Genomic DNA, 55,052 nt, shown 5'->3' with positions numbered 1-55,052 from the left:
CGTGCAGCACGTCTTCATACGCGGCGCGCACCGCGTGCGTGAGCAGCTTGTCACGCACGAAGCGGCCGTTGACGAAGAAATACTGTTGATCGGCGCGACCGCGGCTCGCGGTCGGCAGACCGGCGCAGCCGTAGATCGCAAGCGGACCGGCGGATTCGCCGAGCGGCAGATGGGCGGTCGCGAACGTCTCGCCGAGAATCTTCGCAACCCGCGCGGGCGGCTCGCTCGCGTTCCAATGCTCGACGGCCTTGCCGTTGTGCAGCACCGAGATCGCGACGTCCGGCCGCGCGAGCGCGGCGCGGCGGATCTGTTCAAGACAGTGGCCGAGTTCGGTCTGTTCGCTTTTCAGGAATTTGCGGCGTGCCGGGGTGTTGAAGTACAGCTCGCGGACTTCGATCGTCGTGCCCTGGGTGCCGGCGGCGGGACTCAGCACGCCGGTTTCCGCGTCGATGCGCACCGCGTGCGGCACATCTGCGGTGCGGCTCGTGATGCTCATCTGCGCGACCGACGCGATCGACGCCAGCGCTTCGCCGCGGAACCCGAGCGTCGCGACCGCTTCGAGCTCGGCAAGCGAGCGGATCTTGCTGGTCGCATGGCGCGTCAGGGCGAGCACGAGTTCGTTCTCGGGGATGCCGCAGCCGTCGTCGGTGATCGAGATGCGTTTGACGCCGCCTTCGTCGAGCAGGATGCGCAGCGTCCGCGCGCCCGCGTCGAGCGCATTCTCGAGCAGCTCCTTGACTACCGACGCCGGCCGCTCGACCACTTCGCCGGCGGCGATCTGGCTGATCAATTGATCGGGGAGCGGCTGGATGGCGCGCAACGGACGCGGCACGGGCGCCGCGCGGGAGGCGTCGGAAGGTGCGGCCGTGGCCGCGGTGCCCGCAGGCGTTTCGGAGAATTCGGACATGGCGAAATTATAGCGACTTGGCGCACGCCGCCCGCGCAGACGCCCAACCAGCAGATTTTCATTCGACCCGAGGCACTTTCGGTATCATGTCGCGGTCAATTCGCAGCGGTCGGCCCGCCGCTCGCTGCGCCTGTTGCAGGGTCGCGCGGTGGCCGTTTTCCCTCTACGCATACACTGGTTTAAAAGGACGTTCCTTGGATACGCTGCTACATTTCGCCAATCTTGTCCTGCACATCGACAAGTTTCTCGGAGACTTCATTCAGGTGTACGGTGCCTGGGTCTACGCGGTGCTGTTCGCGATCGTGTTCGCTGAAACGGGGCTCGTGGTGCTGCCGTTTCTGCCGGGCGATTCGCTGCTGTTCATCGGCGGCGCGTTCTGCGCGACCGGGCAGATGCATCTCGGACTGCTGATCCTGTTGCTGCTGGTGGCGGCGGTCTCGGGCAATACGACCAACTATCTGATCGGCCGCGCGATCGGACCGCGCGTGTTCAATACGCACATTCCGGTGCTCGAGCGCTTTCTCGATCGCGCCGCGCTGCAGAAGACTCACAACTTCTATGAGAAACACGGCGGCAAGACGATCGTGCTCGCGCGTTTCATCCCTGTCGTGCGGACGTTTGCGCCGTTCGTCGCGGGCGCGTCGTCGATGACGTGGAGCCGCTTCCAGATGTTCAACGTCGTCGGCGCGCTGTTGTGGGTGCTGCTGCTGACACTGCTCGGCTATTTCTTCGGCAACATCCCGTTCATCCGTCAGTATCTGAACGTGATCGTGCTGGTCGGTATCGGCGCGGCGATCGTACCGATCGTGCTCGGCGCGCTGTGGAAGATGCTGCGCAAGAATGGCGCGAACGCGAGTACGCGTTGATGACGAGTCGTTTGCTGTATTTCGGGCCTTGAAAAACACGAAAGGCGTCGCGAATCTCGCGACGCCTTTTTTCATGCCGCCATGCCAACGACCCGTGTCGGGTGCCCGCGGAGGTTCGATCAGATCAATCGCGCGTGATCGCGCGCGGTGCGAGTGGCGTTTCCGGCGTCGGATAGCCGGCTTCCTTGAAGGTCTGAACGATCGCGCGATTGGTGTCGAAGTAGACCTGCCAGTAGTTCTGGTTGGACGAGTAAGGGCGCACACACAGCAGCGGTCCTTCTGGCGTGAAGCTCAAGACCTCGATATCCGGCGCGGGGTTTTCGGCCACGTTCGGAATCTTCGCGACGGCGGCTTTCAAACGCGCGATCGCATCGGTCGGATCGACGCCATTGGCGATCTTCGCGGTCAGCTCGACGCGCCGGAACGGCAGCACGCTGTAGTTCGAGATCGTGTCGGAGAAGATCTTGTTGTTGCCGATGATGGTCGTCACGTTGTCCGGCGTCACGATCGTGGTGCCGAACAGGCCCACCTCCGTGACGGTGCCGGTGACGCCCGCGGCCATGACGAAATCGCCGACCTTGAACGGCCGCAGCACCTGCATGAACACGCCGGCCGCGAAGTGCGCGAGCAGGCCACCCCACGCAGTACCGATCGCGAGGCCGAGGCCGGCGAGCAACGCGGCGAACGACGTCGTCTGCACACCGAAGATTTCCAGGATCGCGAGGACGAGCAGCAGGTTCAGCAACCCGGCGAGAATCGACGCGAGGTAGTGGGCGAGTGTCGGGTCGACCCGGCCGTTGCGTGCGAGCAGCTTGCGCGACAGGTTGGAGATCAGCCCGATGATCCAGCGGCCGACGAGCCACAGCACGATTGCGCCGATGACCTTGGTGCCGATGTCGATGCCACGGGTCATGACGAATGCACGTACGGTTTCGATATCCAAGATGTTTCCTCGTTATAGGTTGCCATCAACGGATTGAACGACGGTGGTGCCATGACCCACAACGCGCGGTCTTCGGGAGTTATAGCCGACGGCGCCCGCATGCGCAAGGACCGTTCCTGCCCTGCTCGCGGCGGCAATACAGAGATGAAACATGGCGGGGCGTACGTGAAAGGCCGGTCGGGGCGTGCCGGGCTCACATGCGCAGCCGCGATTCGGAGTACGGTGACGTCTGGATGACAACCGCGTCGTCCGGGGCGCTTTTCACGGGGCGCCGGCGCCTCGACATCCGGTGCCACGAGAACGCGATCACGATCGCGAGCGCATACGCGCCAGCACGCTGAAGAAACGACGTCGGCAGGGCGAATTGTCCATAGCGGTTCTGCGCGTCGGCGAACACGACAAACGTCAACAAGCCGTCGAGCACGCATGCGGTCAGCGCGATCACGATGAAAATCGCAGGGCCGCTCAGCGCGGCACCCGACCCGAACCGGTTATACAGTCGACAGGCCATCGATACGATGGCGAACAAGGCGAGGTTCGACAGCAGATCGAACAGAAAGGTGGTCATTATCGGTTCAATGAAAAAGCAATGGGCCGTGGGGTTGCCGGAACGTATGCTCGCGCAAGGTTCAGACATGCTCCGCTGATTCGGCGGCGATCATTGCATATCTTTTCATCTCGATAAATAACCAGAAAAAGCGAAAGTCGTATCGCTGTCTCTTTCGTTTGTTTTTTATGCAATCGGAATGTGAAAAGTCCTTCGCAAATTTATAGTACTGCGACGGTTTCCGTGCGCTGCGCCTCAGAAGCGATAAGAAATGCCGACCTGCAACGTCGGATACCATCGATAAGGCGAGACCTTATCGCGCAGTTGCTGCAATCCGGTGTTGATGATCTGCTGACTCATCTCCGGTCCCGCGGCCTGCGACAGTGCCGGCGACAGTGTGTACGAGGTCTTTGGAATGCCGTAGGCGACACCGAGATCGACCACGAGCCCCCAGCCTTTGGCTCTCGGGTGCAAGCCATAGCCGATGCCAAGGTAGGGCATCGCGGTCGGGTATCGGGCGGTCGCCGTCGCGTATTCGCCAGGAAAGGCCGGCGAGGCTTTGCCCTCGAATACGTACATGCCGTTGGTCGGAACCGAGTTGCCGCTGACCTCGTTGTCGGTCAGACGCAGGCCCGCTGTCGCGCGAAAGCCGGTGCCGGCCCACGGAAAGAAATCGCCGTAGAGACCGCCCTGACGCAGCCGTATGCCGTCTTCGTAGCGATTGCCCCCAACCTCGAAGTTGTGCGACAAATTGATCGCGTTGAAGTCCGCGTGCACGCCGAACCACGACGTGACGCTCCACGCCGCGCCAACCCCGATGCCCAGCGTGCCGCCTTGCAGATAGACCTCCTGCGCATGCGACGTTTCGATCAGACACGGCAAAGCCACTACCCAGATTACCTTTCCAGCTTTCATGGGTACCCCCGGAGCGGCGGGGCAGCCCGATCGTTACGGGACGCGCTCGCCGTTTTGTCGTCTCTTCTTTGTTGCTCTGTTTGTCGCGAACGCTCGAAGGCGTCGTGAAGCGATCATGCGAGCAGAGGGTGTAGACGGTCTGTGAGGTGGCGAACCATACGGTCAATGAATGGGGTTGGAGTGCGCGACGATGTCGCCGCGTCGCCATTCAGTTCGAGCGACGGCAGATGTCAATCGCGGAGCCTTGGCGAGGAGCGCCGCCTCGCTTTGGGAGTGGCCGGTCGGTAAGGAAGCTTAGGGAACTGCGCATCGCCGATGACGCTTGCCCACGCCTTCATCCAGCAGGTGGCGAGTGTCTTTTCGGCTTCCGACTCAGCGCGCATAAGGCGGCTCGTGGCAAGACGCAAACGAGCCAACGCATATTCCTTGCGTGTGGATTCCCGACGCAAAAGCGAATGATTCTTCTGCATGCCGGCTACCGAAAAATTAGCGAGAAGCGTGGCAAATTAAATCGGGCCGCATTGCATCGTACCCGACGAACGACCGCGCGGCGCAAGCGACGGACTGCTGTCGAGTTAGGATTCGCTGGGGCGTTGCGTCGCAACACCTGCCACTGTGGTGAAAACGCCAAATCAACCTTGTTTAATTTTGACAAGTCGCGCCGTGCGTTTATCCGTGCGACGATGAAATCGTCAATGGTCCTGACATGAAGATCCAGTTACGGGGGCTCCATGAGTAGCATTCCGCTTATCTGGGCAGCGGTGCCGCACAACAGCGACGGTGTTGTCTTTCAGATCCGGCTGGGCCGCGGACTTCAGCGTTTTCATGTGTCGCGGCGCGTGCTCGAGGATGTGTTCGAGCTCCAACGAAAAGCGTCCGACGCGCGCCAACTCGAATTCTTCTATGTGCACGAGCAACGCATCCTCGCGCGCGCCAGCGCAAAGCGTGCGACGGCCTGCTCGGCCACCGTTTCACTACGGGCCGCCGATTTCGGCGTGTCGAACGACAGCGAGCGCTGGGCGACGCCGAGCGGCGTCGCGCACGGCCTCATCTAGGCGAACCGATGTTTGACGCGCCGCCGCGATCAACGGGCGGCCGTGCGTCGATGCCGCGCGTCAGCGTGCCTTGAGCTGCGCCTCGAGCACTTCGAACGTACCGGGGATGACCGTCGCGCGCGGATGAGAATTGGCAGCCGTGGCCGGGTCGGCCGCGCCGGACTTCGACGACACCAGATAGATCCGGTGCTGCTGTTCATCGAGCGCCATCGTTTTCGCGCCTTCCAGCGTTGGCATGTTCTGCGCGACCGTGTAATGGTCCGCATCGTCTTCATGCACGATCGTCAGCGTGCCGTCCGCGCCGTTCGAACTGAACGCGAGCTTCAAGGCCGGATCGAAAGCCGCCGCGTCGGGGTGACCCCCTATCAGCACCTCGGCCACGCGACGGCCCGACGTCGTATCGACGATCATCATGCGGTGATTGGCGCAAACCGAAAACAGGCGCTCGCTCGCCGGATCGATCGCGAGTCCGGTCGGCGACTCGCACCGTGCGAGTGGCCAATGCGCCAGCACCGTCGCGGACCGACCGTCCATCTCGACGATCTCGGCGCGATCTTCCACATTGACGAACACGTGCCCGTGGCTGTCCGCCGCGAGCGCCTCCGGCTTGCCGCCCACGCTCATCGTGGCGACCACCTTGCGCGTCGCGACGTCGATTGCGCTGACGCTGCCGTCGTGGCCATTGCTCACGAAGATGCGCCGCAAGGCCGGCACGTAGAGGATGCCGTCCGGGTCGGAGCCCGCGGCCTTGATGCTGTCGACGACCTTGAGGGTGTCGAGATCGACGACGCTCACCGTATTGGCGCGGCCGTTGGTGACGAAGCCGAGCTTGAGGTCCTCCACGAACGCGAAGCCGTGCACGCCGTCGGTGTTGGCGATCTCGCCGACCGGTTTGCCGGTGCGCGTATCGATCACCTGCACGTGCGTGTCGCGGCTGATGAAGAGGTGCTGGCGAACAGCGTCGTACGCCACGTAATCCCAACGCTCGCCGCCTTCGAGGCCGTAGCGTTTCGCGATTTCGAATTGATCGGCGTTGGCGCCCGTCGCCGCATGGACGTTCGACAGCGCGAGCAGGGAAGCGACGCCGCCGGCGATCAGGGCGGACAGGATATTTTTCAGTTTCACGTTGAGTAGATTCTTACTGGTACTGCGGATGGATTGGGAACAGGGACGCCACTCCGGTGGGCGGATGACGTCCCTCGTGCGGTTGGGCGTTAGCGGATCATCATTCGTGGTCGTCGAGTTTGAAGTCGACCCACAACTGCTCCGAGAGCGTTTTGCCCACGAATGCGGACTCGGGTTTCGGATAAGCGGCGTCGCGCACGGCTGCGAGCGCTGCGCGGTCCAGCAGTCCGATACCGCTCGACACCACGACGCTGAGGTCGGACACGACGCCGTCGCGATACCGGAACGCGACGCGTGTGCGGCCCGTCATGCCAGCCATGCGGGCCGACTCGGGATAGCGCAGCGCGGCCTGAATCGCCGCGCGCAGCGCACCCTCGAAGCTTGGCGTAGGCGCGGCTGCAACCGGCGCCGCAGCGGGTGCGGGCGGTTGCCGCGCGGGCTCGGCTGGCGGTTGCGGCGCGGGCGCGGATGGCGGCTCGGTCGGTGTCGCCGCGGGCTGCACCGGCACCGGAGTCGGCACGCGCTTCGGCACCGCGGCCGTCACGGGCTTCGCGGACGTGTGCGCAGCATGGCGCGCGGGTACGACCGGCCGCGCGGGAGGCGGCACGGGCTTCGCAGGCGGCTGCGGCGGTTGCGGCGCGGGAGCCGGTGCCGCCAGCGTCAGCAGCGTTGGCGGCGCTTCATGCGACACGGAAGACACCCGGGTCGTATGCGTGAGCAGCGCAATCGTCGCGCCGAGCACCAGCGCTTCTGCGACGAGCGCGATGGCGGCGGCCGGCAATAGGCGCGTTCGTTGCTGCACGGTCCCGCAGGCGGGTACGGTTGCCATATCAGTTCGCCACGGGCTGCGCGGCGAGCGCGATTTGCGATACACCCGCGGCGCGGCACGCGTCCATCACCGAGACGAGGTGCTGGATCTGCGCCTGCTTCGAGCCGGCAATCGTCACGACCGTATGCGCGACGTCCGTGCGGGCGGCGAGCAGGGTGGTCAATTGCGCAAGGCTCAGCGTGCGGCCGTCGACCGACAGACTGCCGTCGGTCGCGAGCGTTACCGTGACCTGCGGCGGCGGCAGCGCTTGCGCCGTGGCGCTCGACGGCAGCTGCGAGCGCAGCCCCGCGTTCGGGATCATGTGCAGCGTGATCATGATGAAGAACACCAGTAGAAAGAACATGATGTCGATCATCGGGATGATCTCGATGCGCGCCTTTCGCGCCTCGAAATACTTCATCGTCAGACTCCCTGCGAGGCGAATTTGCCGACCACCGGGCGCGGCACTTCATGCACCGGCTTGAGCGACTCATGCGTTCTGGCCGCAAGCCGGTTCACGAGCGCCGCCTTCAGGGTTTCGAGCTGATGGACGACGCCTCTTACGCGGTTGTGCAGACCGTTGAAGAACACGAGGCCGATCATCGCGACGAACAGACCCGACGCCGTCGCGATCAGTGCCTCGGCCACGCCGCCCGTGACCTGGGTCGGTGCGTTGCCCGGATTCGACAGCACCTGGAACGCGTTGAACATACCGACGATCGTGCCGAACAGACCGAGCAACGGCGCGAGCGTGACGATCGTGTCGAGCACCCACAGGAAGCGGTCGATGTTCGGTGCTTCGCGCATGATCGCTTCGTCGAGACACGCATCGAGCTCATCGCGCGACGTCTGACCGGCAAGCCGGCCGGCGACCTTCAGCAGGCTCGCCATCGGCAGCGCCTGAAACGGTTCGGCGCATGCCGTCAGCGAGGCGGCGTTCAGTTGTTCGAGGCGGTCGACCTGGTCGAGCACCGCGCGGCTGCCGCTCGATGCGCGCTGCAGGAACCACGAGCGCTCGATGATGATCGTCAGGGCAACGAACAGCATGGCGGCAATCACATACAACACGCCACCGGAATTGTTCGCGAGGTGCAGCAGGTTATCGACAGTCATGAAAGAAGCTCCGTTCAGAAATCGGTGGACAGCGTCGCGACGAACGCGCGGCCCGGGATGGTCCAGTAAAGCGGTGTGTTGTCCGCGGCGGTGTAGCCGGCCAGCGCATTGATGCTGGTGCGGTTGAAAAGGTTGTCGATCTGCAAGCCGAGGCGCGTGTCATGCGTCCACGGTGCGAGTCGGGCAAACGTGTATGAGCTGGCGAAGTTGGTGATCGCATAGCCGCCGATCGGCTGGGTGTTGCCGGTATCGCCATACTGATGGCCGACGAACTTCATCAGCAACGAACCGTTGAGCGGCCCGCGTTCGTAGAGCACGCCGGCGGCGGCCGTCGATTGCGGCGCGTTGGGCATCCACGTATTGGTGCTCTTCTGTTTGGCCGAATTGAAGGTCAGATTGCCGTACAGGCTGAAGCCGTCGCCGACCGACAAGGTCGCTTCGGTTTCGACCCCCTTGTAGGTCGCGCCACCCGCATTCGAGAAGATCACGTTGTTGCCGACCGTGCGGCTCGTCACCGCGTTGCGGAAGTTGATGTAGTACAGATCGGCGGCGACGGTCAGACGCCCCGTTTTGTACGTCGTGCCGATCTGGTAGTTGTCGGTCTGTTCCGGATCGGGTTGTCCCGAGACGGTCGGATCGTTGACATAGAACACATTCAGGTTCGGCGCGAGAAAGCCCTGCGCGTACTGCGCATACGCGCTCCATTGCGGGGTGATCTGCTGGTGCAGCGTCAACGACGGCAGCACCTTGTCCCACGTGTGGCTGAAATCGAGCGGCTCACCGGTCTTCTGGTTCATCGGCGTATCGATGCTGCGGTTGAACGACACGTACTTGAGTCCCGGCGTAATCGTCAAACCGTTCTGCAGTTGCCAGGCGTATTGCAGATACGGCTGAAACGTCAGCATCGTGTCGTTCATCGTGAAGTTCTGCGAGATGAACGCGAAGTTCAGCGACGAATCGACATTGAAGTTGTCGCGGAAGTTCGACTGGTGCGCGATCCACATGCCGGTCTGCAGCTTGCCGGGACCGAGCTGCCGCTCGAGCGCGAGGACGTCGCCAAACGCGCGGTAGTTGTTGTTCATTTCCTGGCCCGGCACGTTGTTCGGGCCGAAGATCGTGCCGTTTGGCGTTTCACCGTTCGGGTCGAGTCCGTTGAAGCCGTTGTGGTAGTAACCGTACGTATAGAGCTTGTTGTCGATCACCCACTCGGCGACCTTCGTTTTCACGCCGATGTATTCGAAGTCCGTGTTGATCTTGTCGAAGTTGTAGCCGGCATAGGCCTGACTCGTCGGGTCGGCGCTAAGACCGAAGTTGGGACCGAACTGCTGGATCTGCGCGGCCGTCGCGCCGAGCGGCACGTTCTGGTGGATGTTGTTGTAAGTCGCGAACAGCGTGAGCAGCGTGTTGTCGCCGATCGGCTTGTCGAGCTTGAAGTAGACGTTCTGACGGCGCTGGTCCGCGTTGGTCAGATAACCGTCGCTGCTGCTCTGCGCATAGCCGACCATTGCGCGCGCATCGCCCCATTGCTGCAGATAGCCGGTATTGAACTCGGCGCCGGCCTGCCATGTGTCGAAGCTGCCGTACGAGCCGAGCACCGAGAATGCCGGCGATGCCGACGGATCCCTCGACTGCAGGCTGATCGTTCCGCCGAAGGTGGCGAAGCCGATCTGCGAAGCGTCGCCGGGACCGCGGTCGACGACGATATTGCCGAGCACCCGGTTCGAGAAAAACGACGTCGAATGATGGGTGAAGTCGTTGGTATCGCCAAACGGGATGCCGTCGAATGTCACGTTGTACTGACCGTCCTGAAAGCCGCGAATGGACAGACTCTGCGATTCCATCAGGCCGGAGCCGTTCGGAGAAACATTCGACACGCTCGGCGCGATCTGCACGATCTCGCTGTAGTTCGCGGTCGGAGCGGTACTGTTTTCGATGTAGTGCCGGCTGATCACCGACTGCGGTTGGGTTGCAGTGAGCGAGCCTTGCGACGGCGCCTGTGCCGGTGCCGACTGCACGTTGGTGCTGGTGGCCGTGCCGCTATTCGATGACGAGACGGCCGTGCTTTGCACGGAGCCGAGATCGCCCGAGGTCTGGGCATGCGAGATCTGCGCGCCGGCCGCGCACAGTGTGGCAAGAACGAATTGCGTCAGCGGCTTCTTTCTAAGGGGAAAACTAACCCGTTGCATGGTGCAGCATCCTTTCGCGAGTGGGGCGATGAACTGGTAGTCGAACGAGGCGGGATGCTATCAACCGTCCGTTAATGCGAAGTGATCGGTATCTTACGAATCTAAAGTTGCTATTACGGATGCCCCACAACAGCGCGATCCGCACTGACGCGATGCGACGCGCTCACGTTTGTAAGTTTGTGGACACCGCGCATTCATACGTGCGCACTAGCATCGGCAGCACCGTTCAGGCGGTGAATCACGCCTTTTCTCCTGGCGGCGATAGCGCCGTGCCGCTTCGCTGCAATCTCTCTTCATTTCTCGCACACGATGAAACGCTTGACCTACTTGCCGCTCGCGGCTTCCCTCTTCGTCGCTGCAAGTGCGGCGAGTTACGCCGCACCGTCCGCGGATGCGAGCTATCTCGACGCCCGTAAAATTCCGCTTGGCGTCCGAAAACCGCTGCGCTGTTCGAAGCCGTCGATCACGATGCCGAGCGGGTCGCAAAAGGTGGCAAGCATTTCTTTAGCCGCGCGCGGCCCTTCATCGCGAGCCGCGACGTGCAACCGATCGTGCCGAAGCGGCCCGGCGACGACTACCACTCGTACCCGAGCGGTCACGCGACCTTCGGCTATCTGTGCGCGATCCTGCTCGCACAGATGGTCCCCGAGAAGCGCGATGCGCTATTCGCGCGTGGGCGCGAATTCGGCATGAACCGCGTCGTCGACGGCGTCCACTATCCGAGCGATGTCGAAGCGGGTCGCATCGACGGAACGCTCGTCGCGGCGGCGCTGATGGCCAATCCGGATTTTCAGCGCGACTTTGCCGATGCGAAGGCGGAAGTGCGCGCGGCACTGAAGCTCGACTAGTTGCACGTGTGAACGGTTTTCGGCTCCGCCCGGGACGCGTCATGAAGCAGCAACATGACCATGTCATACTCCGCGCCCGCATAGGCGGCCCCCGCTATTGACGTCGCCGTTCATGCGGCGACGCACGACCACAGGAAACGACGTCCTCTTGGAAAGCAGAGCAGCGATCAACTACCCTGCGGGGCGCAGACCCCGCATTCTCGTCGTCGAAGATGACGAGCGTGTGAGGCTCGAAGTGTCCACCGCGCTCGAGGACTACAACTTCGCGGTGGAAAGCGTGCCGAGCGGCCATGCCGGCCTGCTGCGCGCGCTCAACGGCGATTTCGACGCAGTCGTGCTCGACCGGATGCTGCCCGACGTGGATGGTCTGTCGATCCTCTCCACGTTGCGCAACGTCGGCAAAGAGACCCCGGTGCTGATACTGAGCGCGCTTTCGGCGGTCGACGAACGCGTACGCGGCCTGCGCGCCGGCGGCGATGATTACCTGACCAAACCATTCGACAGTCTCGAGCTGACCGCGCGCCTCAATGCGCTGCTGCGCCGCCGCTCTTCTTCGGAGCAACCGCTGGTGCTGAGCGTCGGCGATCTCGTGCTCGATATGGGCACGCATCAGGTCCGGCGCGCGGGCGAGTCGATCGAGTTGAAGCCCCGCGAGTACCAGTTGCTCAGATACCTGATGCTGCATACGGAGCAGCCTGTGACGCGCGCGATGCTGTTCGAGTCGGTCTGGAATTACCGCTTCAATGCGCAGACCAACGTGATCGACATGCATATCGGTCATCTGCGCCGCAAGATCAGTCTGAACGGACGGTTTTCGCTGATGATCCACACGGTTCGAAATGTCGGCTATGTCCTCCGTGCCGGCGAATAGGCGCTGGCCGCGCCTGCCGGCGAACAACGTCACATGGCTGCTGATGGTGTTCATCAGTTGCGCGGTCGTGCTGTTCGCGATGCTCTACTGGATGATGCACACGTATCTGCTGCACGAGGTCGATGAACGGCTGCGCGGAGAAGTGGCCGAGTTCAGCTCGATCGGCCGCGCCGAGGCGATCGCCAATATCGCGGCGCTGAGCCGGCGCGACATCGCGAGCAGCCGGCCCTATGGCGTGTTCGACGAAGAAGGCCGCTGGCTCGCCGGCAATATCCATGCGTTGCCGGCCGAGCGCGAGCGCCGGCCGTTCTACTACACGCAAGCAATGGACGACGGGCCGCCGTCGCTGGCCAGTCATTTTCGCGGCATCATCGTGCCGACGCGTAGCGGTCTGCGGGTGGTCGTCGGTCACTCGATCGACGAGATCATTCATTTCGACCATACGCTCGTGAAGATCCTGTGCCTCGGGCTCATGCTGACGATTCTGCTTGCCGTCGGCTGCGGCGCCGCGCTTCACGCGATGTCGAACCGGCGTATCCGCTCGATGAGTCTGACGGCGCGCGAGATCATGGCGGGTCAACTGAACCGGCGTCTGTCGAATCGCGGCACGCATCACGATCTCGACCGTCTGGCGGAAATCGTCAACCTGATGCTCGATGAAATCGAGCGGCTGGTGGCCGAAGTGCGCGGCGTGTGCGCGGGCATCGCACACGATCTGCGCACGCCGATGACGCATCTGCGCGCGGGCCTCGAACGCGCGCGGCGGCGCTCGCATACCGTCGACGACTACACGAGCGCCGTCGACACCGCGATCGCGCAATCGGACGTCGTGCTGAACCGTTTCACCGCGCTATTGAGGATCGCGGAGGTCGAAGCGGATGTCAGACGCGCGAGCTTCTGCGACGTGTCGCTGGACACCATCCTGCGCGACGTCGCGGAGTTGTACGAGCCGGTCGCGGAGAACCGTCGATTGTCGGTCGCGGTGCTTGCGTCCGAACCAGTTTTCGCGCGCGGCGACGTGGATCTGCTGTTCGGCGCGATCGAGAATCTGCTCGATAACGCGCTGAAGTTTACGCCCGGTGGCGGCGCGGTGACGCTGCAAGCAACGCTTGAAGCGGGAAGGCCCGTCGTGCAGGTCGCGGATACTGGACCCGGTATCGAGGCAGGTGAGCGCGATGCTGTCCTGCGTCCGTTCTATCGCAGCAGAAACGGGCAGGAGGCGGCGACTTCGGGGCATGGCGTCGGCTTGAGTCTCGTGGCCGCGATCGCGCGGGTGCACGAGGCCGTCGTGGAGATTCACGACAACACGCCAGGCTGCAGGATCGTGTTGCGGTTCAATGCGGGACTGCCGGCGCGTTGAGGCGAGACGGCGATTGCTCGCGACGGATTTTACGTTGGAGCGTGCCAGAAAAAACGACCTGCCGGATGGCAGGTCGTTTCATTTGAATCTACTAACCCGCTCAGGACTTCGGCACGAGTGCGACGCCGCGCAGCGCCTGGCCATACGGCGCGGTCTGCATCACGGTGAAGCCCTTCGCCGAGCTCACCGTCGAACCGTTGATGCTCACGGTGATCTTGACGAGCTGGTTCGAGTCGGCGCCCGCATCGAACGCGGTGCCGAGGCTGTTGCCGATCGTCGAGGTCACCGCGTAGATCGTGAACGAACCGTCGCTGTTGACCTGGCCCGTGATGTTGCGCAAGCCGTCAGGCGTCGTCGTATAGCTCGCGCCCTTCGTACCGTACGCGCCGGTCGTGTCCGTCACCGTGTAGGCCGTGCCGAGGTTCAGGCCGGTCGTCAGGTTGGCGAGCGGCTTCCACGTGCCGTTCTGGTTCTGATAGACCCACAGGCCGCCGCTGCCGCTCACCTGGTCGCCCGGCGTGCTGTCGCCTTCGTCAGCGACGAACATGATCGACGGATTCGACGCGGGGATCCACATCCCGAACGGATAGACCGTGCCGGTCACCTGGCTAGGCGACGTGAGCGCCGTCAGGTTGGTCGCGAGGGCCGTCGGGAAACCAGGCACGATCGTCGTCGCGGCGTTTTGCGGCAACTTGCCGCCATTGGCGAGCGCACCGGTCGCGCCGACCTGGTACACCGTGTTCACGCCGTTGCCGCCGCTGCCCTTCGAGACGTACATCGTGCCGTCCGGGCCGACGAACAGGCCGCGGTAGTTGGCGTCCTTGCCGGTTTTGTCGGCGGCCGTCGCGGGCGTGGTCGGCAGACTCGCGATCGAGAAGCCGAACTGGTCGCCCGTCGAGCTACCGCCCGTGATCGAACCCATCGACGCCAGCGAGCACGCCGTTCCAGCCGGTGCGACCGCGTACGTGCCGGTGCCCGTGCCGGACTGGAATGCGCCGATCACTTGCGTGAACGCGCATTGGCTGCCCGGAGCGATGCTTTGCACGCCGGTGTTCATCGTCAGCATGTCGAGCTGGGCCGTCGTCGGCTTCGGATTCTTGCCCGAATTGCCGGCATTGCCGACGATGTAGTACATGCCGTTGGCGAGCACGGCCGCGCGGCTGTTGTTGCCGGCGTACGCGTTGGTGTTCGTGAACGACAGGCTGTTATCGGCGAAATTCAGCTGCGCGACGGTACGGTAGGTAGGCGTTGCGACGTCGGTATTCGTCGTGTCGACCACGCCCGGCGTATTCGTGTTTGAGATATCGAGCTGGTCGATCGACGCGTTGTAGCCGGTGAAGGTCAGCGATTTCTGATCCAGCGACACGTTCAGCGCGAGTTCCGACTTCGAGGCGAAGCTGGTGGCGAAATTCACGTTGCTCTTCGCGGCCAGAGCGGTGACGTCCAGCGTTTGCGACGGGCTCGTCGCGTTCGGTGCCCACTGGTCCAGATACGCTTCCGACGTCACGCCGAAGTTGGCGTCGTTCGAATCGTTGGTGAACACGTTCGGAAAGCCGCCGGGCGTGACGGCCGTCACGGGCGACGTATTGGTGGTCGTGGGCGTCGCGTTATAAGGCAGCGTGCCGCTCACGACGTACGCCGGATCATAGGCCGTGCGCGAGATCAGCAGGTTGCCAGCCGTATAGTTGCTGGCGGAAGTCGAGGGCGTCGTCGTCGTGGCCGGGGTGCTGCTCGTGGTGCCTTGCGGCGCGCTCGTGCTCGACGGGTTTTGGGTGCTGCCGCCGCAGCCGTAGATGGCGGAGATCAGAACCGCGATCGGAAGCGCCTTCAGGGTGGTTTGCATTCTGTGTGTTTGAGTAGGGTGGGTGAAATTTTTTGAAAGTTGCAGCCGGTATTGCAAGTCGCGAGGCTACAAACCACCCGTGGCACAAACATGAATCGAAAATTACTAAAAAGATAAGAATGCGCTGGCGCGATGTCGTTGCGGGATGCCTGGTGTTTTTTGGCGGCGTTGGAGGGCGGAGGGCAGTGCCTGAACGGAAGGCTACGTTGAGGCGGACGGGAAGAGGCGGCTCGCTTGCCGCACGCGTACCTGTTTGCACACGCGGGCAAAGGAAAAAAGAAAAGGGCCGACATGCTTTCGCATGTCAGCCCTCGAATCTTTTGGTAGGCCGTACGGGATTCGAACCTGTGACCAACGGATTAAAAGTCCGCTGCTCTACCAGCTGAGCTAACGACCCAAAAGAGAAGCGAAATTATATCGGCGCACCCATGCCCTGTCAACTCGGCAAGACCGTCGCCCAAAATGAAAAGCCCGGGCATCACTACCCGGGCTTTCCAGCGAGAGGCGCGCGTGGCTATCACTTCGGACACTGCGCGTTACCGCCAACTACATCAAAACGTGATCAATCCGACACCACGATCTACTTGATCTGCGACAGCTTGTTCTGCGCCGACTGCGCGACGTCCGAGCCGGCGTATTGCGCGACGATCTGCTCGAGCGTCTTTTTCGCCGCGGCCTTCTGGCCTTGTTCGAGCTGATTGTTCGCGATCGCGAGCAGCGCTTCCGGTGCACGCGGATGCTGCGGATAGTTCTTCACGACACCTTGCCAGACAGTCGTCGAACCCTTGTAGTCGCGCAGTGCATACAGCGCGTTGCCGAGCCAGTATTGCGCGGTCGGCTGATAGGGGCTGTTCGGATATTTGGAGATGAAGCTGCGGAACGATGCCGCCGCGTTCTTGAAGTCGCCGCTGCGGAATTGCTGTGAAGCCGCGTTGAACGCATCGGTTTCACCCGGCTGCACCTCGCCCTGGACGCCGTCCACCGTCTGTTGCTGCGGCTCGAATTTCTTCAGGCGCGTGTCGAGATCGGTGTAGTAGTCCTTCTGCTGCTTTTGCAGCGTCGTGAGCTGGTTCGCCATGTCCTCGTTCTGTCCGCGCAGCGTCGCGACCTGCTGGTTGAGCTGGTCGAGACGGTTGGACTGATCGAGGATCGTGCGTTGCGCCGCCGATAGCTGGCTCGACAGACTATCGGTCTTCGAGCGCAGATCGAGAATGGCCTGGCGGGCCTGATCGTCGTCGAACATGCCCGCATGGGCGGGCACGGCCGTGAGGGCCGTGCCCGCGACGCAGGCCGCTGCGGCAAACCGCAGCCAGGAGAAACGATGCGTCATTCGGCTCACCACCCGTTGACTTACTGTTGATACGCGAGGTCGGCGCGGCGGTTCTGTGCCCACGACGCTTCGTCATGACCCGTTGCCAGCGGCTTTTCCTTGCCGAGGCTCACGGCCTCCATTTGCGAATCCGACACGCCCATCAGCGACAGCGAACGACGCACGGCTTCAGCACGCTTCTGGCCGAGTGCGAGGTTGTATTCGCTGGTGCCGCGCTCGTCGGTGTTGCCCTGGATCAGCACGTGACGCTGCGGGTGGCTCTTCAGATATTGCGCGTGTTGTTGCAGCAGCGGTTGATAGTCATCCTTCACCGAGTAGCTGTCGAAGTCGAAGTAGATGCTGCGCTTCGCGAGCGGGCTGTTCGGATCGTTCAGCGGGTCGACGTTGACCGTCGCGACGTCGTTCGGGTTCGGTTGGGCCGAGCCTGCGCCCTTGTTGGCGTTTTCGTCGAGCTTGACGCCCGAGTGACATGCGGCCAGTGCACCGACCATCACGACGGCGAATGCGAAACGAAGTTTGGACATCATTTGATTACTCTCCTTGTGTTATTGCATCAACGTTATTGCATAAACGGGCCCCAGGACGGCTCGCGTACGCTGCCCCCCTGAACGGACAGGACCTGCCGAGTGCGACCGTCGGTCGATACTGCGGCCAACACGCCACGGCCGTTCACCTGAGTGGCGTAAAGAATGTACTGACCGTTCGCCGCGAAGCTCGGCGATTCGTCATGTGTCGTGTCCGTCAGGCCCGTGGCGGATCCGCCTTGCAGGTCCTGGATGTACAGCTTGAATGCACCGCCGACGCGCGAGATGTAGGCAAGCTCCTTGCCGTCAGGACTCACACGCGGGCTGGTGTTGTAGCTGCCAGTAAACGTGACGCGTTGCGCGCCGCCCGCGCTTTCACCTTGCGCCGGCATCTTGTAGATCTGCGGTGCGCCGCCGCGGTCGCTCGTGAAATAGATCCACTGACCGTCAGGAGAGTAGGTCGGCTCGGTGTCGATCGAACTGCCTTGCGTCAGACGACGCAGACCGCTGCCGTCCGCGTTGACCGCGAAAATCTGCGTATTGCCGGTACGCGACAGCGCGACGGCGAGCGTGCGGCCATCCGGCGACCACGCCGGCGCACTGTTGTTGCCCTTCTGGTCCGATACGACGATGCGCCGGCCCGTGGGCAGGTCGTGGATATAGACGATCGGCTTCTTCTTCTCGAACGACACGTAAGCGACCTTGGTGCCGTCGGGCGACCAGGCCGGCGAGATGATCGGCTCGGGGCTCGACAGCGCGATGTGCGCGTCCTGACCGTCCGAATCCGAGATCTGCAGCTGGTAGCGGTTGCCCGACTTGATCACATACGACAGGCGCGTGGCGAACACGCCGCGATTGCCCATCAGCTTGGCGTAAATGTAGTCCGCGACCTTGTGCGCGCTCATGCGCAGACCGCTTTCCGGGCTCACCAGCACGAGGCCGCCGAGGCTTTCGCCCTTGACCGTGTCGTACAGCTTGAAGCGCACTTCGTACTGGCCGTTCGGCAGGCGGTTCACGCTGCCCGCGACGAACGCGTTGGCGCCCTTCGCCTTCCATGCGCCGAGGTCGACGGAATCGGTCTCGGACACCGGCGTCGAGCCTGCGTCGATATTCGTGAATTTGCCGCTGCGTTGCAGATCCTGACGCACGATCGTGCTGACCTGCTGCGGGGAGTTCGCTTCATTGGCGAAATTCGCCGTTGCGATCGGAAACTGAGTGGATCCGACGCCCGTCACGAGGACGTTGAGTTGTGCGTTGGCGGCGCCGCCGACGGCGATCAGGCACGTTGCCACGAGTGTTCGCAGGCCTAGCTTGGTCATCAAACTCATGCTGTATGGGTTCCTCAAAACGGTTTTACTTAATACTCGAAGTCAGCAGACAGACCGGAAAACGGCTATTTCGTTCCCGCGCAACGCCGCGCCGGGTGGGGCGCGGCGTTGGCCGCTGGTCGGCTGTCAGCCTGCACATCAAGCCGCCGGACGCAGCGTGATAGTGAAGTAGTCCGGCGTCTTGCCATTGACGTCCCGAGGCATCGGATCGGAGGCTTTCACCGCCCGCAACGCGGCGGCGTCCCACGCGGCGTTGCCGCTGCTGTGGGTAATGTTTGCGCTCAGCTGATTGCCGTCCGGCGAACAACGCACGGCGATCACGGTCTCGAGACCTTCCGTTTCGCCGCCCCAGTTCACATGCTGAAGCACCAGCCGTCGTACCTTGTCCGCGTAACCCGGCGATGCCGCCGTGCCGCCCGAGCCGCTACCCGTTCCGCTCTTGCCCAGTCCGTTGCTGCTCGAACTGCTGCCGCCCACGCCGCCAGCCAGACCCTGCATCTGCGCAAGCCGCGCGCGACGTTCGTTGTCGAGCTGCTTTTTCGCCTGCGCGGCCGCATCGGCTTGCGCCTTGGCCTTCGCCGCTTTCTCCGCCTCAGCCTTCTTCTGCGCTTCTGTCTGAGCCTGCTTTTGCTGCTGCTCCTGCTGTTCTTTCAGTTGCTGTTGCTTCTGCTGCTCGGCGAGCTGCTGTTGCTTGAGCTTCTCGGCCTGCTGCTGTTGCTGCTGTTGCGCCTGCTGCTGCTTGAGTTTCGCGGCCTTCTGCGCCGCGAGTTGGGCCGCCTGTTCGGCCGCCAGCTGTTGCTGCCGCTTCGCTTCCGCTTCCTGCTGCTCTTTCAGCTTCAGCTGGCGCTGCTGTTCGGCCAGTTGGGCCGCGCGAGCCGCTTCCTGCTGCTGACGCTTCTTTTCCTGCAGCGCGATGTCGGCCTGTTCGTCGCGCACGGGCGGAGCAGGGGCGACCGGCGTGGGCGGCGGCGTGACGACGGGACGCGGAATCGCCGAATCCGGCACCTCTGTCCACAGTTCCGCCTGCTCGCCCTCGGGCGTGCTGTTCTGCCATTGGATGCCGCGATACAGGAAGAATCCGAGCAGCGCATGCATCACCAGCGCGAACAGAAAAGCTCGCCCGGTGCCGCGTTCACGCGGCGGCTGAAGCGGGTATTCGGAGTTCTTGCGGATCATTGCGATTTGACGAGCAATCCGACGCGCTTGACGCCCCGAGCCTTCAGATCGGACATCACGTTCATCACGACTTCGTATTTCACGGTTTTGTCGGCGGCGATCACGACGGGCTGATCGGGGTGCGATTGTGCCCGGTCGGCGATGAAACCGTTGAGGCCAGCCTTCGTCATGTCTTCCTGCTGCTGCGCGCCGGAGTCGTCCTTGTACTTGACGCTCATATTGCCGTCCGCGCGGATGTTGACGATGACGGGCGGCGTCTGCTGTTGGGGCGCCGCGCCGCCGACGGTCGGCAGATTGACGATCGACGGCGCGACGAGCGGCGCCGTGACCATGAAGATCACTAGCAGCACGAGCATCACGTCGATGTACGGCACGACGTTGATGTCGGCCATTGCGCGACGCGAGCGCGAGCCGCGCATGCTGGAGGAACGGGAGCCTGCCATCATGGCCTCCTCAGTGTGCCTGGCGCTGCAGGATGTTCGAGAACTCTTCGATGAAGGTTTCGAAACGGATCGCCAGACGGTCGATGTCGTGCGCGTAGCGGTTGTAGGCGACCACGGCCGGAATTGCGGCGAACAGGCCGATCGCGGTGGCGGTCAGGGCCTCGGCGATGCCCGGCGCGACGTTCGCGAGCGTGGCCTGCTGCACGTTGGCGAGGCCGCGGAACGCATTCATGATCCCCCACACCGTGCCGAACAGACCGATATATGGGCTGACCGAACCGACCGACGCGAGGAACGCCAGATTCGCTTCGAGCACGTCCATTTCGCGTTGGAACGCCGCGCGCATCGCGCGCCGGGCGCCGTCGAGAATCGCGCCCGAATCGTTCAGGCGCTTCTCTTTGCCCTTCAGGAATTCCCGCATGCCGGACTCGAAAATCCGCTCGAGCGCGCCGATCCTGTGACGGTTGTTCGCGGCGCTCTGATACAGCGCCTGCAGGTCGCCGCCCGACCAGAAATCACGCTCGAAGCGTTCAGTTTGCGCGCGCGCCCGGCGAATCGCAAACCACTTGCGGAAGATGAAAGTCCAGGAGAGTAGCGACAGCAACAGCAGCAGAGCCATGACGGCCTGGGCCAGCAGGCTCGCGTTGAGTACGAGTGAAACGATCGACAGATCTTGTGTAGTGTTCATAAAGGTTCGTTTTAACGTCCCGGGAAGGGGGCGTCCGGCTGCAAGGCCGCTTCAAGCTTGCCGTGGGCAAAACGGAAGCTTCGGCGGTATCGAAGCCGAACCATGCTTTGTGTTACCTGACCGGTATGAGTTCACTGGCCCCGTAACAACGAGGCTCAGGGATCGTCCGTTGACATGCCGCCGTCGTTCAGTCAGCGCTCTCGCTAGTGCCCGGCCCGTGCCGCAGCGCGGCGAGAACCGACGGCGGGATCGCGGCTGGCCGCAGCGTCGCGCGGTCCACACAGCCAATCCGGACCGAACCGGTGGCAAGCAGCGTGCCTTCGCGCCATGCTTCCTGCACGAAGTCTACCGAAGCTCGGCCAAGACGCTCGATCCGGCTGATAATTTTCACGATGTCGTCGAGTCTGGCCGGAGCCCGGTAATCGACCGCGGTACTGCGCACGATGAAAATCGTGTCGTTTTCTTCCGCAAGCCGGTGCTGGTCGACGCCGCACGCGCGCAGCCATTCGGTGCGAGCGCGTTCGAAAAACTTCAGGTAATTGGCGTAAAACACGATGCCGCCGGCGTCGGTATCTTCGTAGTACACGCGGATGGGCCACGTATAGCCGATTTCCGTGCCTGGCTGGCTGGTCGACATATTCATGCGGCGCATTCTACCGGAACGCACAACCCGGGGTCTGTTTCGAAGTGTGAGTTGCTTGTGGCGGGCGTCGGCGGCGATGGGAGCCGGCTTTGCCGGCCGCCCGCCTTCAAACTCAGCCGCGATGCACGGACAGACCGGCGAACGACTGCGCGACCGGCATCAGCTCGATCGTGTTGATGTTGACGTGGGCTGGGCGCGTGGCGATCCAGTAGATGGAATCGGCGATGTCTTCGGCCGTCAGCGGCTGCACGTTTTCGTAGACCTTGGCGGCCTTGTCGTCGTCGCCGCGATAACGCACGTTCGAGAATTCGGTGCCGCCGCACAGGCCCGGCTCGATGTCGGTCACGCGCAGCGCGGTGCCGGCGAGGTCGGCGCGCAGGTTCAGGCTGAACTGGCGCACGAACGCCTTGGTCGCGCCGTACACGTTGCCGCCCGCGTACGGCCAGCGGCCCGCCACCGAACCCAGATTGAAGATATGCCCGCGGTTGCGCTCGACCATGCCGGGCAACAGCGCATGCGTGACCTGCGCGAGGCCCGTGCAATTGGTCTCGATCATGGTGTTCCATTCATCGAGACTTGCCTTGTGAGCCGGCTCGGTGCCGAGCGCGAGGCCGGCGTTGTTGACGAGCACGTCGATCGCGGCGAAGTCCGCCGGCAGGGAGGCGGGCACGGCTTCGACGGCGGCGCGATCGCGCACGTCGAGTTCGTACGGCAGCAGCGCGTCGCCGAGCTCGTCGGCGAGTGCTTGCAGACGGTCCTTGCGGCGTGCAGTGGCGACGACACGATGGCCGCCCTTGACGAACGAGCGGGCGATGGCGGCGCCGAATCCGGCCGACGCTCCTGTGACAAACACGATCATTGCAGTTCCCTGGTCGGTAAGAGACAAAGGCCCAAAGCCTACTTCCAATGGCACGCTGCGGCAAGGATGCACGAGCCGGATCGGCGGCTGCCGCGGCGGCGCGCAACGGGTGCGCGGCGCGACCGGCGCGCTTTCCTCAGATGGTTGCGCAGCGGGGCCGCCAAACCGTCCGGAGGCCCCGCCAGCGGCCGCCGGAGCACCCGCAAGCCGGTTGCCTATTCGGGCCTCTTCCAATACACTAACGCGCTCGACCCTGCGTGACTGGCGATAGAACCGAGTCGTCCGACTCAGCCGATTCAACCAATCGGGTTCAAGGTGGAACAACCCACCGTGAAGCGCAGGGGGCCGTTTTGCCGTTCGCCTGGGCAGCCGTGAACCGCGCGCATTAATCTGCGCTGACGGTGGCTGGCTCGCCTCGCGTGTGCGGCGACTCTCCACTCGCCACGTCAGGGCAAGCCTCGCCGCCCAAAGCGCTGCGTACCCCGCTGTGTACCCTCTACGCAGGATTCGGCGCACGATCCGGTCAACCTGAAAACACTCAACGGAACCCGTATGTTTGACAGAGCCCAAAGCACCATCGCCAACGTCGATCCTGAACTCTGGAAGGTCATCGAGCAGGAAAACCGCCGTCAGGAAGAACACATCGAACTGATCGCGTCGGAAAACTACACGAGCCCGGCCGTGATGGCCGCGCAAGGCTCGCAACTCACGAACAAGTACGCCGAAGGGTATCCGGGCAAGCGCTATTACGGCGGCTGTGAATACGTCGACGTTGCCGAGCAGCTGGCAATCGACCGCGTGAAGCAGCTGTTCGGCGCCGAAGCCGCGAACGTGCAGCCGAACTCGGGCTCGCAGGCGAACCAGGGCGTGTTCTTCGCGATGCTCAAGCCGGGCGACACGATCATGGGCATGAGCCTCGCGCACGGCGGCCACCTCACGCACGGCTCGCCGGTGAACATGTCGGGCAAGTGGTTCAACGTGGTCAGCTACGGCTTGAACGAAGCCGAAGACATCGACTACGACGCCGCCGAGAAGCTCGCGCAAGAACACAAGCCGAAGCTGATCGTAGCGGGCGCGTCCGCGTTCGCGCTGCGCATCGATTTCGAACGCATGTCGAAGATCGCGAAGTCGGTCGGCGCGTACTTCATGGTCGACATGGCGCACTACGCCGGTCTCGTCGCCGCGGGCGTTTATCCGAACCCGGTGCCGCACGCCGATTTCGTCACCACCACCACGCACAAGAGCCTGCGCGGCCCGCGCGGCGGCGTGATCCTGATGAAGGCCGAGTTCGAGAAGCCGATCAACTCGGCGATTTTCCCGGGCATCCAGGGCGGTCCGTTGATGCACGTGATCGCCGCGAAGGCCGTCGCGTTCAAGGAAGCGCTTTCGCCGGAATTCAAGGCGTATCAGCAGCAGGTCGTCGAGAACGCGCGTGTGCTTGCTGAAACGCTGGTCAAGCGCGGTCTGCGCATCGTGTCGGGTCGCACCGAAAGCCACGTGATGCTGGTCGACCTGCGCGCGAAGAAGATCACCGGCAAGGCTGCGGAAGCGGCACTCGGCGCGGCACACATCACGGTCAACAAGAACGCGATCCCGAACGATCCGGAAAAGCCGTTCGTGACCTCGGGTATCCGCCTCGGTTCTCCTGCCATGACCACGCGCGGCTTCGGCGTGAAGGAAGCCGAGCAGGTCGGCAACCTGATCGCCGACGTGCTGGACAACCCGGAAGATGCCGCGACGATCGAGCGCGTGAAGGTTCAGGTGGCCGATCTTACCAAGCGCTTTCCGGTCTACGGCTAAACCATGCATTGCCCCTTCTGCCGCCATGCCGATACGCAAGTCGTCGACTCGCGCGTATCCGAAGACGGCGCGACGATCCGCCGGCGCCGCCGCTGCCCGGCCTGTGACAAGCGTTTCACGACGTATGAGCGGGTCGAGCTGGCGTTGCCGTCGGTCGTCAAGAAGGACGGCACGCGCACGGAATTCGATCGCCGCAAGATCGTCGCGAGCATGCAACTGGCGCTGCGCAAGCGCCCGGTTGCGGTGGACGCGATCGAAGCGGCTGTCGCCCGTATCGAGTATCAGCTGCTCGGCAGCGGCGAGCGCGAGGTGCGTAGCGAGCGCCTCGGCGAACTCGTGATGAACGAGTTGCGCGCGCTCGACACGATCGCTTACGTCCGTTTCGCTTCCGTGTACCGGCGCTTCGAAGACGTCTCCGAATTCGAGGACGTGATCGAGGAATTCCGCCGCGCCTCTTCCCCGCCCAAGCCTTCCCGCAAGCGCTGAGCGCACGCGTGTCGCAGCTGAGCTGCGGTCATTCGCATCCATCGCCTCGCGCATTTCGCGCTTTTTTTCACGCATCGCTTCTCCCGCCTCCGTGATCGATCGTCACGTGCATTGTTGCGCGCGCTAACGTCTGAATGCCACCTGGCCATTCGGACGATGGTCGGCGCGCTCGCAAATCGCTAGATTGGCTGCATCCGTTCGTAACGCTCAGGGATGCAGATGAAATTCCAGGGGATTTGCCGGCCATCGCGCGCCGGTTTCACACTCGTCGAAACGCTGGCGGTGATAGCGCTCGTGATGCTGATGGCCGTGATGGCGGTGCCGTCGTTCGCCGCATGGCATATGCGCGATCAGGTCGACGCGCGCTCGAAGGCGCTGCTGTCCACGTTCGCCTACGCGCGCAGCGAGGCGCTGCGGCGCGGTGCGCGCATCACGGTGTGCCGCGTCGATGCAGCGCGCGTCTGTCTCGCGTCGGGCCAAGCCTGCGCCGGCGGCATCGCCGACTGGGCCTGCGGCTGGGCCGTATTCGCCGAACGTGGCGGCAAGCCGTCGTTGTTGCGCGCGCAGCCGGCGCTCGCGGCGGTGAGCATCGCCGGCGTGCAGACGGATATGACGTTCACGCCGCCGGCTGGGCAACTGATCGGCGCGTTTCGAAGTTTTGATATCGCGCCGCGAAGCCCATCGAAATCGATGCAGGGGAACTCGTGGCGGCGCTGCATCAGTGTCGCTGCAGGAGGTCGCGCGCGGATCTCGGAGGGCGCGTGCGGAGCGACGTCATGAGACAGCCCGCATTCAAGACCGGTTTGCGTGTGCACGCATCGAGATGGAATGGCAGCTCGTTGATCGAGGTGATGCTGGCGGTCGCGTTGGTCGCGGTGAGCGCGCTGGGTTTGATCGCGGTTCAGGTGTGGATCGCACGCGAAGCGCGCGCGATGACGCTGCGCGAGAGCGCCGCGTGGATAGCCGACTCGATTGCCGAAGCGACGCGCACGCCTTCCACGGGCGATGTCGCGCTCAATCAATGGCGCACCTGGGCGAGCGTTCTGCTGCCGCACGGCGACGCATCGATTGGCGAGAGCGGCGCGGTCGCGGCGGCGCGCGTGACGTGGGCGTCCGTGCGGGACCGGCCCGCTTTTGGCGATGCGAGCGCCCAGCCGGCAGAGCCTTGTGGCGACGTCGATGCACCGGCTGGATCGTCGTGTGTCGCGTTGGCGTTCGCGAAATGAAGCGGCCGCATTGCCCACTCGGTCATACGCTAATCGAATTCCTGATCGCGATGGCGCTCGGGTTGCTCGTGATCGCGGGCGCCGTGTCCCTTTACACGGCGCAGCGCAACGCGTTCGTGCAGGCGAGCAACGCGACCCGAATCCGCGAAGCGGGCTTGACCGCGCTGATGCTGATCGGCCAGCAATTGCAGATGGCCGGCTTCGTCCCTGCCGATGTCATTGGCTACAACGCGGCGCCTGCGCTATTCGGCTGCTCGGGCGGTCGTCCGACCGGCGCCGACGACAGCCTCGCTTGCACCGCCTTGAGCACCGGCTCGGATGGCGTCGCGATCCGTTACGTCGCAGACGTCGTATCGACATGGCCATCGTCGAGCGGTCAGGTCACCGACTGTGTCGGACAGGCCGTCAAAAGCAGCGACGCGGTCCTTGGCGATGAGGGCGCGCCGGTGGTCAATCGCTACTTCGCCAACGTCAGCGGCTCGACCGGCGAGCCGGAGCTTTACTGCGTGGGCAGCGGCAACGCGGGGTCCGCGCAGCCGCTGATCGAAGGCGTCGAGCGCGTGCGGTTGCGCTACTGGCTGGACGGCGCGGCGGGTGCGGTGAATGCGTCGGCCGTGGCGGCGGATCAATGGGCGAACGTCGTTGCGGTCGATGTCTGCGTGCTGGTGCGCGGCGCGCCGCAAGGACAGCGTTCGAAGTACATCGACTGCGATGGCGTGAGTACACTCGGTACCGACCTGCGGCCTCGACAGGTGTTTTCCCGCCGCGTTGCGCTGCGTAATCGCGCGGAGGCGTCGTCGTGATGGATCGCGGCACAGCAACGCAACGCGGCCGCGCGTACGACATATGCGGCGGGCCAGGCGGAACAGCGAAACACTTAGGTCGGCGAAATTGTCAGGGCGGTGCCCGACGGGCGCATCAACGCGGCGTCGTGCTAGCCATCGTGCTGTTGATCTCGGCCATGATGCTCGCCACGTCCGCGATATGGTTCGAAACATCGCTCGCGGCCGCTCGCGCGGCGACCAATGTGCGCGACTATCTGCAGGCTTTCCACGCGGCGGATTCGGCGCTGACCTGGTGCGAGCGCAACGTGCTATCGGCAAGTGGCGACGCGCGCGATGCACCGCTCACATCCGGCGAGCCGACTCAATGGAGGCTTGAAACCGCTTTCGACGCAGGCGCCATCACGCCTGTGGCGCAATGGCCGGGATCGTCGCGCGCGCCGCAATGCCTGATCGAGCCTTGGCGTCTCGCGAGTCGACCCAACGCCAGCGCTTATCTGCTGACCGCGCGCGGCTTCGGGCGGAGCAGCGAGTCGCAGATCTGGTTGCAGATGGAGGTCGTGACCGAAGATGGCGCGATCGAACGTCATTGGCGGCGCGTTGCAGCAAGACCATTCTGAGGAACGCACCGACTGGACACGTATGAAAAGGCCGAACACATCCGCATTCACGCTGCTCGAACTCGTGATCGCGCTCGCGATTGCCGCCACGCTCGCCGCGTTTGCGATCCCTTCGTATCGCAGCCACATTGCGCGCACGCATCGCATCGATGCGGCGTCGGCGTTATATCGGGCTGCGCAATTCGTCGAGGCCGCGGCGAGCGATGGCGTGCCGGCCTTGCCACCGGGTATCGATCAGGCGCCGCAGTTCGGCGCCCCGGTGTATCGAGTGCGCGTGCTGCCCGCGGACGACACGAACGGCGGCTATTCGATCGAAGCGGCGCCCGCGGAAGCGGGCCCGATGCGCGACGACCCGTGCGGCACGTTCACGCTGGATGCGACGGGTCAGCGAGGCAATAGAAACGATGCGAGCGGCGCGATGCCCACGAGCAGCGAATGCTGGAATACCAGTTAGCGGGTGATTGAAGTCCGACACGCGCAACCTTGCGAGCGGGAGGTCCGATAGATCGCTGCCACTCGCAGCGGCCACGACCTCAATAGCCGCTTCGCAACGAATCGTCCTGCGCCGCCGGCGACTGCGCCGTAGCGGAAGCCGCCGCGGCCGCCCGCGCCGCCGCCGACTCGTTCTTCATCTGTTGCCAGATCCGGAACGCTTCCCACGCGCCGAGCGCAAGGCTGCCCCACTTGAGCACGGGCTTAGCGCTCGCGACGACCCTCGCGCGCAGCGGTTTGGCGAGCAACAGCGAAGCGATCGAGCTGATGAACGGGTACTGCTTGAGCAACGCGCCGATCGTGCCCGCGTTGAGCACGCTCGCCTTTGGCCCTTTACCGACGCGCACGCCGCCAAAGCCGGGGATCACGAACCTGAGCCAGCTGAAATGCGTGACGGCCTGGCGCAGTTCGAAGGTGGCCCGTGCAAGCTCGACGCGCTCGACGTCCGCCCGCACGAGCAGCAATTCCTTGCGCAGCGCCCGCAGATGCGGCGCGCTCAGATCCTTCGACGGATGGCGCTTGTTACGAAAGGCGGTATCAGGACGGGAGGGGCTCATGGCGTGTCGGCGGCAGTGAGGGTGAGGCGATGGATCGGATGCAGACGAACTTTCCCATCAGTCGCGGCTGCGAAACGCTTCGCGATCCTTTTCGAACTCCGCGATGGTCGTTTCGAATACCATCGGCGCGTTGCGCAAACCGCTGCGCGCCTTCAGCGCACAGGCGAGCCCGGCAATCGCGTAGACCGCGGTGATGCCGGCAAGCGCCTGCCATCGGTAGGTGTCCCAGAAGGCAATGGCGACGAGTGCGGTCAACGCGATCAAGGCCATCGTGGCGAGCATCGTCGCGGCAAGACCGAGAAACAGCACGCCGAGCAGGCGGTCTTTTTCCTCGGCGAGTTCGATGCCCACCAGTTCGAGCCGTGTTTGCAGGATCGCAAACACGGAACTGAGAATACGGCGCAACGGGCTGCGTTCTGCGCGCTGCGAGTGTGTTTCGGTCGTCATGGCTGTGGGCGTTGCGCGTGAGGGCCTGGCCGGCGCGTGCGCGCCAGCAGAAGGGGACCGGCGAGGCTCGCGCCGGTCCGCCCGTGTCGCCGGTGCGCCGGACATGCCTGCTCCGGCGGCCTCACCGGCCTTTACTTGCGATTGATCAGCAGACCGACCACCACGCCGATGCCCGCGGCGATGCCGATCGACGCCCACGGATGCTCGTGCACGTAGTCGTCGGTGGCGCGAGCGGCCTTCTTGCCTTTTTCGACGACCACGACCTGAACGTCGGCTGCCTTTTCTTTCGCCTGCTTCAGGCGCGTCAGCGCGGTTTCGCGCAGTTCCGACGCGCGTTCGCCGGTAGCGCTCGCGGCCTGTTTCAGCAGGTCTTCAGCGTCCGCGAGGACGGTTTTGATATCCGACATCAATCTCTCCTTGTTGACTTCCGACATTGACAGCTCCCTTTGTCTCACGCTACGCGTAAATCGTAACCAAAGAAACGGTCGCTGGCGAGCATAGTGCCGGTTGCATGCCGCCGCTGCACGATTCGTTCCCGCCAGCGCGTGGCGTCAAGACACCCGTTTGAGGGCACTCTGCTCCAGACCGGTATCTGGATTGAGTTGATCTGTCCCGCAAAGTTTCCGTCAAACGGGAGAAAATTACAAAAACACATAAAGTACTGACGCGATGTTGGTTCGCCATGTACCACCGCGGCCTTATGCTTTATCGTGACTGGCCGCCGCGGGCGCACGCCCGCGACCTTATCCGGATACCTTCCGAATACCTACAGGAGATGCACTATGAGTCTACGTCTTGGCGACATTGCGCCGGATTTCGAACAGGAGTCGAGCATTGGCCGCATCAGGTTTCACGAGTGGCTCGGCAATAGCTGGGGCGTGCTGTTCTCGCATCCGGCCGACTTCACGCCGGTCTGCACGACCGAGCTGGGCCTGACCGCGAAGCTCGCGGGCGAGTTCGAAAAGCGCAACGTGAAGACGATCGCGTTGTCGGTCGACAGCGCGGAGTCGCACAAGGAGTGGATCAAGGACATCAACGAGACGCAGGCTGCCAACGTCGGTTTTCCGATTCTCGCGGACGGCGATCGCAAGGTCTCCGGGCTGTACGACATGATTCACCCGAACGCGAACGAAACGTTCACGGTGCGCTCGCTGTTCGTCATCGATCCGAACCGGAAGGTGCGTCTGATCATCACGTACCCGGCGAGCACCGGCCGCAACTTCGACGAAGTGCTGCGCGTGATCGATTCGCTGCAACTGACCGACAGTCACTCGGTCGCGACGCCGGGCAACTGGCAGCAGGGCGATGACGTCGTGATCGTGCCGTCGCTGAAGGACGAGGAAGTCATCAAGCAGAAATTCCCGAAGGGCTACAAGGCGTTGCGTTCGTACCTGCGCCTGACGCCGCAGCCGGACCGGTAAGCGGCGCGGCATGAACCAAAAAGCCGGTTCGAAGGAACCGGCTTTTTTGCATTATCGATACACCAGCATCGGAATCAGAAGAACGCCTGAATACCGGTCTGCGCACGGCCGAGGATCAGCGCGTGAACGTCGTGGGTGCCTTCGTAGGTGTTGACGACCTCGAGGTTCACCAGATGACGCGCGACGCCGAACTCGTCCGAAATGCCGTTGCCGCCGAGCATGTCGCGCGCGAGGCGGGCGATGTCGAGCGCTTTGCCGCACGAATTGCGCTTCATGATCGAGGTGATTTCGACCGCGGCCGTGCCTTCGTCCTTCATGCGGCCGAGGCGCAGTACGCCTTGCAGCCCGAGCGTGATCTCGGTCTGCATGTCGGCGAGCTTCTTCTGGATCAGCTGGTTCGCGGCGAGCGGCCGGCCAAATTGCTTGCGATCGAGCACGTACTGACGCGCGATGTGCCAGCACGCTTCAGCCGCGCCGAGCGCGCCCCAGGCGATGCCGTAGCGCGCCGAGTTCAGACACGTGAACGGACCGCGCAGGCCGCTGACACCCGGCATGATGTTCTCTTCCGGCACGAACGCTTCGTCGAGCACGATTTCGCCGGTGATCGACGCTCGCAGACCCACCTTGCCGTGGATCGCCGGTGCCGACAGACCCTTCCAGCCCTTCTCGAGAATGAAGCCGCGGATGTTGTCCTTGCCGTCTTCCTCGAGCTTCGCCCATACGACGAACACGTCGGCGATCGGCGAATTGGTGATCCACATCTTCGAGCCCGACAACGAGTAGCCGCCATCGACCTTCTTCGCGCGCGTGACCATGCTGCCCGGATCGGAGCCGTGGTTCGGCTCGGTCAGGCCGAAGCAGCCGATCCACTCGCCGCGCGCGAGCTTCGGCAGATATTTTTCCTTCTGCGCGTCCGAGCCGAATTCGTAGATCGGCACCATCACCAGTGACGACTGCACCGACATCATCGAGCGATAGCCGGAGTCGACGCGTTCCACTTCACGCGCGATCAGCCCGTACGCGACATAGTTCAGACCGGGGCCGCCGTACTGTTCGGGAATCGTCGGACCGAGCAGGCCAAGCTCGCCCATTTCGCGAAAGATCCCGATATCGGTCTTTTCGTGGCGGAACGCCTCCAGCACGCGCGGCAGCAGCTTGTCCTGCGAGTAAGCCGCAGCAGCATCGCGCACCATACGTTCGTCTTCGGTGAGTTGCTGATCCAGCAGCAACGGGTCTTCCCAGTGAAACTGCGCGGCTACGGCCATGACGTATCTCCTGATTTCTCGCTCAGAACCCGCTTGACTAGAGTTCCGCTTTGCGAAACAATGTTTTGCAAATGACGCCCGAGTGTATCACCCTATGACGCCGCCATCCACTTTCTCCGCTTCGCTCGACGAACGCAAATTCGTCGTCGCCCTTGCTCGCGGGCTGGACCTGTTGCGCGCGTTCCGGCCAGGCGAGACGATGCTCGGCAATCGGGATTTCGTCGAACGCACGGGTTTGCCGAAGGCAACCGTGAACCGGCTCGCCTACACGCTGACCGTGCTCGGCTATCTGCGGCTGGACGAAAGACACGGCAAATATGCGCTCGACGCGGGCGTGCTGTCGCTCGGTTTCGCGCTGCTGTCGGGCACCGACATGCTCGAACTGGCACGCCCGCACCTGCGCAGCCTGGCGCGCGAGGTCGGCGCGGCGGTCTCGCTCGGGTGCCGGGACGGGCTCGACATGGTGTATCTGGAGACGATTCGCAGCGAAACCGCATTGACGCTCGGCCTGGCATCCGGCTCGAAACTGTCGATGCTGACGAGCTCGATGGGCCGCGCCTATCTCGCCGTGCAGCCGCCCGACGCGCGTACCGCGTTACTCGCGGAACTGAAAAAAGCGGCTGGCAGAGTGGGGGCGATGCTCGTCGCCGAAGCCGAACAGGAGATCGCCGCGTTCGCGACCGAGCGATGCTGCTACTCGTTTCGTGCGTGGCATGACGACGTGAACGCAGTCGCGGTGCCGTTTCGCGAGCCGCGCGAAAACCGCTGGCTCGTGCTCAGCTGCAGCGGGCCGGCGTCGTCGATGGGGGAGGAAGTGTTTCGCGAGAATGTCGCGCCGCGCCTGAAGGCGCTCGCGGCGCGGCTGGGGGAGCCGGGCTGAGGTAATGCCGGGGCGCCCCGGCTAACCGGGCCCCCACCGTGTCACGCCGCCCGGTCGTGATAATGCGCGTTGAATAATGGCCCTTGCACGAACCGCACGTCGTACTGCTGTAGCGCGGAGAATTGCGCCTCATCCATCACGCGATTGAAAATCAGCGGCACCCGCAGCCGGCCCGCGTAGCCGACGAGCGGCTTCACGGTCGCGTCGCGCAATGCGGCCGCCGCATCCATCTTGATGAAGTCGAGCCGCGCGGTTTCGGATACCGACAGGATCTGCCCCGCGTTCGACAGATTGCCCGCCACCTTGAACCCATAGTGCTGATAGCTGCGCGTCAGATAGCCCAGGAACGTCTTGTGTGCGACCGCCGCCGCCGGCAACTCGATCACGATGCGCGTCGGACTCAAATTGAACGAGGTCAGCACGCTCGAAAAATGCCGGCCGTGGTCGTACTTCACGCTCTTCAACAGCCTCTCGTGCACCCGCAAAAACAGCAACCCATGCCGCTGCGGGCCGAAGAAGTTGATTGCGTGCAGCGCGCGCGACATGCGGTCTAGCGCGACCAGTTGCTGATCGTCGGCGATGTTGTCGAACGGATCGAACACCTCGAATGGCGGCGCGTCGAGCCGGTGCGTGACCGCCTGAAAGCCGAGCTCATCACCGAAGCGGTCGACCCCTTCCGCGCCGCATGACAGCGACTGCGCAAGCCCGTGCACGCTGATGTCGAAGATCGGCTCGTAGGCACTCGTGAGCTCGATGCCATCGAAATGTGCGAGCGCGATGCCGGCGTGCCCGCCTTGTCCCATTGCCAGATGCTCGCCGAGAAACGGGTGATGAGCGGCGCGGGCGATCAGATCGGGGATGGTCGGCGAAATCATGAAGGCAAATGAAAGGCGACGATGAACGCGCACCGGGCGCGTGGCAGCGCGACGCGATGGCCGCATTCACTGATGGTAGCAGTACGCGCCCTGCGCAGATTAACAAAATGCTCATATCGTTATTGGCCTCACGCTTATCGGCCGGGGCTGAGCGCGGAATGACGAGGTTCGCCGGCGTGTTTCCGAGGGTATACGTTAGTTTCACTATTCATAATTCGTTTTACTATTCGTAAAACACAATTTTAGCCAGCCTGAGGGGACGACCCAATGCTGATCGCGTTGAACTGGTCGAATGCCGCGCTGTTTCATGCGGCGGCGCTGCCGGTGCTGTGCTCGGCGCTGCTGGTGGTCGTGCTCGCCGGTGCGACGCGGCAACCCAGCCGCGCGGCCGAAGCGGAGCCGGCCTGAGCCTGACTGCAAAGATCACGTATCAACCGGGAAAGAATCGGGCAACTCGCGGAGAACCTTGTATGGATACCTCAACACGTACGCCGGCCGACGAATGCCTGCGTCCTGAAATCGAGCCCGGCTATCAGTCGGGTTTCGCGAATGAATTCGCGACCGAGGCATTGCCGGGCGCGCTGCCGACCGGTCGCAATTCGCCGCAACGCGCGGCCTATGGTTTGTATGCCGAACAGATTTCGGGCACGGCGTTTACGGCGCCACGCGGTCACAACCGTCGCTCGTGGCTGTACCGGATTCGTCCGGCGGCCATGCACAAGCCGTTCACGTCGATGCCGTCGGAGCGGCTCGTCGCGAACTTCGCCGAGGTGCCGCCGACGCCGCCGAACCAACTGCGCTGGGACCCCCTGCCGATGCCCAGCGAACCGACCGATTTCATCGACGGCTGGGTCACCATGGCGGGCAACGGCTCGGCCGAAGCGATGAGCGGTTGCGCGATCCATCTGTACGCGGCGAACCGCTCGATGCACGATCGCTTCTTCTACAGCGCCGACGGCGAACTGCTGATCGTGCCGCAACAGGGGCGCCTGCATATCGCGACCGAAATGGGCCGAGTCGATGTCGAGCCGTTCGAGATCGCGGTGATTCCGCGCGGCGTGCGCTTCGCGGTCGGCCTGCCGGACGGCAGCGCGCGCGGGTATATCTGCGAGAACTTCGGCGCGTTGCTGCGTCTGCCGGAACTGGGGCCGATCGGCTCCAACGGTCTCGCGAATCCGCGCGATTTCCTGACGCCGCACGCCGCGTACGAAGACCGCGAAGGCGCATTCGAACTCGTCGCGAAGATGAACGGCAAGCTGTGGCGCGCGGACATCGGCCATTCGCCGCTCGACGTGGTCGCATGGCACGGCAACTATGCGCCGTACAAATACGACCTGCGCCGCTTCAACACGATCGGCTCGATCAGCTTCGACCATCCGGATCCGTCGATCTTCCTCGTGCTGCAATCGCAAAGCGACACGCCGGGCGTCGATACGATCGACTTCGTGATCTTCCCGCCGCGCTGGCTCGCCGCCGAAGATACGTTCCGGCCACCCTGGTTCCATCGCAACGTCGCGAGCGAGTTCATGGGCCTCGTGCATGGCGTCTACGACGCGAAGGCCGAGGGCTTCGTGCCCGGCGGCGCGAGCCTGCACAACTGCATGACGGGCCACGGCCCGGACGCGGACACGTTCGAGAAGGCGTCGCATCTCGATACCTCGGTGCCGAAGAAGGTCGACGACACGATGGCCTTCATGTTCGAGACCCGCACGCTGATCAAGCCGACGCGCTTCGCGCTCGAAACCGCGCAACTGCAGGCGCATTACTACGAGTGCTGGCAAGGCCTCAAGAAACACTTCAATCCGGAGCAACGATGAACGCGGTGAACGATCTCCAGGCGACGCTCGATGCGTCGCGCAAGAGCTGGATCGAGTCGGCCAACGACCCGGCTGGCGACTTCCCGATCCAGAACCTGCCGTTCGGCATTTTCAGCGACCGTGGCAACGACGCGCGTCGCGTGGGCGTCGCGATCGGCGATCGGATCGTCGATCTCGCCGGATTGCAGGCCGCGGGTCTGCTGAGCGTGCCGGCGCACAACGTGTTCGCGCGCGATGCGCTGAACGATTTCATCGCGCTTGGCCGCGACGTGTGGCGCAGCGTGCGTATCCAGCTGAGCCAACTGCTCACGCGCGACACTGCGACGCTGCGCGACGATGCCGCGTTGCGCGCGAAGGTGCTCGTGCGCGCGGCCGATGCGCGTCTGCATCTGCCGGTGCAGATTCCGGGCTACACGGATTTCTATTCATCGAAGGAACACGCGACCAATGTCGGCGCGATGTTCCGCGATCCGAAGAATGCGCTGCTGCCGAACTGGTCGGAGATGCCGATCGGCTACAACGGACGGGCGTCGTCGGTGGTCGTGAGCGGGACGCCGGTGCGTCGTCCGAATGGTCAGCTGAAGTTGCCCGACCAGGAGCGCCCGGTGTTCGGCGCGAGCCGCAAGCTCGATATCGAACTGGAGACGGGTTTCATCATCGGCGGCGGCAATGCGCTGGGCGAGCCGATCGCGTGCGAGGATGCGGAGGCGCACATTTTCGGCATGGTGCTGCTGAACGACTGGAGCGCGCGCGACATCCAGCAATGGGAATACGTGCCGCTCGGCCCATTCAATGCGAAGACCTTCGCGACGACGATCTCACCGTGGGTCGTCACACTCGATGCGCTCGAACCCTTCCGCGTCGCGCAGCCGGTGCAGGAGCCGGAGCCGCTCGCCTATCTGCGGCATCGAGGAAAGCATGCGTTCGACATTCACCTCGAAGTGACATTGCGTGCGCAACCCGCGCGGCAAGCGAGCACGATCGCGCGGACCAACTTCAAATACATGTACTGGACGATGGCGCAGCAGCTCGCGCATCACACGGTGGCGGGCTGCAATACGCGGGTGGGCGACCTGATGGGCTCGGGGACGATCAGCGGGCCGACCGAGGATTCGTACGGCAGCCTGCTGGAGCTGACGTGGAACGGCAAGAAGCCGCTGGCGTTGAAGGAGGGCGGCACGCGCACGTTCATCGAGGACGGCGATGAGTTGACGCTCGTCGGCTGGTGCCAGGGCGACGGGTATCGCGTGGGGTTCGGCGCGTGTGCCGCAGAGATTCTGCCGGCGCGAGGGTGAGCGCGCGGCAGTCACGATGAGCGAGGGCCGGAGCGGTATGCCGGCCCTCTTCGTTTGTGCGAGACCTTGGGCGTACCGGGTCGAAATGAATCGGCGCGTCGTCCGCTTCACCCACCCAGCAACCCGAATACGGCCACCCCATTCGTCGTGCCGACATACACCTTGCCGTTTGCGATCAATGGTGTGATGAACTTGTTGCCCGTGCCGAACTGATCGCGCGTGCCCATCTGGTTGCTGTTGTACAGCTCGTTGAGCGTGATGGGGTCGAACGCATGCAAGGCCGCGACGGTGCCGTTTTCGGCGGCCCACACGATGCCGTTCGTGGTGCCGTTCGCCGAGATGCTCGGCGTCGTCCCGGGATAGGCGAACGTCATCGCGCTTTGCGCGGTCGGTGTGATCGACAGCTTCGCGTTGGTCACGGTGAACGCCTTCAGATGATCGCCGACCGAGCCGAAATACACGCGCCCATTGAAATAGGCGGGCATGCCGAACTCGCCGCCGGCCAGCTGCGCGGGAATCTCCTGATAGATGTTGTCGGCCGCCGGGTTGAACTTGCCCATCGAGTCGCGATTCAGCACGTAGATGGTGCTGTCCTTGCCCGCGCCGAGCGTCAGATGCTGTACGGTGCCGTTCGCGTCGGTCAGGTCCGGCAGCACCAGTGCGCCGCCGGAGCCGAGGTCGATGTCGTCGTGGGCCTCCTGCACGACGTTCGTCATCGCGAAGTAGTCGGCCACCGACAGGCCTCCCGCCGTGCCGAGCTTCAGGAACGTATTGCCGAAATCCTTGCTGGCGGGGAAGCCGCTCGACGTCATCGTCGTGTCGAACGTGCCGTTGGCATCGAGCAGATAGATCGACGAGCCGTCCGACGCCGGTCCCGCGCCGCTCATCCAGATCGCGCCGCCGATGCCGTTAGGCGTCAGGTTGAGCACGGTGGTCTGCTGCAAGGTGTCGGCGCCGTAGCCCATGATCCAGCCCGTATAGCCGCCGTCGTCGCAGTGCGAGGTCCACGTCGTGTAGACCGTGTTGCCGAGCAATAGCAGCCCCGCGCGCTCCGCGTACAACGACGTGGTGAACGGCACGACGCCGTTCGTATTACCCGCGCCGCTGCCTGGGTAAGAGGCGGCGACTTCGGCGGGACCGTTCAGCAGCTCGGCGCCGGTCGCGAGGTCGAGCGCGTGAATGCGATGATGGTAGCCGCCGGCCGCGTCCTTCGACATCGCGACGACGTAGATCGTGCCGTGCGTGCCGCGCGAACGGTCGATCACCGGTGTCGAGGTGATGCCGATGGTGTTCACGATCTGGCTGCAGCCGAGGTCGTCGCTCGGGGTTTCGCCGGTGCCGAGTGTGCGCACCTGCCACAGGGTCGCGCCGGTGTCGGCATCGAATGCGTACACACTGTCGTTCTCGGTCGCGACGTACAGCACGTTGTGCGTGCCGCCCGCGATCGCCAGCGCAGCGACGAATAGCGGCTGCGCGTCGACCTTGCCGTCGACGCTAAAGAAGCCGACCTTGCCGAACGTCGAAGCCGCCACGTTGGCGGGCGTCAGCGTGGTTTCGCCGAGGTTCTGGCCGGTGCGCGCGATGTCGTCGTGATAGGTGAGCACGTCGTGCACGGCTGCCGCCGATGTGCCGCCCATCGGGGTGCCCGCGCCGCTGCCCGAGCCGCCGGTGCTACCGGTGGTGGTGCCACCGCTGGTGGTGCTGCCGCCGCTCGCTGCGGCCGGGGCCGATGCGCCGGACGCGCCGCTGCCGCCGACGCCTACGCTCGCGCCCGTCGGGGCACTGCTGTCTCCGCCTCCGCCGCCTCCACAGTTCGCCGCGACGATCGCGGCTACCGCGATCGCCGTGCCCAACAGGCTGGCACGGAGCAACAGGCGCATCGAGACCATGGCGGACTCCCCGTTGCTTGCGGCGGCGCCACGAAATATGGGCCGTTCGTCGAGTGTCCGCGCAACGTGGGTTGAGATTATCACCCTGCGTATAGATCGTAAAAGCCAGCAATTAGCGTCTATTCGTCAACTCGGCGCCCGCAGCGCGATCCGCCGACGCTCCCACAACGGCGCCGCCAGAAACGCGAGCGCCGCGCAGCCGGATCTGCGTGAGGCGCTTTTCCTCATCGACGCCGATCGCGAGCGCTGACGCAATACCGTACCAGTGAGATACGGTACCCCACGACAGATAAAGGGTGCCGTCGCGAGGCTCGTAACAGACCTCTGGCGCTCCCATGTCGTGCGCATGTCCGTGCGCGTCGAATTCTGACTCGATGTGCGGAGTTTCGTCGGTTGGGTCTGCGAGTTCGGACGTGCGGACGGTCCATCGCTCGGGATTCGTGTAAAAGTCCAATCCGATCAACCGGCGATGCTGATCGACAAGCATCGACAACGTGCCCGCCGTGAGGACATAAGAGGGCGCGCCAATGCGGAAACGCGCATCCAGCAAGTCGCTGAGATTGTTTTGCGGTTCCGGCAGCGAAGCCAAAGGTGGATATTTGACCTCACAGGTCAGCGTGGAGCTTTGTTCATCCCACCGCACGATGGCCGAAACGCCGGTGGCAGGGGGAGTCGTGTAGACGGTGGGATGCTTCATCGAAGAGGTTTATAGGCAAAGTGCAGAACGGTGTAATCGCTCTCTCGAACCATGACTTCGAGCCGGCCAGCTCACCCCGCCACCGCCACCCGCCGCTCGATCGACACCGACCACAACGTCAACAACAGCGCGCCGAGCGCGGTCGCGACGCCGACCCACGGCAGCGTCGTCAGCGGCGCGCCGGCGCCGATCGCCATGCCGCCGAGCCATGCGCCGGTCGCGTTGCCGAGGTTGAACGCCCCCTGATTCAGCGTCGACGCCAGATTCGGCGCGTGGCTCGCCCGATCGACGATCAGCATCTGCAGCGGCGGCACGATCGCGAATGCGAGCACCCCCCACACGAACACGGTCAGCATCGCCGGAGTGCGCGCGTGCATCGTGCCCGCGAACACGCACAGGATCACGACGATCGCCATCAGGAACGCGACCAGCGAGGGCATCAGCCGCCAGTCCGCGAGCTTGCCGCCGAGCGTGCTGCCGACCGTCAGGCCGAGGCCGAACAAGAGCAGCACTAGCGTGACCGCGTGCGGCGTGAAGCCGGTCACGTCTTCGAGAATCGGCGTGATGTAGGTGAAGGTCGAAAACAGGCTCGCCGACGCGAACACGCTGATACCGAGCACCATCAGCACCTGCGGGTTCTTCAGCACGCTGAATTCGCGCACGAGGCTCGCCTTGTGCATCTCGATCTTCGCGGGCAGACACACCGCGAGCGCGGCCGCCGCCAGCACGCCGATGCCGGTCACGGCCCAGAAAGTAGCGCGCCAGCCGACCGCCTGGCCGAGCGCGGTGCCGAGCGGCACGCCGAGCACGTTGGCGAGCGTGAGGCCGGTGAACATCAGCGCGATTGCCTGCGCGCGGCGATTCGGCGCGACGAGCCCGGCCGCGACCACCGAGCCGATGCCGAAAAACGCGCCGTGGCAGAACGCGGTGACGATGCGCGCGGCCATCAGCACCGCGTAGCCGGGCGCGATCGCGCACAGCAGATTGCCGACGATGAACACGCCGATCAGGCTCATCAGTGCCTTTTTGCGCGGCATGTTGGCAACCGCGATCGCGACGATCGGCGCGCCGATCGTGACGCCGAGCGCATACGCGGACACCAGCATGCCAGCCGCTGGAATCGACACGGACAGATCGCGCGCGACATCGGGCAACAGGCCCATGATGACGAACTCGGTGGTACCGATTCCAAACGCGGCAACGGCAAGGGCAAGCAGAGGCAATGGCATGGCGATGATGGGGTGTGACGCGTGAAGCGGCGCGAACAACGGGCGCCGGGCGGGCGATTCCGAAGGCGGAAACGCGGTCGCCGGCCAGGGAAAAACAGTAGGGGATTCTACCTAAGTCAAATCTGGCTTGCAGGCTGTCCGGAAAGCTGTTGCTTTTTGTGGAACGCGGCGGCGGGAGCCCGCGCCGCCGGGCGGCGTTCAGCGCCGCGCGAGGTTGCGCCCGAGTGCCGCGCAGCCCGCATCCGTCAGCGCTTCGACCACGTTGCTGCGATCGTCGGGCTTGAAGTCGGCGATCCAGATCACGCGGCAATGTGCGGACGTGTCGGCCACGACCTGCAGCGTCGCATGATGATGCTCGAAGCGCCCGCCGCCCACCGAGTAGGCGAGCCGCATGTGGGCATCGTCGACGGCAATCACGCGTTCCTCGACCACGGTGCCGTCGGCGAAGGTGACCCAGCGCAGGTCGCCTTCCATGCGCGCCGCGATCAGCACGCCCGCGAATACGCGGGCGACCCCGGCGGGATCGCGCAGCGCGGCCCACGCATCGGCCGCGGTGGTTGCCACGGCGATTTCCCGGTAGATCGTCGCCATCGCATTTCCTCCTGTTCGTTTCGGGCAACCCAGGTCTCGTGCGCGCGGGGGTGTCGCGACCGGCGATTGCAAACCTGTCACCGATCGCGCGGCGCCGTCTTATCCGCGATCCGCGTTGAACGTGTCGCCATGACGGCCCGCGCCGGACACAAAGCGCGCCGCGCCCGCCACGCCCTCGGCGAAGACCGCCGCGTAGCCGCCCGCGCCTTCGCGCCGCAATGCCTCGGCGAGATCGTCCAGCGTGCTGTTCTCGAGCGCGGAGCGACGATCGGCGAGCAGCGCCGCCTGCGGAAACGCGGCGAGCTCCGCGGCCAGTTGCTCGGCAGCCGCGCGCGCTTCGCCCTTCGGCACCACGCGGTTGGCGAGCCCGAACGAAAGCGCCTCGCGCGCATCGACCGCGCGGCCGGTCAGGATCAGATCGAGCGCACGCGACAGACCGATCAGTCGCGGCAGCCGGATCGTGCCGCCGTCGATCAGCGGAATGCCGACACGCCGGCAGAACACGCCGAGCACCGCATCTTCCTCGACGACGCGCAGGTCGCACATCGCGGCAAGCTCGAGCCCACCCGCCACCGCATAGCCGGCGATCGCGGCGATCACCGGCTTGCTGAAGCATGTGCGTGTCGGTCCCATCGGCCCCGGGCCGCTGCCGTCCGCGTGCAGCTCATTGCGGCGCGGCGCGTCGGCGAGCGCGCCTAGGTCCGCGCCCGCGCAAAATGTGCCGCCCGCGCCGAACAGCACGGCCGCGTGCCACGCCGGCTCGGCCTCGAAGCGGCTGAACGCAGCGCTCAACGCCTCGGCCACCTGCCGATCGACCGCATTGCGCCGCGCGGGCCTCTCCAGCACGATCGTAGCGACGCCGTTGCCGTCATTCGACTCGATTCGCACATGGTTATTAAAATATTGGAAGGCTATCATCGTTATCTATACCTGAAGGGTATCTGAAGCTCCCTGTTTGCCTGTCGATCAGGCAGTGTTGCCATGCGCTCATGCAGCGTAATTAATCCGGTAGGCTGTCATGTTTCCGTCACGTCCGGCTCGTAGCGTTAGCGCTCTATTAATGCTCTGGCGTCCTGCCGCCAGCTTGCCGAGCCTGCCTTTGTCCCTGCCTTTGCCCAATTCATCGCCGGCCCCCGCCCCGGGCTACGCCGAAGCTGTCTGGATCGTGCCGTTGCACGAGCATGCGTGGTACGACCATGTGCGTCTGAAGCGCGTCTTCGTCGCCGACGGCACACGTCACCAGGTCGTGCTCGTCGATCTGCGCAAGCTGCTCGTGTGCGCGGATCGCGACAACACCGATTACGTGCTGAAGCCGGTCGCCGAATGGCACTCGGGCAAGGTCCGCGGCATTCGCGAGTTTCTCGATCCCGACAGCCCGCGGATTCCGCAGATGCCCTACGTGACGATCTCCACGCGTCGCGCGCCGGGATTGCTCGGCTGGGTCGGCATCGAGCGCGAGGGGGTGGTGGCGTTTCGCAACGGCCAGCATCGCGCGCGCTATCTGGCCGAGGCGGGCGCGCGCTGGTGTCCGGTCGAAGTGCACGAGCGCGAGGCGGGATTGCTGCGTGAGCTGTGCGGCGCGGCCGATGATGCCCGCACCGCGATTCGCGCGACCCAGTCGGGCAGCGACAGCGACGTCTAACTTTCGCGGTCCGCGGCAATTCGCGTACGCCACGGTTATCACGGCTACCCCGCCTGCACGACGTTGCGCGGCGTGCCCGCCTGCCACGCCGCGATGTTCGCGAGCGTGGTCTGCGCGATCTCGGTCATCGCCTCGCGCGTGAAGAACGCCTGGTGCGCGGTGACGATCACGTTCGGAAACATCAACAGACGCGCGAGCACGTCGTCCTGTAGCGGCAGATTCGAATGATCCTCGAAGAAGATGCCGCCTTCTTCCTCGTACACGTCGAGCCCGAGATGGCCGAGCTGGCCGTCCTTCAACGCGCCGATCAGTGCGTTCGCCTCGACGAGCCCGCCGCGCCCGGTGTTGATCAGCATCGCGCCGCGCTTCATCTTCGCCAGCGCGGCGCGGTCGATCAGGTGATAGGTGTCGGGCAACAGCGGGCAATGCAGACTGACGACGTCCGATTCGGCGAGCAAGGTATCGAGCGGCACGTAGCGCGCGCCGAGCGCGAGCAGTTCGTCGGCCGGCGGCCCCGGATCGTAGGCGAGCACCTGCATGCCGAAGCCCGCCATGATGCGCGCGAACACCCGGCCGATGATGCCCGCGCCGATCACGCCGACCGTCTTGCCATGCAGGTCGAAGCCGAGCAGCCCATGCAGCGAGAAGTCGCCTTCGCGCGTGCGCGCGACCGCGCGCGGCAGGCGCCGGTTCAGCGCGAGAATCAGCCCGGCCGCATGTTCGGCGACCGCGTACGGCGAGTAGGCCGGCACGCGTGCGACCGGCATGCCGAGCCGCTCGGCCGCCGCGAGGTCGACGTGATTGAAGCCCGCCGAGCGCAGCGCGATCATGCGCGTGCCGCCCGCATGAAGCCGTTCGAGCGTGGCGGCGTCGACGCTGTCGTTGACGAACGGGCAGACCACGTCGTAGCCATGCGCGAGGATCGCGGTCTCGCTGTCGAGAGGGGATTCCTGGAAATGCAGTTCATAGCCATGCGCGGCATTGGCCTCGGTGAATGTATCGACGTCGTATTGACGACTGCTGAACAGGATCGTGCGCATATCGGGCTCCGAAGAAGCTGTTTCTCGATGTTAGGCGACTTCGCGAATGAAAGAGTAGGGTGATGTGGTGAACGCGGGTACCGCTCGCGCATGACGGCTGGCTACCTTGGCCAAAAAACTTGCGCGATCGCGCGGTTCGGTGAATGATCGGACGAACGGCCTCGAGCGGCGTGCCTGCCGCGAGGCCGTTCGTTCCTTTGCGCTTCACATTCATATACCGATCATGCCGACTTCAACCTCCACTACCGTTGCTTCGTCCGTCCCCTGTCCAATTGTCGAATCACTCGACGCGATCCTTCCCGAAGAACCGCTGCTGATGATGGGCGCCGGCCCCGTGCCGATTCCCGCCGCGGTCGCGAAGGCCAATGCGATCGTGATCAACCATCTGGGCGGCACGATGGCGAAGGTAGTGAACCAGGTGAAAACGATGGCGCGCTACGTGTTCCAGACGCAGTCGAAGTGGGTGCTCGGCGTCGCGGGACCGGGATCGGGCGCGATGGAGATGGCGATCTCCAATCTCGCGTGGGAAGGCACGCGCATGCTGTGCATCAAGAACGGCTTCTTCAGCGACCGCATGGGCGAAATGGGCCGGCGCGTCGGCGCGCGCGTGAGCATGCTCGAAGTCGCGGACCGCACGGTCGCGAGTCTCGACCAGATCGCCGACGCGCTGCGCCGCGAGCGTCCCGAGGTCGTCACGGTCGTGCAGGGCGAGACCTCGAACACCGTGTGGAATCATCATCTGAAAGACATCGCCGCGCTTGCGAAGGAAGCGGGCGCGCTCGTGATCGTCGACGCGGTCTGCACGCTGAGCACGATGCCGCTCGAAATGGATACCTGGGGCATCGACGCGGTGATCACCGGCGGCCAGAAGGGCTTGTCATCGATTCCGGGCGTGTCGCTGATTGCGTTTTCAGACGCCGCCTGGGCGCGCGTCAAAGGCCGCACGGCGCCCAATACGCACTGGTGCCTCGATGCGTCGCTGGCGGAAAACTTCTGGCACAACGCCGGGTATCACTACACGGCGCCGGTGTCGGGCGTGCTCGCGCTGCACGAGGCGCTGCGGCTCGTCTGCGCGGAGACGCTGGAGAAGCGCTTCGCGCGCCATCTGAAATGCTCGCTCGCGTTGCAACAAGGCGTCACCGCGATGGGCCTGCAACTGTATGCGCCGGAGAATTGCCGCCTGAATTCGGTGGTCGGCATCGACGTGCCGGACGGCCTCAGTCCCGCCGACGTCTGCGCGCATATCTCGCGGCAGCATCAGGTGGAAATCTCCGGCTCGTTCGGTCTGCCGATCGTGCGTATCGGCCAGATGGGCGAACAGTGCCGCGAGCACAACCTGTTTCGCACCGTGCATGCGCTGGGCCGCACGATGGTCGATCTCGGCGTCAACGTCGATCTGCCGGCGGGTGTCGCGGCGCTCGAGCGCGGCTTGAGCGAAGGTAAATAAGCATTTTTCCGATGCGCTACGAATAGCATTCGCAGCGCATATCTTTTGTGCGATCCAGCACTTTATAGTCGCATTAGAAAGTTTTTTCCCGCCATTATTGCGTTGCAATAAATTAATGCTTCGCAACCTTTTTACATAACAATGGCGAAATCTCCGAAACCCTTACGGAATAAGGCTCTGCGCCTTTCTAAAGGGTTTTCTTCCTTTCTTACTTTCTATTGTTCTCTGTGCGCCGGCGCACGTATCGAGATCAGGCCGAAACGTAAAGTAGGTCAAGGCAAGAGCAGCGCAATGCTCACGCTGCGGTAAATCGCAAGACCATGATTCGACACACGGCGCGTGCCAGGACGTGCCTGCCGCGCTCATGCATGCATGCCGCCGGAACCAAGCTTTAACGCCAAAGCGCCCCCGCGAGGCGACAAAAAAGGATTTCTATCCGATTCGATAATTCGATCGCGTGGAGTCTCGAAGACTGTCTTCGAGGGTCCACGCACGTACGAAGCAAGGATATCGACACTATGGCGAGCGCATACGACTCAGGTCAATCGGCAGGGGTTATCGTTGGAGCAGAGTTGAACGGACTGGGGGTGGCGCGATCGCTCGCGCAGGCCCGCGTTCCGGTTATCGCAGTCGATACGAGGACCCGCGCGGCGACGTGGTGCCGACACGTTCATGCGCATCAGGTAAAGAGTTTTGTCGGGAAAATATTCGTTGATGAAATGATCGAACTCGGCAAGCGGTTCGATCGTCTGCCAGTTCTGATTCTGACCGACGAAGACGCGGTGCATGCGGTGTCGGAAAATCGGGCGGCTTTGTCGCACTGGTATCGGTTCCGCTTGCCGGCCGACGACACCGTCAAGATGTTGTCGAGCAAGGCGCGCTTTCACGAATTCGCGCAGCGGCATGGCTTTCCGGTGCCGCGCTCGGTCGTGCTCGACAAGCTTGCCGACATCGAAAGGCTGGCCGAATTGCGCTACCCGTGCGTGCTGAAACCGGACGACAAGCGCAACGTGCTGCGCGGCGAGAAAGAACGCGCGGTGCGCGTCGACATGCTGCAGCATGCACGCGATCGCGCTATCGCGATGCTCGCGACGCCGGGTGGCATCATCGCGCAGGAGTGGATCGAGGGGCCTGACAGCAACATCCACTTCACGCTGTTCTATCGCGGCGCCGACGGCAACATGGTCAGCATGTTCACCGGCCGCAAGGTGTTGAGCTCGCCGCCGGGCGTCGGCAATACCGCGATCTGCGTGGCCGCGCCCGAAGCGCGCGGGACGCTCGAACCGCTGACGCGGCGCTTCGCCGAGCTGGCCGGTTTCGACGGCATGGGCAGCATCGAGTACAAGTGGGACGACAACTACAACGAGTTCGTGATGGTCGAGCCCACGGTCGGCCGCACGGACTGGCAGGAGGAGATCGCGACGCTGTGCGGCGTCAACATTCCGCTTGCCGCGTACCGCCATGAACTCGGCCTGCCATTGCCCGTCGAGCGCCTGAGCCGGCAATCGGTCGCGTGGCGCGCGACGTTTTCCGATCGGCCGCCGCCCGAATTGCTGAGCGAGCGCACGAAAATTTTCGATGGCTATTTCCGCTGGAACGATCCGTTCCCAGCGTTGCAGCACTATGTCGTGATGAATCCGCTGCGACGCATGAAGCGCAGCTGGAAAAAAGCGATCAGGGCGCCCGAGTCGCGTCAGGCCAAAGCCTGACGCTGGCAACGAAGCCGTTCCCCTGGAGACCAGCATGTCTTTGACCGATACCATCATCATTGGCGCGGGGCCATACGGGTCATCTCTTGCCGCGCATCTGAAGGCCGCCGGCGTGGATCACCAGATCCTCGGGGAACCGATGGGAGCGTGGCGCAACTACATGCCGCCCGGCATGCTGCTGCGCTCCGAGGCTTTCGCGTCGAGCCTGCACGCGCCGCGCAGCGGCTTTACCGTCGAAGACTACTGCCGCCTGACAGGGCTGCCTTACCAACCGCTCGGCATGGCGCTGCCGCTCGAAACCTTCGTCGAGTACGGGCTGTGGTTCCAGTCGAATCTGGTCGGCGAAATCCAGCCGGTCGACGTGCTCGCATTGCGCCGCGTCGGCGATCAGTTCCAGCTGTCGCTGAGCGACGGCCGCTCGCTCGCCGCGCGCAGAGTCGTGATCGCGCTCGGCCTGAAGGGCTTCGCGCAAACCCCGCCGGCGCTGCGGGACTTGCCGGCGCAATATGCGTCGCATTCGGAGCTGTATGGGAACCTCGAGTGGGCGCGCGGCAAGGACATTGCGATCGTCGGCGGCGGGCAGTCGGCGCTCGGGCTGTCCGCGCTGCTCAACGAACTCGGCGCGCGCGCACACGTGCTGATGCGCGAGAGCAGCGTGGTGTGGCACGAGCGGCCGCACGGCGGTCGCAACATCCTGTCGCGCATCAAGGGGCCCGACGCGGGACTGGGGCGCGGCTGGCGCTCGCTGTTCCTGTCCGAGTTTCCCGGCGTGTTCCACATGCTCGACCCGCGACGCCGCAAGCAGATCATGGAGCACACGTACGGCGCGTCCGGCGCGTGGTGGCTGCACGATCGCGTGGTCGGCAAGGTGCAGATCTCGCATCGCACCGTGGTGCGCTCCGCGGCGGTCGAAAACGACCGCGTCGTACTGAACGTGCTGAGCGATGGCAAGCAAGCGCGGGTGAGCGCCGATCACGTGATCGCCGCGACCGGTTTCAAAACCGACATGCGGCAGCACGCGTTCCTGTCCAAAGATCTGGCCGACGCGATTTCGAATCAGGGCGGCATGCCCGACCTGACGTCGCACTACGAAACGCACGTGCGCGGCCTCTATGTGATCGGACCCGCGTGCGCGCACAGCTTCGGGCCCGTGATGCGCTTCGTCTATGGAACCAAGCACGCGTCGCCGACCGTGGCGCGACACATTATCGGTTCGTTGAAAGCGGGTGCGCGGCAACGCACGTGGCCCGTCGCCCATGCACCCATGCCGGAGCGCTCAGGTGAATAAGACCCAAGCAACGGGCGCGTCTGCGCGCTCGCACCTGTCCGGCAGCTACCGCGGGCGCCGCATGAAGCGCTACAAGACGCTCGTGAAGGAGATGCTCGCGGGCTTCGTCCTGATTTCGGGTCTCGCGTGGTTCACGCGCAAGGTGCTGTGGCGCGATCGCGTGGCCGTGCTGCTTTATCACGATCCCGATCCGGACACGCTCGACCGTCACCTGACGTATCTCGGCAAGCTGTGCGAGTTCGTGCCGTTGACCGACGTCAGCGCGCCCGGCCGCGGCCGGCCACGCGTGGCGATCACGCTCGACGACGGCCACGCGGGCAACGCGAAGCTGTTGCCGGTGTTCGTCAAGCACAACGTGCGCCCGACGATCTTCCTGTGCAGTCGCATCGTCGGACGGCCGCGCAGTCACTGGTGGCTGCATCCGGGCTCGCTGCGCGTCGGCCATGAACGTCTGAAGCGGATGACGAACGACGAGCGCCTCGCCGCGCTGGCGGCCCAAGGCTACCAGCAGGACGGCGATGACCGGCCGACCGGCCTGTCGATCGAAGCGATGCAGGCGATGCGCGAGCACATCGACTTCCAGGCGCATACGCGCTTCCATCCGATCCTCACGCATTGCAGCGACGCTGAAAGCGAGGCCGAAATCCGCGACAGCCGCCATGAGATCGCGGCGCTGCTGCAACAACCGTGCGAGCACTTCGCGTATCCGAACGGCAATTACGGCGAACGCGAAGTGGAGTTCGTGCGGGCCGCCGGCTTCAAAACCGCGCGCACCTGCGACATCGGCTGGAACGATCAGCACACCGATCCGTACCGGCTGCGCACGATCATCATCGACGATGCGGCATCGACGCTGCGCTTCGCGGCGCAATTGAGCGGCATTGCGCTGTTTCTGCGCTATCTGCGCGAGGGTGGAGGCTGGCGCGGCAAGTTTCCGCAGTTTTGAACAGAGGGAGCGCCTGGACGAAGCGATTCGTCCGGGCAACGCCGTCCGGGTTTTTCGCGAGACGGCACGAGGGGCATACGACAGGAGGGGACATGCAGCGCTGCAGGGTACTGGTGATCAACGATTACGCGCACATGGGCGGCGCGGAAGTGGTCTATCAACAATCGGCCGAGCTGTTGGGCACGCTGCCCGGCGTCGAGGTCGAGCGTTTCGACGATAGCCAGTTTTCCGCGCGCTCGACGATGCTGTCGCGCTCCTGGAACACGACCGCCGCGCGCGCGCTCGAAAAGGCGCTGCATCGTTTCCGGCCGCATCGGCTGATGGTGCACAACTACCACAACGTGCTGTCGCCTTCGATTCTCAGCGTGATCGCGCGGCACGAGCGTCAGTTCGGTTATCGCGCGTATCACACCTGCCACGACTATCACCTCGTCTACTACAACCCGTCGCTGCAGTACTTCGACAAGGATAAGCGTCCGATCATTCTGCCGCTCGACGTGCTGCGCACACGCGCGGTCTTCACGTTGCGGCCGACGCCGAAGGGCCTCGTGCACGATCTGATGACGAAGGCGTGGTGGCACGCGGTGCGCGCGGCCTATCAGCCCGCGCGCGTGTTCGACAGGATCTTGTGTCCGAGCCTGTTCATGCAGCAGGCGCTGCATCGCGTCGGCATCGAGAATACGGTCATCGTGCACAATCCGTCGGCGGTGCCGAGCGCGATGCCAATCGTCACGGTGCGTGACAAGGAGCGCTTCAACATCGCGTTCGTCGGACGGATCTCGCCGGAGAAAGGCCTGCTGCAATTTCTGACGCTCTGCGAGGCGACGGGCTTCGAGCGCATCAATTGCATCGGCGTGTACGGCGACGGCCCGGACCGCGCGGCGATCGAGCAGCGCTACGCGTCGCTGATCGCACAGCGCAAGCTGATCCTGTTCGGCACGATGCCGCAGCAGCAGTTGTTTCCCGCCATGCGCGAGTTCGCCGATGCGGTGGTCGTGCCGTCGGTGGGCGCGGAGAACGCGCCGCTTGTCGTGATCGAGGCGGCGATGCTCGGTCTGCCGGTGCTGGTTCGCGATGGCGGCAGCATGGCGGTGACCGCGGAATCGGTCGGCAACAAGATCAAGTTCAAGTTCGAACCGGGCAGCCTGAAACAGGCGCTCGGCGAACTCGCCATTCATCTGGCCGATGAGCACAGAAAGTACGACGTCGAAGAATATCTGCCCGAGCATTACGCGCGGCGTCTGGCTGAAATCATGCACATCGGCGAAAGTTCGACGCACGTCGCGCCGTCGCGCCGTCGCGCGCGCTATGCGGATAATCCGCGTCCGGCGCCCTGAAAATAGTCGGCGCTGATTGTGGCAAACGGCGTGTATATCCGTGCCGTTATCGTCGTTTTGAACACGTGTTTTTTATCGCGTGATTTGTCTGAAGCAATCCTGTAGCAATCGGCTTTTGTGTGCGCTGCCGAACGTTGTAAGGACGGGCTCTCTGAATATTATGATCGCCAAGGAAAGGCATTTTATCGAGCGCTGAAGCGCGTGGCTCGACAGAGTAAACGAAGCCGCGGTGACGGCGCGGAGTTGGCGATGATCGGCTCAATCGGTCGGCGAAAAAGCCAGACTCATCAGAACAAAAGCATGTGCATGTCGTGAGCGTTTGCGTGGAAAAACGGCGGACGAGACGCGGCTAATCGGGGAATCTTCGCGACCGGGCCCGGCAGTCAGTTCAAACCAAACAGGAATGTGGCCGCAAGCGGCCACATCGGCGATACGGGGGGTCCAGACGGTGATGCGCTACAGCTCAGCGCACGCTGTACGGATCGGCGGTCTCGGGAGACGCGTAGGTCTGGTCTGAATTCCACAAATCGCTGCCGTAGGGGTCCGCTGAGTTCTTGCCGCGGACAGGCTGTGCAACGCTTGTACGTTTCTGCTTCGGAAGGCTGTTTTTGGTTTGGGTGTACACGTTGGGCGCGACATAGCGGTTCTTTTTAGCGTACGCGAAATCCGACGAGGAGCCGTAGAGCGTGGTGGAACTGGCCGCATGAGGCGTCATCGCGTCGAGTTGCGAGTGTTTGGCGACATAACTCGGCGCATAAGCCGAAGAGGCGGCGGACACGATGCTCTGGGCGTAACCCACCTGGGCGCTCAGCAAGACGGGCATGACGGCGGCAAGAAGTTTTTTCATTTCGGGATCCGTAAGAAAGCATGTGGTGCGATGTTAGGGAAAAGAGCCGACCTCGCATAGGCGCTGTTACACACAAAGGTAGCCGATGTGGCGTCAATCAGCTACCCCCGTCCGATCGAGGCGGTCAGCTCGCTGGACACAGGCGTGACTGGATGCGGCGAGGTGCCGGTCCCGGCGCCGGGAACAAGTGGCAATCCGTAGAGACTTTGGGAGAACTCGCATGAACCAAAGCAGTGCACCATTCGATAGCCGCAACAACAACAGCGAACATGCGCCGGCAGGCTTCGCGAATTATCTGGATGCGCTGTACGACAATCGCAAGCTGATTGCGATCACGACGGCCATCGCGGTCGCGCTCGGCATCGCTTATTCGGTGTTCTCCCAACCCGTGTATCGCGCGGACATTCTGGTGCAGGTCGAGGAGAACGCGGGTACCTCGTCCAGGAGCGTGATCGGCGACGTGTCCGCGATGTTCGACGTGAAGACCGCGACGTCAGGCGAGGCACAGGTGATCGGCTCGCGCATGGTGGTGGGCCGCGCGGTCGACAAGCTCAATCTCGACATCGAAGCGGCGCCGCGCTACTTCCCGCTGTTCGGCCGCTGGCTCGCCCGTCACTCCGATCATCTGTCGACGCCGGGACCGCACGGCTACGTGTACGGCAACGAGCGCATCACGGTGTCGAAATTCGACGTCCCCGAAGAGCTATTCGACCGTCCGTTCGTGCTGAAGATGGGCGAGGGATCGAGCTACGAGCTGCAATACGGCAAGCTGAAGCTCGAAGGCACGGTCGGCCAACCGCTGAGCGCGACGACCAACTACGGGCCGCTCACGCTCGTCGTCGACCGGATCGAGGCGAATCCCGGCGCGACCTTCGAAGTGCGGCGCCAGTCCGCGCTGACGACGACCGAAAAGCTGCGCAAGGAACTGACGATCTCGGAAAAAGGCAAGGAATCGGACATCCTCGGCGTGTCGCTCGAAGGCAGCGATCCGAAGAAGATCAGCGCGATTCTCGCGACCATCGCTGGCGAATACGTGAGCCAGAACCTGAAGCGCAAATCCGAGGAAGCGGAGCGTTCGATCCGTTTCCTCGAAATACAGCTTCCGGAAATGCGCCAGCAGCTTTCCGCTTCGGAAACGCGCTTCAACGACTTCCGCGCGAAGCATGGCACCGTCGATCTCGGCGAGGAAGCGACCAACCTGCTGCAGCTGTCGGTTCAGGCGCAGACGCGGCTCGCGGAACTTCAACAGAAGCGCAATGAACTGCTGACGCGCTTCACCGAGCAGCATCCGGCCGTGCAGTCGGTCAACGCGCAGTTGCATGCGGCGCAACAGGAAGCGAAAGATCTCGCGAGCCGGACGCAATCGCTGCCGCCGCTCGAACAGAACGTGCTGCGTCTGCAGCGCGACGTGCAGGTCGGCACCGAGCTCGATACGTCGCTGCGCAATACGCTCGAACAGCTGAAGCTGATCAAGGCGGGTAAGTCCGGCAACGTGCGCATCGTCGACGGCGCTGTCGCGCCCGATACGCCGGTGCGGCCCAAGCCGCTGCTGATCATCATCGGCGCGCTGATGCTGGGCGTGTTCGTCGGCTCGGTGATCGCGCTCGTGCGTCAGCGTCTGTTCGACGCGATCGACGATCCGTACGAAGTCGAGCTGCGCACCGGTTTGCCGGTCTACGCGAGCGTGCCGTTCAGCCGTCAGGAAGAGCGGTTCGCGCACAGCCGTCGCCGTCCGGAATCGAAGGCGCTCGTGCTTGCGGGCGAAGCGGTGATCGATCCGGCCATCGAAAGTCTGCGTGGCTTTCGCACCGCGCTCGAATTCACGATGACCAAGGCGCGCAACCATATCGTGCTGATCACGGGCCCGACGCCGGGCATCGGCAAGTCGTTCGTGTCGCTGAATCTCGCCGCGGTAATCGGTGCGACCGGCAAGCGCGTCCTGCTGATCGACGGCGACCTGCGTCGCGGCTTCCTGCATCGGCATCTCGGCGGCGATCGCGGTCCTGGCCTCACCGATCTGATCCAGGGCGCGTACCGTCCCGAAGAGCTGATTCGCGCGACCCGTTTCCAGGGTGTCGACTTCATCGCGAGCGGCCGCCAGGTGGCGAGCCCGAGCGACGTGCTGTCGAACACACGGCTCGAAGCGGTGCTGCGCCAGGTCGCGACCGGCTACGACGTCGTGCTGCTCGACGGACCGCCGGTGCTGCTCGCCGCGGATGCGGTCCGGCTCGCCTGCGTGGCAGGTACGACGTTCTTCGTCGCGCGTCAGGGTGTCACGGGCATCGGCGAGCTGCGTGAGTCGGTCCGCCAGATGCAGAAGGTCGGCCTGCCGGTGCGCGGCGTGATCATGAACGGACTGCGGATGCGGCCGGGACGCTACAGCTACGGCTACGGACGCTATCGCTACGCAGCCTACATCTACAAACCGTACGACAGATAAGCCCGGGCGCCTGGTTCGCGACGCGCCCGCGGTGCGGGGCGTAGCGCCCGACTGGACCGATCAGAACACCAACATGGCAATGCGAAGGGATCTTACGGCCGCGCCTGCCGGGCGCATACCGTACAGGCAAGGGACTACTCGGATGAAACAGCTATTTGTCACGCCTTTTCTGCCTCAGAAAAACGCGCCGCAAGCTGGCCACCGTTTGGCCTACGACTACCTGATCAAACTGAGCGCGGAGTCGGAGCTCGACGTGCTGATCGTGTCGCGCGTGCCGGTCGACGAAAAAGCCATCGAGTTCCGCGCGAACGTGCGCAACGTGTACATCCAGTACGTGAGCCGGTTCGACCTGATTCCGTCGTTCCTCGCGAATCCGCTGACTTTTTCACCGCGCCTGTTCTCGCGCTATAAGCCCGCGGTCGGCAAGTTCCTCTGCGAGCTCGTCGACAGGAACCGATACGACACCGTGCGGCTCGAGTTTTCGCAATGCTTTGCGTATGCCCAGAATCTGCGCGAGCGTTTCCACGACGGCGTGAAGATCGTGATGTGCGCGCATGACTTGCAGATCCAGGTCATCTTGCGCGTCAAGTCCATCGAAGGATGGCTGTTCACCCGGCAGACCTTCATGCTCGAGCAGCGTCTGCTGAAGCTGGCCGACAAGGTGCTCGTGCTGTCCAGCAAGGACGCGCAGCTGATCAACGGCCTGTACCCCGGGGTCGGCACGTTGCAGGTCGTGCCGATCTCACTGCCGGCGTTTCTGAAGGAAGTGCGGCGCTCGAAAGACACGGTCGAGAAAGGCAATATCCTGTTCTGGGGGGCGATGCAACGCCGTGAAAACGAAGAGGCGCTGCTCAATTTCGTCGACACGATTTTTCTGCCGCTGCGCCGGCGCGGTCTGCAACTGAAGCTGTTCGTGGTCGGCTCCGATCCGAGCGACCGCGTAAAGCGCCTGAATGGCGACGATATTTGCGTGACCGGCTTCGTCGAAAATCCGGGCAAGTACTTCGAGTCCGCCGATATCGGCGTGGTGCCGCTGCTGTCGGGCGCCGGCGTCAAGCTCAAGACGCTCGAAATGCTCGCGGCGAAACTGCCGGTCGTCTCGACGCCGCTCGGCGCGGAAGGCGTCGAACACGACGGCACCTTGCTCAACGTCTGCGAAATCGATGAGTTCCAGGACGTGATCGAGCGCATCTACCGCGGTGATCCGGTCAACGTCAACGCCTCCGTGGCGTATCAGGCCTGACGCCATGATCGCAACCATCGCCTATCTGCTGGCCGTCGTGCTGTGTGCCTCGCGCGGCGTGCTCGAGTATCTGATCGGCAAGGACGCCGCCTATCTGATCCAGGTCGGCGGCATCGTCGGGCTGCTCGTGTGGTACATCTCGCCGACGGCGATCGCCGCTTACTTCCGCGACGAAGGACGCCTGTCGTTCGGCTTCCTCGTGGGCATGCTGTTCTCGACCGGGCTGTCGATCGTCGCGACGCTCGCGCTCACCGGTGAGTTCGGGCCGTCCTATCTGTTCGTCTTCATCTTCACGCTGTTCATCTACTTCTACGCGATCTCGAACTATCAGAGGCGCTTCGTGCAGCCGCGGGTCGCCTATGCGGG

At 63.8% G+C, this 55,052-nt stretch carries 57 protein-coding genes, 1 tRNA gene and 1 riboswitch (2 of these 59 cut by a window edge); of the genes, 27 read left to right on the top strand and 31 right to left on the bottom strand.

What is annotated here, in order from left to right; genetic code table 11:
* Window positions 1-907, bottom strand: partial view of a DNA mismatch repair endonuclease MutL gene (mutL, locus tag HDG34_RS22630; protein ID WP_184062280.1) — the 5' portion only. Its footprint begins 1,199 nt before the window's first position; only the first 907 of its 2,106 coding nucleotides appear in the window; it begins with the start codon at window positions 905-907; the stop codon falls past the left edge of the window.
* A 194-nt stretch (window positions 908-1,101) separates the two neighbouring features.
* Here mutL and HDG34_RS22625 point away from each other — a divergent pair, with 194 nt between their 5' ends.
* Entirely contained in the window at window positions 1,102-1,773 is a 672-nt protein-coding gene (locus tag HDG34_RS22625) for a VTT domain-containing protein (protein WP_176078921.1), read from the top strand.
* Window positions 1,774-1,897: 124 nt separating this feature from the next.
* On the opposite strand, the gene HDG34_RS22620 is transcribed toward HDG34_RS22625, so the two are convergent.
* From HDG34_RS22620 to HDG34_RS22610, 3 genes are all read right to left on the bottom strand, one after another.
* Window positions 1,898-2,716 carry a mechanosensitive ion channel family protein gene (locus HDG34_RS22620; RefSeq protein WP_184062278.1) on the bottom strand — a complete coding sequence of 273 codons (819 nt, stop codon included), beginning with the start codon at window positions 2,714-2,716 and terminating at the stop codon, window positions 1,898-1,900.
* 193 nt (window positions 2,717-2,909) lie between these two features.
* Window positions 2,910-3,284 (bottom strand): hypothetical protein, encoded by a 375-nt coding sequence (locus tag HDG34_RS22615; protein WP_184062276.1) that lies wholly within the window; start codon window positions 3,282-3,284, stop codon window positions 2,910-2,912.
* A 234-nt stretch (window positions 3,285-3,518) separates the two neighbouring features.
* Window positions 3,519-4,178 (bottom strand): hypothetical protein, encoded by a 660-nt coding sequence (locus tag HDG34_RS22610; protein ID WP_184062274.1) that lies wholly within the window; start codon window positions 4,176-4,178, stop codon window positions 3,519-3,521.
* Between the two features lie 455 nt (window positions 4,179-4,633).
* On the opposite strand from HDG34_RS22610, the gene HDG34_RS22605 reads away from it, so the two are divergent.
* Window positions 4,634-4,888 carry a hypothetical protein gene (locus tag HDG34_RS22605; protein ID WP_184062272.1) on the top strand — a complete coding sequence of 85 codons (255 nt, stop codon included), beginning with the start codon at window positions 4,634-4,636 and terminating at the stop codon, window positions 4,886-4,888.
* A gap of 21 nt (window positions 4,889-4,909) precedes the next feature.
* Window positions 4,910-5,233, top strand: coding sequence for a hypothetical protein (locus HDG34_RS22600; protein ID WP_184002279.1), 324 nt, complete (start codon window positions 4,910-4,912; stop codon window positions 5,231-5,233).
* Window positions 5,234-5,293: 60 nt separating this feature from the next.
* Here the strand turns inward: HDG34_RS22600 and HDG34_RS22595 are convergent, their stop codons facing one another.
* The 5 genes from HDG34_RS22595 to HDG34_RS22575 form a co-directional block, all read right to left on the bottom strand.
* A complete protein-coding gene (locus HDG34_RS22595) occupies window positions 5,294-6,358 on the bottom strand; it encodes a YncE family protein (RefSeq protein WP_184062270.1) in 1,065 nt (354 codons plus the stop codon).
* A gap of 100 nt (window positions 6,359-6,458) precedes the next feature.
* On the bottom strand, window positions 6,459-7,187 hold the full coding sequence (locus HDG34_RS22590; RefSeq protein WP_184062268.1) for a TonB family protein: 729 nt from the start codon (window positions 7,185-7,187) through the stop codon (window positions 6,459-6,461).
* Window position 7,188: 1 nt separating this feature from the next.
* Window positions 7,189-7,587, bottom strand: a complete 399-nt coding sequence (locus HDG34_RS22585; RefSeq protein ID WP_090803146.1) for a biopolymer transporter ExbD — start codon at window positions 7,585-7,587, stop codon at window positions 7,189-7,191.
* A 2-nt stretch (window positions 7,588-7,589) separates the two neighbouring features.
* The gene (locus HDG34_RS22580) at window positions 7,590-8,279 is read right to left on the bottom strand and encodes a MotA/TolQ/ExbB proton channel family protein (protein WP_184062266.1); all 690 of its coding nucleotides are present in this window, start codon (window positions 8,277-8,279) and stop codon (window positions 7,590-7,592) included.
* Between the two features lie 14 nt (window positions 8,280-8,293).
* Window positions 8,294-10,465 (bottom strand): TonB-dependent receptor, encoded by a 2,172-nt coding sequence (locus HDG34_RS22575; protein WP_184062264.1) that lies wholly within the window; start codon window positions 10,463-10,465, stop codon window positions 8,294-8,296.
* Between the two features lie 446 nt (window positions 10,466-10,911).
* Here HDG34_RS22575 and HDG34_RS22570 point away from each other — a divergent pair, with 446 nt between their 5' ends.
* The 3 genes from HDG34_RS22570 to HDG34_RS22560 all read left to right on the top strand — a co-directional run bounded on the left by HDG34_RS22570 (window position 10,912) and on the right by HDG34_RS22560 (window position 13,544).
* Complete coding sequence (locus HDG34_RS22570; protein WP_184062428.1) at window positions 10,912-11,313, top strand: phosphatase PAP2 family protein; 402 nt, start codon at window positions 10,912-10,914, stop codon at window positions 11,311-11,313.
* A gap of 148 nt (window positions 11,314-11,461) precedes the next feature.
* Window positions 11,462-12,184, top strand: coding sequence for a response regulator transcription factor (locus tag HDG34_RS22565; RefSeq protein WP_184062262.1), 723 nt, complete (start codon window positions 11,462-11,464; stop codon window positions 12,182-12,184).
* Window positions 12,162-13,544, top strand: a complete 1,383-nt coding sequence (locus HDG34_RS22560; protein WP_184062260.1) for a HAMP domain-containing sensor histidine kinase — start codon at window positions 12,162-12,164, stop codon at window positions 13,542-13,544. The genes HDG34_RS22565 and HDG34_RS22560 overlap by 23 nt, the downstream gene beginning before the upstream one ends.
* Before the next feature lie 100 nt (window positions 13,545-13,644).
* On the opposite strand, the gene HDG34_RS22555 is transcribed toward HDG34_RS22560, so the two are convergent.
* From HDG34_RS22555 to ydfG, 10 genes are all read right to left on the bottom strand, one after another.
* A complete protein-coding gene (locus tag HDG34_RS22555) occupies window positions 13,645-15,387 on the bottom strand; it encodes a hypothetical protein (RefSeq protein ID WP_184062258.1) in 1,743 nt (580 codons plus the stop codon).
* A 321-nt stretch (window positions 15,388-15,708) separates the two neighbouring features.
* Window positions 15,709-15,784, bottom strand: a tRNA-Lys gene (locus HDG34_RS22550).
* A 183-nt stretch (window positions 15,785-15,967) separates the two neighbouring features.
* Window positions 15,968-16,717 carry a tol-pal system protein YbgF gene (ybgF, locus tag HDG34_RS22545; RefSeq protein ID WP_184034372.1) on the bottom strand — a complete coding sequence of 250 codons (750 nt, stop codon included), beginning with the start codon at window positions 16,715-16,717 and terminating at the stop codon, window positions 15,968-15,970.
* Window positions 16,718-16,737: 20 nt separating this feature from the next.
* Complete coding sequence (gene pal / locus HDG34_RS22540) at window positions 16,738-17,244, bottom strand: peptidoglycan-associated lipoprotein Pal (protein WP_018419502.1); 507 nt, start codon at window positions 17,242-17,244, stop codon at window positions 16,738-16,740.
* Window positions 17,245-17,276: 32 nt separating this feature from the next.
* Window positions 17,277-18,569 carry a Tol-Pal system beta propeller repeat protein TolB gene (tolB, locus tag HDG34_RS22535; protein ID WP_184034369.1) on the bottom strand — a complete coding sequence of 431 codons (1,293 nt, stop codon included), beginning with the start codon at window positions 18,567-18,569 and terminating at the stop codon, window positions 17,277-17,279.
* Between the two features lie 138 nt (window positions 18,570-18,707).
* The gene (gene tolA, locus HDG34_RS22530) at window positions 18,708-19,745 is read right to left on the bottom strand and encodes a cell envelope integrity protein TolA (protein ID WP_184062256.1); all 1,038 of its coding nucleotides are present in this window, start codon (window positions 19,743-19,745) and stop codon (window positions 18,708-18,710) included.
* Entirely contained in the window at window positions 19,742-20,188 is a 447-nt protein-coding gene (gene tolR / locus HDG34_RS22525) for a protein TolR (RefSeq protein WP_184062426.1), read from the bottom strand. Before tolR ends, tolA begins: the two co-directional genes overlap by 4 nt.
* 10 nt (window positions 20,189-20,198) lie before the next feature.
* Window positions 20,199-20,876 (bottom strand): protein TolQ, encoded by a 678-nt coding sequence (tolQ, locus tag HDG34_RS22520; RefSeq protein ID WP_090803171.1) that lies wholly within the window; start codon window positions 20,874-20,876, stop codon window positions 20,199-20,201.
* 187 nt (window positions 20,877-21,063) lie between these two features.
* On the bottom strand, window positions 21,064-21,528 hold the full coding sequence (gene ybgC / locus HDG34_RS22515; protein ID WP_184062254.1) for a tol-pal system-associated acyl-CoA thioesterase: 465 nt from the start codon (window positions 21,526-21,528) through the stop codon (window positions 21,064-21,066).
* Window positions 21,529-21,631: 103 nt separating this feature from the next.
* Window positions 21,632-22,378: a bifunctional NADP-dependent 3-hydroxy acid dehydrogenase/3-hydroxypropionate dehydrogenase YdfG gene (ydfG, locus tag HDG34_RS22510; protein ID WP_090803174.1), complete on the bottom strand. Its 747-nt coding sequence runs from the start codon at window positions 22,376-22,378 to the stop codon at window positions 21,632-21,634.
* Between the two features lie 247 nt (window positions 22,379-22,625).
* Window positions 22,626-22,752: riboswitch (ZMP/ZTP riboswitch) on the top strand.
* A gap of 178 nt (window positions 22,753-22,930) precedes the next feature.
* Here ydfG and glyA point away from each other — a divergent pair.
* The 7 genes from glyA (at window position 22,931) to HDG34_RS22475 (ending at window position 27,746) form a co-directional block, all read left to right on the top strand.
* Window positions 22,931-24,178 (top strand): serine hydroxymethyltransferase, encoded by a 1,248-nt coding sequence (glyA, locus tag HDG34_RS22505; protein WP_090803175.1) that lies wholly within the window; start codon window positions 22,931-22,933, stop codon window positions 24,176-24,178.
* A 3-nt stretch (window positions 24,179-24,181) separates the two neighbouring features.
* Window positions 24,182-24,664 (top strand): transcriptional regulator NrdR, encoded by a 483-nt coding sequence (gene nrdR / locus HDG34_RS22500; protein ID WP_008919734.1) that lies wholly within the window; start codon window positions 24,182-24,184, stop codon window positions 24,662-24,664.
* A 213-nt stretch (window positions 24,665-24,877) separates the two neighbouring features.
* Entirely contained in the window at window positions 24,878-25,444 is a 567-nt protein-coding gene (locus HDG34_RS22495) for a GspH/FimT family pseudopilin (protein ID WP_184062252.1), read from the top strand.
* On the top strand, window positions 25,441-25,890 hold the full coding sequence (locus tag HDG34_RS22490) for a hypothetical protein (protein WP_184062250.1): 450 nt from the start codon (window positions 25,441-25,443) through the stop codon (window positions 25,888-25,890). Before HDG34_RS22495 ends, HDG34_RS22490 begins: the two co-directional genes overlap by 4 nt.
* A complete protein-coding gene (locus HDG34_RS22485) occupies window positions 25,887-26,693 on the top strand; it encodes a PilW family protein (protein WP_184062248.1) in 807 nt (268 codons plus the stop codon). The genes HDG34_RS22490 and HDG34_RS22485 overlap by 4 nt, the downstream gene beginning before the upstream one ends.
* A 128-nt stretch (window positions 26,694-26,821) precedes the next feature.
* Entirely contained in the window at window positions 26,822-27,292 is a 471-nt protein-coding gene (locus HDG34_RS22480) for a pilus assembly protein (RefSeq protein WP_184062246.1), read from the top strand.
* A 22-nt stretch (window positions 27,293-27,314) separates the two neighbouring features.
* The gene (locus HDG34_RS22475) at window positions 27,315-27,746 is read left to right on the top strand and encodes a type IV pilin protein (protein ID WP_184062244.1); all 432 of its coding nucleotides are present in this window, start codon (window positions 27,315-27,317) and stop codon (window positions 27,744-27,746) included.
* A 79-nt stretch (window positions 27,747-27,825) separates the two neighbouring features.
* Here the strand turns inward: HDG34_RS22475 and HDG34_RS22470 are convergent, their stop codons facing one another.
* From HDG34_RS22470 to HDG34_RS22460, 3 genes are all read right to left on the bottom strand, one after another.
* Window positions 27,826-28,341 (bottom strand): DUF3318 domain-containing protein, encoded by a 516-nt coding sequence (locus tag HDG34_RS22470; RefSeq protein ID WP_184062241.1) that lies wholly within the window; start codon window positions 28,339-28,341, stop codon window positions 27,826-27,828.
* Between the two features lie 57 nt (window positions 28,342-28,398).
* Window positions 28,399-28,788, bottom strand: a complete 390-nt coding sequence (locus HDG34_RS22465; RefSeq protein ID WP_090803186.1) for a phage holin family protein — start codon at window positions 28,786-28,788, stop codon at window positions 28,399-28,401.
* Window positions 28,789-28,919: 131 nt separating this feature from the next.
* On the bottom strand, window positions 28,920-29,222 hold the full coding sequence (locus HDG34_RS22460) for a YqjD family protein (RefSeq protein WP_026225611.1): 303 nt from the start codon (window positions 29,220-29,222) through the stop codon (window positions 28,920-28,922).
* A gap of 348 nt (window positions 29,223-29,570) precedes the next feature.
* Between HDG34_RS22460 and HDG34_RS22455 the strand changes: the two genes are divergently transcribed.
* A complete protein-coding gene (locus HDG34_RS22455; RefSeq protein ID WP_184062240.1) occupies window positions 29,571-30,209 on the top strand; it encodes a peroxiredoxin in 639 nt (212 codons plus the stop codon).
* A 74-nt stretch (window positions 30,210-30,283) separates the two neighbouring features.
* On the opposite strand, the gene HDG34_RS22450 is transcribed toward HDG34_RS22455, so the two are convergent.
* Window positions 30,284-31,474, bottom strand: a complete 1,191-nt coding sequence (locus tag HDG34_RS22450) for an acyl-CoA dehydrogenase (protein WP_184034334.1) — start codon at window positions 31,472-31,474, stop codon at window positions 30,284-30,286.
* Between the two features lie 94 nt (window positions 31,475-31,568).
* Between HDG34_RS22450 and HDG34_RS22445 the strand changes: the two genes are divergently transcribed.
* Entirely contained in the window at window positions 31,569-32,354 is a 786-nt protein-coding gene (locus HDG34_RS22445) for an IclR family transcriptional regulator (protein ID WP_184062238.1), read from the top strand.
* A 41-nt stretch (window positions 32,355-32,395) separates the two neighbouring features.
* Here HDG34_RS22445 and HDG34_RS22440 read toward each other — a convergent pair whose 3' ends face one another.
* Complete coding sequence (locus HDG34_RS22440) at window positions 32,396-33,229, bottom strand: EAL domain-containing protein (RefSeq protein ID WP_184062236.1); 834 nt, start codon at window positions 33,227-33,229, stop codon at window positions 32,396-32,398.
* Between the two features lie 267 nt (window positions 33,230-33,496).
* Between HDG34_RS22440 and HDG34_RS22435 the strand changes: the two genes are divergently transcribed.
* The 3 genes from HDG34_RS22435 (at window position 33,497) to fahA (ending at window position 36,341) form a co-directional block, all read left to right on the top strand.
* Window positions 33,497-33,637: a hypothetical protein gene (locus tag HDG34_RS22435; protein WP_184062434.1), complete on the top strand. Its 141-nt coding sequence runs from the start codon at window positions 33,497-33,499 to the stop codon at window positions 33,635-33,637.
* Between the two features lie 62 nt (window positions 33,638-33,699).
* Complete coding sequence (hmgA, locus tag HDG34_RS22430) at window positions 33,700-35,046, top strand: homogentisate 1,2-dioxygenase (RefSeq protein WP_184062234.1); 1,347 nt, start codon at window positions 33,700-33,702, stop codon at window positions 35,044-35,046.
* On the top strand, window positions 35,043-36,341 hold the full coding sequence (fahA, locus tag HDG34_RS22425; RefSeq protein WP_184062232.1) for a fumarylacetoacetase: 1,299 nt from the start codon (window positions 35,043-35,045) through the stop codon (window positions 36,339-36,341). Before hmgA ends, fahA begins: the two co-directional genes overlap by 4 nt.
* 107 nt (window positions 36,342-36,448) lie before the next feature.
* On the opposite strand, the gene HDG34_RS22420 is transcribed toward fahA, so the two are convergent.
* The 5 genes from HDG34_RS22420 to HDG34_RS22400 form a co-directional block, all read right to left on the bottom strand.
* On the bottom strand, window positions 36,449-38,230 hold the full coding sequence (locus HDG34_RS22420; protein WP_184062230.1) for a PQQ-binding-like beta-propeller repeat protein: 1,782 nt from the start codon (window positions 38,228-38,230) through the stop codon (window positions 36,449-36,451).
* A gap of 112 nt (window positions 38,231-38,342) precedes the next feature.
* Window positions 38,343-38,927, bottom strand: a complete 585-nt coding sequence (locus tag HDG34_RS22415; protein ID WP_260321293.1) for a hypothetical protein — start codon at window positions 38,925-38,927, stop codon at window positions 38,343-38,345.
* Window positions 38,928-38,998: 71 nt separating this feature from the next.
* Window positions 38,999-40,156 carry an MFS transporter gene (locus tag HDG34_RS22410; RefSeq protein WP_090805596.1) on the bottom strand — a complete coding sequence of 386 codons (1,158 nt, stop codon included), beginning with the start codon at window positions 40,154-40,156 and terminating at the stop codon, window positions 38,999-39,001.
* Between the two features lie 198 nt (window positions 40,157-40,354).
* Window positions 40,355-40,747 carry an SRPBCC family protein gene (locus HDG34_RS22405; protein ID WP_090803201.1) on the bottom strand — a complete coding sequence of 131 codons (393 nt, stop codon included), beginning with the start codon at window positions 40,745-40,747 and terminating at the stop codon, window positions 40,355-40,357.
* 99 nt (window positions 40,748-40,846) lie between these two features.
* A complete protein-coding gene (locus tag HDG34_RS22400; RefSeq protein ID WP_184062228.1) occupies window positions 40,847-41,665 on the bottom strand; it encodes a crotonase/enoyl-CoA hydratase family protein in 819 nt (272 codons plus the stop codon).
* A gap of 142 nt (window positions 41,666-41,807) precedes the next feature.
* Between HDG34_RS22400 and HDG34_RS22395 the strand changes: the two genes are divergently transcribed.
* The gene (locus tag HDG34_RS22395) at window positions 41,808-42,389 is read left to right on the top strand and encodes a plasmid fertility inhibition factor family protein (protein WP_409259513.1); all 582 of its coding nucleotides are present in this window, start codon (window positions 41,808-41,810) and stop codon (window positions 42,387-42,389) included.
* Between the two features lie 44 nt (window positions 42,390-42,433).
* Here the strand turns inward: HDG34_RS22395 and HDG34_RS22390 are convergent, their stop codons facing one another.
* Window positions 42,434-43,429, bottom strand: a complete 996-nt coding sequence (locus HDG34_RS22390) for a 2-hydroxyacid dehydrogenase (protein ID WP_018419530.1) — start codon at window positions 43,427-43,429, stop codon at window positions 42,434-42,436.
* Window positions 43,430-43,652: 223 nt separating this feature from the next.
* Here HDG34_RS22390 and HDG34_RS22385 point away from each other — a divergent pair, with 223 nt between their 5' ends.
* The 5 genes from HDG34_RS22385 to HDG34_RS22365 all read left to right on the top strand — a co-directional run bounded on the left by HDG34_RS22385 (window position 43,653) and on the right by HDG34_RS22365 (window position 50,156).
* Window positions 43,653-44,876: an alanine--glyoxylate aminotransferase family protein gene (locus tag HDG34_RS22385; RefSeq protein WP_184062225.1), complete on the top strand. Its 1,224-nt coding sequence runs from the start codon at window positions 43,653-43,655 to the stop codon at window positions 44,874-44,876.
* 719 nt (window positions 44,877-45,595) lie between these two features.
* Window positions 45,596-46,585, top strand: a complete 990-nt coding sequence (locus HDG34_RS22380) for a carboxylate--amine ligase (RefSeq protein WP_260321292.1) — start codon at window positions 45,596-45,598, stop codon at window positions 46,583-46,585.
* A 34-nt stretch (window positions 46,586-46,619) separates the two neighbouring features.
* Window positions 46,620-47,873 carry an NAD(P)-binding domain-containing protein gene (locus tag HDG34_RS22375; protein WP_184062223.1) on the top strand — a complete coding sequence of 418 codons (1,254 nt, stop codon included), beginning with the start codon at window positions 46,620-46,622 and terminating at the stop codon, window positions 47,871-47,873.
* A gap of 61 nt (window positions 47,874-47,934) precedes the next feature.
* Window positions 47,935-48,819 carry a polysaccharide deacetylase family protein gene (locus HDG34_RS22370; protein ID WP_184062424.1) on the top strand — a complete coding sequence of 295 codons (885 nt, stop codon included), beginning with the start codon at window positions 47,935-47,937 and terminating at the stop codon, window positions 48,817-48,819.
* 92 nt (window positions 48,820-48,911) lie between these two features.
* A complete protein-coding gene (locus HDG34_RS22365) occupies window positions 48,912-50,156 on the top strand; it encodes a glycosyltransferase (RefSeq protein ID WP_184062222.1) in 1,245 nt (414 codons plus the stop codon).
* 463 nt (window positions 50,157-50,619) lie between these two features.
* Here the strand turns inward: HDG34_RS22365 and HDG34_RS22360 are convergent, their stop codons facing one another.
* The gene (locus tag HDG34_RS22360; RefSeq protein WP_090803213.1) at window positions 50,620-51,003 is read right to left on the bottom strand and encodes a hypothetical protein; all 384 of its coding nucleotides are present in this window, start codon (window positions 51,001-51,003) and stop codon (window positions 50,620-50,622) included.
* Window positions 51,004-51,223: 220 nt separating this feature from the next.
* On the opposite strand from HDG34_RS22360, the gene HDG34_RS22355 reads away from it, so the two are divergent.
* The 3 genes from HDG34_RS22355 to HDG34_RS22345 form a co-directional block, all read left to right on the top strand.
* A complete protein-coding gene (locus tag HDG34_RS22355) occupies window positions 51,224-53,443 on the top strand; it encodes a GNVR domain-containing protein (protein ID WP_184062221.1) in 2,220 nt (739 codons plus the stop codon).
* A 142-nt stretch (window positions 53,444-53,585) separates the two neighbouring features.
* A complete protein-coding gene (locus HDG34_RS22350) occupies window positions 53,586-54,686 on the top strand; it encodes a glycosyltransferase (RefSeq protein ID WP_184062220.1) in 1,101 nt (366 codons plus the stop codon).
* Window positions 54,687-54,690: 4 nt separating this feature from the next.
* Window positions 54,691-55,052, top strand: partial view of a hypothetical protein gene (locus tag HDG34_RS22345; RefSeq protein WP_184062219.1) — the beginning only. 844 nt of this gene lie beyond the right edge of the window; the window shows 362 of its 1,206 coding nt (coding positions 1-362); the start codon lies at window positions 54,691-54,693; its stop codon lies off the right edge, out of view.

The organism is Paraburkholderia sp. HC6.4b (assembly GCF_014200875.1).
Classification (GTDB): Bacteria; Pseudomonadota; Gammaproteobacteria; order Burkholderiales; family Burkholderiaceae; genus Paraburkholderia; species Paraburkholderia tuberum.
This window is presented reverse-complemented; position numbering and strand designations above follow the sequence as displayed.

What these genes read in the sequence shown, in the direction of transcription:
- HDG34_RS22615 (WP_184062276.1), bottom strand. Translation starts at nt 3,284, where the DNA reads ATGACCACCTTTCTGTTCGATCTGCTGTCGAACCTCGCCTTGTTCGCC.
- HDG34_RS22360 (WP_090803213.1), bottom strand. Translation starts at nt 51,003, where the DNA reads ATGAAAAAACTTCTTGCCGCCGTCATGCCCGTCTTGCTGAGCGCCCAG.
- ybgF (WP_184034372.1), bottom strand. Translation starts at nt 16,717, where the DNA reads ATGACGCATCGTTTCTCCTGGCTGCGGTTTGCCGCAGCGGCCTGCGTC.
- tolB (WP_184034369.1), bottom strand. Translation starts at nt 18,569, where the DNA reads ATGAGTTTGATGACCAAGCTAGGCCTGCGAACACTCGTGGCAACGTGC.
- HDG34_RS22375 (WP_184062223.1), top strand. Translation starts at nt 46,620, where the DNA reads ATGTCTTTGACCGATACCATCATCATTGGCGCGGGGCCATACGGGTCA.
- HDG34_RS22555 (WP_184062258.1), bottom strand. Translation starts at nt 15,387, where the DNA reads ATGCAAACCACCCTGAAGGCGCTTCCGATCGCGGTTCTGATCTCCGCC.
- HDG34_RS22475 (WP_184062244.1), top strand. Translation starts at nt 27,315, where the DNA reads ATGAAAAGGCCGAACACATCCGCATTCACGCTGCTCGAACTCGTGATC.
- HDG34_RS22580 (WP_184062266.1), bottom strand. Translation starts at nt 8,279, where the DNA reads ATGACTGTCGATAACCTGCTGCACCTCGCGAACAATTCCGGTGGCGTG.
- HDG34_RS22350 (WP_184062220.1), top strand. Translation starts at nt 53,586, where the DNA reads ATGAAACAGCTATTTGTCACGCCTTTTCTGCCTCAGAAAAACGCGCCG.
- HDG34_RS22600 (WP_184002279.1), top strand. Translation starts at nt 4,910, where the DNA reads ATGAGTAGCATTCCGCTTATCTGGGCAGCGGTGCCGCACAACAGCGAC.
- HDG34_RS22380 (WP_260321292.1), top strand. Translation starts at nt 45,596, where the DNA reads ATGATCGAACTCGGCAAGCGGTTCGATCGTCTGCCAGTTCTGATTCTG.
- HDG34_RS22385 (WP_184062225.1), top strand. Translation starts at nt 43,653, where the DNA reads ATGCCGACTTCAACCTCCACTACCGTTGCTTCGTCCGTCCCCTGTCCA.
- HDG34_RS22415 (WP_260321293.1), bottom strand. Translation starts at nt 38,927, where the DNA reads ATGAAGCATCCCACCGTCTACACGACTCCCCCTGCCACCGGCGTTTCG.
- HDG34_RS22390 (WP_018419530.1), bottom strand. Translation starts at nt 43,429, where the DNA reads ATGCGCACGATCCTGTTCAGCAGTCGTCAATACGACGTCGATACATTC.
- HDG34_RS22560 (WP_184062260.1), top strand. Translation starts at nt 12,162, where the DNA reads ATGTCCTCCGTGCCGGCGAATAGGCGCTGGCCGCGCCTGCCGGCGAAC.
- HDG34_RS22395 (WP_409259513.1), top strand. Translation starts at nt 41,808, where the DNA reads ATGCTCTGGCGTCCTGCCGCCAGCTTGCCGAGCCTGCCTTTGTCCCTG.
- HDG34_RS22465 (WP_090803186.1), bottom strand. Translation starts at nt 28,788, where the DNA reads ATGACGACCGAAACACACTCGCAGCGCGCAGAACGCAGCCCGTTGCGC.
- tolR (WP_184062426.1), bottom strand. Translation starts at nt 20,188, where the DNA reads ATGGCAGGCTCCCGTTCCTCCAGCATGCGCGGCTCGCGCTCGCGTCGC.
- ydfG (WP_090803174.1), bottom strand. Translation starts at nt 22,378, where the DNA reads ATGATCGTGTTTGTCACAGGAGCGTCGGCCGGATTCGGCGCCGCCATC.
- HDG34_RS22455 (WP_184062240.1), top strand. Translation starts at nt 29,571, where the DNA reads ATGAGTCTACGTCTTGGCGACATTGCGCCGGATTTCGAACAGGAGTCG.
- glyA (WP_090803175.1), top strand. Translation starts at nt 22,931, where the DNA reads ATGTTTGACAGAGCCCAAAGCACCATCGCCAACGTCGATCCTGAACTC.
- HDG34_RS22585 (WP_090803146.1), bottom strand. Translation starts at nt 7,587, where the DNA reads ATGAAGTATTTCGAGGCGCGAAAGGCGCGCATCGAGATCATCCCGATG.
- HDG34_RS22485 (WP_184062248.1), top strand. Translation starts at nt 25,887, where the DNA reads ATGAAGCGGCCGCATTGCCCACTCGGTCATACGCTAATCGAATTCCTG.
- HDG34_RS22420 (WP_184062230.1), bottom strand. Translation starts at nt 38,230, where the DNA reads ATGGTCTCGATGCGCCTGTTGCTCCGTGCCAGCCTGTTGGGCACGGCG.
- HDG34_RS22590 (WP_184062268.1), bottom strand. Translation starts at nt 7,187, where the DNA reads ATGGCAACCGTACCCGCCTGCGGGACCGTGCAGCAACGAACGCGCCTA.
- HDG34_RS22370 (WP_184062424.1), top strand. Translation starts at nt 47,935, where the DNA reads ATGAAGCGCTACAAGACGCTCGTGAAGGAGATGCTCGCGGGCTTCGTC.
- fahA (WP_184062232.1), top strand. Translation starts at nt 35,043, where the DNA reads ATGAACGCGGTGAACGATCTCCAGGCGACGCTCGATGCGTCGCGCAAG.
- HDG34_RS22490 (WP_184062250.1), top strand. Translation starts at nt 25,441, where the DNA reads ATGAGACAGCCCGCATTCAAGACCGGTTTGCGTGTGCACGCATCGAGA.
- HDG34_RS22605 (WP_184062272.1), top strand. Translation starts at nt 4,634, where the DNA reads ATGATTCTTCTGCATGCCGGCTACCGAAAAATTAGCGAGAAGCGTGGC.
- HDG34_RS22435 (WP_184062434.1), top strand. Translation starts at nt 33,497, where the DNA reads ATGCTGATCGCGTTGAACTGGTCGAATGCCGCGCTGTTTCATGCGGCG.
- HDG34_RS22445 (WP_184062238.1), top strand. Translation starts at nt 31,569, where the DNA reads ATGACGCCGCCATCCACTTTCTCCGCTTCGCTCGACGAACGCAAATTC.
- HDG34_RS22440 (WP_184062236.1), bottom strand. Translation starts at nt 33,229, where the DNA reads ATGATTTCGCCGACCATCCCCGATCTGATCGCCCGCGCCGCTCATCAC.
- nrdR (WP_008919734.1), top strand. Translation starts at nt 24,182, where the DNA reads ATGCATTGCCCCTTCTGCCGCCATGCCGATACGCAAGTCGTCGACTCG.
- ybgC (WP_184062254.1), bottom strand. Translation starts at nt 21,528, where the DNA reads ATGCGCCGCATGAATATGTCGACCAGCCAGCCAGGCACGGAAATCGGC.
- HDG34_RS22575 (WP_184062264.1), bottom strand. Translation starts at nt 10,465, where the DNA reads ATGCAACGGGTTAGTTTTCCCCTTAGAAAGAAGCCGCTGACGCAATTC.
- HDG34_RS22495 (WP_184062252.1), top strand. Translation starts at nt 24,878, where the DNA reads ATGCAGATGAAATTCCAGGGGATTTGCCGGCCATCGCGCGCCGGTTTC.
- HDG34_RS22355 (WP_184062221.1), top strand. Translation starts at nt 51,224, where the DNA reads ATGAACCAAAGCAGTGCACCATTCGATAGCCGCAACAACAACAGCGAA.
- HDG34_RS22405 (WP_090803201.1), bottom strand. Translation starts at nt 40,747, where the DNA reads ATGGCGACGATCTACCGGGAAATCGCCGTGGCAACCACCGCGGCCGAT.
- HDG34_RS22610 (WP_184062274.1), bottom strand. Translation starts at nt 4,178, where the DNA reads ATGAAAGCTGGAAAGGTAATCTGGGTAGTGGCTTTGCCGTGTCTGATC.
- pal (WP_018419502.1), bottom strand. Translation starts at nt 17,244, where the DNA reads ATGATGTCCAAACTTCGTTTCGCATTCGCCGTCGTGATGGTCGGTGCA.
- HDG34_RS22365 (WP_184062222.1), top strand. Translation starts at nt 48,912, where the DNA reads ATGCAGCGCTGCAGGGTACTGGTGATCAACGATTACGCGCACATGGGC.
- tolA (WP_184062256.1), bottom strand. Translation starts at nt 19,745, where the DNA reads ATGATCCGCAAGAACTCCGAATACCCGCTTCAGCCGCCGCGTGAACGC.
- HDG34_RS22450 (WP_184034334.1), bottom strand. Translation starts at nt 31,474, where the DNA reads ATGGCCGTAGCCGCGCAGTTTCACTGGGAAGACCCGTTGCTGCTGGAT.
- HDG34_RS22460 (WP_026225611.1), bottom strand. Translation starts at nt 29,222, where the DNA reads ATGTCGGAAGTCAACAAGGAGAGATTGATGTCGGATATCAAAACCGTC.
- tolQ (WP_090803171.1), bottom strand. Translation starts at nt 20,876, where the DNA reads ATGAACACTACACAAGATCTGTCGATCGTTTCACTCGTACTCAACGCG.
- HDG34_RS22410 (WP_090805596.1), bottom strand. Translation starts at nt 40,156, where the DNA reads ATGCCATTGCCTCTGCTTGCCCTTGCCGTTGCCGCGTTTGGAATCGGT.
- HDG34_RS22400 (WP_184062228.1), bottom strand. Translation starts at nt 41,665, where the DNA reads ATGATAGCCTTCCAATATTTTAATAACCATGTGCGAATCGAGTCGAAT.
- hmgA (WP_184062234.1), top strand. Translation starts at nt 33,700, where the DNA reads ATGGATACCTCAACACGTACGCCGGCCGACGAATGCCTGCGTCCTGAA.
- HDG34_RS22470 (WP_184062241.1), bottom strand. Translation starts at nt 28,341, where the DNA reads ATGAGCCCCTCCCGTCCTGATACCGCCTTTCGTAACAAGCGCCATCCG.